Raw genomic sequence first — 57,671 nt, 5'->3', positions numbered from 1 at the left:
ACGAGCTGATCAGGCCCTCCGGAACGCCGTAGGACCCGTCCGAGGGCACCGCCATCGACACCCAGTCGTGGACGGGGGTGCCCAGCACCCAATCGTGGATGTGGTCGATGGCCGCGCTGGCCGCACTGGCGGCCGAGGAGGCGCCGCGGGCCTTGATGATCGCGGTGCCGCGCTGCTGGACCGTCGGAATGAAATCCTTGCGCACCCATATCGAGTCGACGACCTCGACCGCGGGTCGACCGCCGATGGTCGCGTGACCGATATCGGGGTACTGGGTGGCGGAATGGTTGCCCCACACGCTGACTCGCGCGATATCGGCGGCCGGCGCACCGGTCTTCGCGGCCAGCTGTGCGATGGCCCGGTTGTGGTCGAGCCGGGTCAAGGCGGTGAACCGCTCGGCGGGCACGTCGGGTGCGTTGCTCATCGCGATGAAGGCGTTGGTGTTGGCGGGATTGCCGACCACCAGCACCTTCACATCGTCGGCGGCGCTGGCATTGATGGCCGCACCCTGATCGGTGAAGATCGGGCCGTTGGCGGCCAGCAGATCCGATCGCTCCATCCCCGCGGTCCGCGGCCGGGCCCCGACCAGCAGCGCCACATTCGCACCGGCGAACCCGACCCACGGGTCGTCGCTGATGTCGATCGATTCGAGCAGCGGGAAGGCGCCGTCCTCCAGCTCCATCGCCACCCCCTCGAGGGTGCCGACCGCCGCGGGAATTTCCAGCAGCCGCAGCCGCACCGGCGTATCCGGGCCGAGCATCGCGCCGGAGGCGATCCGGAACAGCAAACCGTACGCGATCTGACCGGCGGCACCGGTCACGGTGACGGTCACGGGCGTCCGGGCGGCAGTGCTCACGTCAACTCCTCATGATCGGTGTCCTCTCCCCCAACCCTAACCACGCTCACCTGTGCCACACGCCCACCGTGAGCAAGTAGACAGTCACTCCTCTCCGGAAACCGGACAATGACCCCGGCCAGTCGGAAAGTCCTGCGACACAAAGCTTTCCGCACGGTCAGGCCAGGGTGGCGATGTCCCGGTCGCTCAGGACCACCGGCTGGACGATGTCCTGGGCGCGGACCAACTGGACGGCACGGTAGAGGGGACGTTCGTCGAGAACGGCATCGCGAGCCTCGGCGCGCAGCTGGCCGACCAGGACGGTCGAAACCGCCAGGGCGGCGGCCAGCTTACTGGTGGCCAGGGCATCGGCGAGTTTGCGCAGGCCGAGGATGTGCAGTTCGCGCCCGCTGCCGGCGTCGGTGTACATCGCCAGCGGAACGATCTGGATACCGCGACCGGCGGTGATGCGCAGCACGACCCGGCTCAGCCGGCCCGGATAGACCAGCACCTCCACACCGGTGGCGTCGGCGATGTCCAGCCGCCGCCCGCCGAACAGCGTGCGCGCCTGGATGATGCTGCCCACCAGCCACATTCGCCGACGCTGCACCGCCAGGGCGTACACCGCCGTGGGTGCGCCCAGCGCCACCCCGGCCAGCACCGCGATCGGCCAGCTCACCACCAGGGCCAGCAGCAGCGCCACCACGATGCCCACGCCGATGGCGCCGACGGTGAGCCGGCGCAGCATCGGCGCGTACATCTCGGGCGCGATCAGGTCCAGCCCGACTTGCCGCGGCGCCGAGGGATTCGGTTGCTCAGTCACACGTCCACATTCGTCCGGATATGATCGGGCACCGGCCCGCCGCCGCGCCGGGCGCGAATTGTACTGTGCGAGCCGACGATCGGGGCACGATGTGACGGTACTACCGATCGGCCGCCAACGCGTCCGAGACGGCCGAGACTGCCCGATCGATGGGGATCTGGCGCTGCTCACCGGTCGCCAGATCCTTCAACCCGATCTCTCCGTCGGCGAGATCGCGGTCGCCGAGCACCAGGGCGAATTTCGCACCGGAGCGGTCGGCGGCCTTCATCGCACCCTTGACACCGCGGCCGCCGTAGGCCAGATCGACCCGGATACCGGCGGCCCGCAGCTGCGCGGCCACCGTCACCAGCCGAGCCTTGGCCGCATCGCCCAGCGGCACCCCGAATACGTCCACGCGGGCCGGATCGGCGGCGGACTTGCCCTCGGCCTGCAGTGCCAGCACGGTGCGGTCCACGCCGAGGCCGAAGCCGATTCCGGACAGCGGCTGCCCACCGAGCTCGGCCATCAGCCCGTCGTAGCGGCCGCCGCCGCCGATTCCGGACTGCGCGCCGAGTCCGTCATGCACGAATTCGAAGGTGGTCTTGGTGTAGTAGTCCAGCCCGCGGACCATGCGCGGATTGATGACGTAGGGCACGCCCAGCGCGTCCAGGTAACCCAGCACCTGGTCGAAGTGCGCCTTGGCCGAACCGGAGAGGTGGTCGAGCATCAGCGGCGCGTCGGCGGTCAGCTCGCGGACCTCGGGCCGTTTGTCGTCGAGCACCCGCAACGGATTGATCCGGGCCCGCCGCTGGGTCTCCTCGTCCAGCGGCAGGCCGAGCAGGAACTCCTGCAACAGCTCCCGATACTGCGGCCGGCAGGTGTCGTCGCCGAGCGAGGTGATCTCGAGCCGGAATCCGTTCAGGCCCAGCGCGCGGAATCCGGCGTCGGCGATGGCGATGACCTCGGCGTCCAATGCCGGATCGTCCACGCCGATGGCCTCCACACCCACCTGCTGCAGCTGCCGGTAGCGGCCCGCCTGGGGGCGCTCGTAGCGGAAGAACGGGCCCGCGTAGTACAGCTTGACCGGCAGCTGGCCGCGGTCGAGGCTGTGCTGGATGACCGCGCGCATGACGCCCGCGGTGCCCTCCGGACGCAGCGTGAAGCTCTGACCGTTGCGGTCGGCGAAGGTCCACATCTCTTTGCTGACCACGTCGGTGGACTCGCCGACGCCGCGCGCGAACAGGGCGGTCTCCTCGAAGACCGGCAGCTCGATATGCCCGTACCCGGCCAACCGGGCGGCGCGCACGAGCGCGTCCCGCACGGCGACGAACTCCGCCGAGGCTGGCGGCACGTAATCCGGGATCCCTTTCGGGGCGGTGAAGCTGCTGGTCTTGGTCACGATCGTCCAGTCTTCCAAACCGGCCGGTGGCAAGTCCAACCGGTTATGAGGGGGCGATTGTACGGGGCGGATCGGAGAAGTTAGGGGACGTCTCAGGAACTGATGGCACACTCTTATGCCGACAGAGGACCAACACGGGAGGAACCGGTAGTGCCGACCAACGAACAGCGGCGAGCGGCTGCGAAACGCAAGCTGGAGCGACGACTGGCCCGACAGGCCGAGCGAGAGCGCCGGCGCAAGCAGCTCACCATCGCCGGATCGGTGCTCGGCGTGGTCGTCGCGGTCGCCGCCGGGGTGGGCATCTATTACTTGACCCGCGGCGACGACAGCAAGAACACCGCCGCCACCCAAACCCCCGACGCATCGCTGTCGAGCACGCCGCAGGCCGCGCCGCCGGCGGCGCCGGTGGCGAAGGCCGCGAACGTCACCTGCACATACCGCGACGGCGGGGAGGCCGCCAAGCCGGTCCAGAAGCCGAGCCAGACCGAGGTCGGCACGCAGGGCCAGGTCGCGGTCACGATCGACACCAACCAGGGACCGATCGGGCTGACCCTCGACAACGGCGAATCACCCTGCACCGTCAATAGTTTCGTGAGCCTGGCCAACCAGCACTACTTCGACGGCACGCCCTGCCACCGCCTGACCACCGAGGGCATCAAGGTCCTGCAGTGCGGCGATCCTTCGGGCACCGGCCGGGGCGGACCGGGATACGCTTTCGACAACGAGTATCCGACCGATCAGTACCCACAGGACGCTCCCAAGCCCCAGCCCGTGCTGTACAAGCGGGGCGTCGTCGCCATGGCCAATGCCGGTCCAGGCACCAACGGCAGCCAGTTCTTCCTCGTCTACGGCGATTCCCCACTGCCGCCGAATTACACGATCTTCGGCACGATCGACGATGCCGGGCTGCAGACCCTGGACAAGATCGCCGGGGCCGGTCTCGACGACGCCGATCAGGCTGCGGGCGACGGCAAACCGAAGAATCCGGTCACGTTCGACTCGGTTCGGGTCGGCTGAGTCGCGCCATGGGTAGCCCCCGCGCTTCCGGCGCGGGGGAACTAGGTATGACGCCCGGCGCAACCAAGGGCACGCCGGGCGGCACAAGACGTCGTCATGCGGGAAACCGAGCGTCGATGCCAGCGGGCCCAATGTCGATGCCAGGGGACCAGCTGTTACCGCCAACGGGCCCGCTGGCGACGCGCGGTAGAGAAGGACTCAACGCGCGGCGGCACCAGGTCTCGTCGCCCGCACTGTATTCCCGGTCTCTGCGCCTCTACACCCCATCCTTACGGTGCCTTTACAGCTCATCCGCGAGGCGCCCCTTCACCTGATCTCCGCGGCACCTCCACATATCGCCACCGCGCCTCTACGCCTCATCCCCGCACCCCTACATCTCATCCCCGCACCCCTACATCTCATCCCCCGCACCCGTACATCTCATCCCCCGCACCCGTACATCTCATCCCCCTGCGCCCCCTTCATCTCATCCCCGCGCCGGAGGCGTCGGGGAGATGCCCTGTCGGGGCAGGGAAATGGCGACGTGTCGCACTGGCGCAGGACGTTCGGTTAGGGCATCCTTATGCCGGAGAACATCCGGTGCTTCGGGCCACGTGTCGGAATTGTGCGATATATGCTGTTGTTGCACAATGCGAGTAAGGCTGCCCTGCATATTCGCTGGTAATCTCGTAGAACAGAGTACGAAGCGGTGTAGTAACCGCCCCACCGGGTAGGACTACCTCACACCAGTGCTCTCGGTGTCCACGTTTGCAGGCGGGGACAGTGCCGCAGAAACTACCGTTTGTGTGGCGGTGTCCGTGACGAAGCACCACAATCATCCATAGTGATCACTGCAGCATCGGGGAGCAGGCAATGGCCGAGGAACTCGACGACATCGGCCGCGAGACAGCGGCTTTGATGAGGCAAATGTTGCAGCTTGCGACGTTGGTCGCACTGCGCACCCGGGAACGCGGCCAGAGAGAAGCCGAGGCCCGCGTCAAGGTGACCCAGGAGCGGGCCAAAGAGACCCGCGAACGGCTGCTGCGTGACGCCCGGGAGGCCAAGGCCAAAGACCCGCGCAACCTCGAGCTGGCGCGCATGCTGGAGCGGCCGGTCCTCGAGAAGGGCGTATCGCTGGAGAAGGACCGTTTCGCCGAGCGCGCCACGGCCGCTCGCAGCGCCGCCCAGGCGGCGGCCCGGTCCAAGGCCACGCGCGGGCTCGACCGCTACGACTCGATCGAACGCAGGCAGGCCCTGGCCCAACACCTCTCCCGGATCGGCATCTCCCCTGAACTGGCGGCCGTCCGAATGCTGATGGAAGTCAGCCAGGCCCAGCCACCGCAGGCAGCCGTACGCACCCGCCCCGAAGAACCGCCGAAGGTCACCCGCGCCCGGGAGATCGAAGAGCGCGGCCTCGAACGCGTCCGCCGCTGACCCCACGGCTTCGCCGGGGTAAAGAGGGAAAGACGCGGGCGGTCACGCAAGAAGACCACGGCCGGTCATATAAGAAAAGATGCGCGGCCGGGTCAAGTAGGAAAGACACCTGGGGTACGCAGGAAAGACGCGACCAGGTCGATCAGGGAAGAAGCCCGGGGGGTCAAGAGTCCAAGACGTCTGGGTCAAGAGTCCAGGACGGCTGGACCAAGAGCCCTGGACGCGAGGCCAAGCACCGAAGATGCTCAGGCTGAGAACCCGAGATGTCAAGGGCGAGAGCCGAAATTGCGGGGTCGAGACGCTGCGGTGCTAGGGGCCGAGGCACTTCGGAGGTAAGACCCCAAGACGCCCAAGGCAGTTGGACAAGAGCCGAGATGGTGGGCCCTTGCCGGTAGTGGAAGGCGCTCGGGGGTCAGGAGCGGAAGTCGCCGGTGGTGGGGTCTACGGTGGGGTCGCCGAACATGCCCTGCTGGGGGGATTTCAGGGGTAGAGGGTTCAGCATGTCCTTGTGGCCGTTGCGGACGCTGCAGTATTTGAACGGGCCGCGCGGATCGAACAGCTTCGACATGTGCGGATCGGCGTGGTCGAGGAACCAGACACTCATCCCCGTCTTACCGTCCTGGCGCAGATACTCCCACGCCCGCCACAGCGCCTCCAGGCGCATCGCGGCCTCCGCATGCTTCCACCACTCCGGACACCACACGGTGTCGGTGAGATCGGTGACCTGCCGCCGATATACGAGACTGAGATAGTTCTCCACGAACTCGACCACGTTCGAATAGATCATGTCTTGCTGCTGGTCGTTCACAGCGGCCGAACCTCCTCGGGTTGCCCGTAGGTCTGCGGCGGAGCGACATCGGTCACCCCACGGCGTTCTTCGATCAGGTCGTTGATGGTGGTGGTATGTGGCCGCTGCGGATCGTGATGCTCGATCGACCGCTTCACGTCGGCAGCGTACTCGGTCTCCCACCACGGCACGGTGCGTACCAGTACCGCCGGAGCGCCCGAGGAGAACAGCACCGCACGCCCTCGCGGCAGGGTGGCCAACGCGTTCACGTTCAGGGTGCGCGACGAGGACAGCGACCGCGAATAGCTCTTGCTGCCCTTGGATTCCGAGACCGACCCGGAGATCACGTCGTAGTCGCCGATCGCCTCCGACCGTGCGGCGAGGAATCTCGTGTCGTCCACACCGGGACCGAGCACCTTGATATTCGCCGCCGCCCACAACGCCTGCATACCCGCCTCGCCCCAGCACCGCGCACCCTGCGCCCACGACTGCAGCACGGTCATCACGACGATGCCGCGAGATCCGAAGTGCGAGTACTGTTTCGGCAGATCCTTCCAGCGCACGATATTGGCGGCCTCGTCCAGCACGGCGAGCAGCGGAATGTCGAGACGGCCGCCACGCGACAGCGCCGCCTTGCGCATGGCCACGTCGATCACCGCCTCGGTGAGCGCACTCACCAGCGGTCCCGCCGATCCGCGCCCCTCCAGCGACAGGCAGTACAGGGTCCAGTTGCGGTCCACGAATTCGAGTTCGTCGAACCTGTAGCGGTCGCCGCCGCCGGGGGTGATCCACGGGTGCACATTGGACAGCTTCAGGCAGCGAATCATCTTCTTGGCCGTGCCGAAAATGCCGCTCTTGGTGCGAAGCTCGGCGTTGTACTGCTGGGCCAGGCCGGAGGCCGTGTAGTGGTGCTGGGCCCGGCGCAACAGCTCCACGGGTTCGATGTCGTTGGGGTTGGTCACCCAGTCCCATACCTGGGTGATCGGGCGGTTGGCGACGGCCGCGGCCAGAAACAGCCCGGCCAGCAGATCCTCGGCCTCGGGGTCGAAGTAGGAGTCGACGGTGGCGTCGGATCCGTCGTCACCGTCGGCGAAGTGACCCGCCAATCGGGCCGCACGCATCTCACAGCCCGCGCGGCGAGCGTCCACCCACGACAGCGGGTCCCAGAACCAGGTGGGCTCCTCACCGGCGACCTGCTGGGGATCGAAGACGAAGGTGCGAGACCCCTTGGCCTCACGGACATCCCGGGTCGCATCCACCACGTCGCGCTTGTTGGAGGTGGCCAGCACCGGCCCGATGGCGGTGAGGATGGCCGGAATGACCCGCGCGGTGGTCTTGCCCTGCCGAGGGCCCCAGATGTCCAGGTGCAGATCCTCGTAGGATCCGTACAGCGGCACACCGCCGGCGACGGAGATGCCGATCGGCACGCCCGGGACATCGTCGTAGCCCAGTCGCACGCCCAGCACTTGGGCCTTCTCCCGGACACCGGCCTCGGTGAGCGGGGCGATGGCGCTGCCGTTGCCCATGTACTGGGCCTTCTCGTCGACCGGCAGGGCGCCCTTGGTCTTGCGCTTCTTCGTTTCCCGGCGCACGACCAGCACCGCGATCACCGCCGCCACGACCAGCAGCAGGATCACCGTGGACGCGCGCGGCCACTCCAGTTTGCCGCGGGCCAGTTCGGCCACGATCGCGATCGGGTTGACCGGGATGTTCTGTTTGGTCACCGCCATCCGATTGCCGAGATGCAGGGCGAGCCAGACGATTCCGACCAGCGCGAAACCGATGTAGATCAGATACAGGGTGACGTCGGGACCCGGGTTCGCCGGATCCTTCACCTTCTTCGCCATCTCCGCCTCCTGAGGTGACCGTATACGTTGTTGCCGCTCACCGGAATCCGTCGAGCCGCCAGCCGTCGGGGGTGCGCACGACGGTGGCGATCACCGTCTGCGGCGGCAGCGGTTCGCGCCGCCCGCCGGGATAGACGGCGGTCTGCTCGATCCCGATCTTGTACTGCTGGTGGTCCGGGTCGGCGCCGGGCGGCGCCGTCTCCCCGGACGCGAAGGTGAACGCCTCGACCTTCGCACCGGCCCTGCCCCAGTCCGCCCACTGCAGCGTCGGTTTCGGGCTGTCCACGCCGCTCGGTGGTGGTGTGTCCAGGGTACGGATCAGGCTGGGCCCCAGCCACTTCCGGGCCCGCGCCAGGGAACCGCCCGGGGATTCGGTGGCCGGATACCAGGTGAAGATGTCTTTCAACGCCGCCACGGCGACACCGTCCGGTGTGGTCGGGTCGGGCGCCGGGACCGCCTCCAGCTGCCGAGGGGTGGAGGACGTGGGTGGGTGCACGCCGGACGAATCCGTCCCGCCGTTGCCGCCGCCGCATCCGGCGATCAGCACCGCGACGCCCACCACCAACATCACCACCAGGTTCGCGTGTTTCGTCGTCGCCGAACTCCTGCCGCCCGGTAGCCGCTCGGCCACCGGGCCCGGTATCCAGGCTAATCGCCGAAAGCGCTGGTTGGGAGCTACTGGGACGTCCGTGACCTCGGCGTGTCCCTTTCGTGGGCGGAGCAACGCAGTCACAGCACCCTCCTCACTCGGGCGTCGCCGGGAACGGGGACCTCACGCACGCCCGTCGGGTCGGCGGCGCGGATCATCGTGCCGTCGCCGGTGTAGACACCGACGTCGGCGGGGCCGCGCGGGCCGAAGCGGGTGAAGACGAGATCTCCGGGCCGGGCCTTGCGGATCGGCACTTCCGCCCCCATCTCCCACTGCTGTTCGGCGGTGCGGGGCAGCAGGACTCGGCCGGACGAGGCGGCGAATACCGCGGCCGAGGTGAGGCCCGGACCGTCCAGGCCGCCGTCGGTGGGCCCCTGCGGACCGCCGCCGCCCCACACGTACGGGGTGCCCAGCCACTGTCGAGCGGCCTCGACGACCTGCGCGCCACCGGCTTCGCCGTCAGGCTGGAAGCGGCCCATCGAGCCCGGGGCGCGGTACTGCGCTTCCATGGCCAGAATATTGGTGACGTAGGGCCGGGTCTCGGAGAAGTGCGCGGCCACCTGGTTGGGCATGCCACCGGACGCGAGCACCGCGCCCTCCCCGGCGTTGTAGGCGGCCAGGGCGAGTGGGACGACGTCGCCGTGCACCCGGCCCTCGCCGATCCAGCGCTCGATCCGGTGCGCCAGCGAGCACATGTAGCGGCCCTGGGCGATGATCGCATCGCCGTCGTCCCAAATGCTCGCCGATCCGTTGCCGTCGGCATCGAGCAGATACGGTTTGCCGTCGTCGGGATCGGTGGCACGCGCTGTGCCGGGCAGGAATTGCGACAGGCCCTGGGCGCCGGCCGGGGAGGTGAGCCCGCGCCGGAATCCGGATTCCTGACGGCCCTGCGCGGCCAGGATGGACGGGGTGATCTCGGGGCACAGCGATCCGGCGCGGCGGTACCAGATCTCGAGTTCGGGCGGCACCTTACCGGCGGCCAGCGCGCCACCGGCGGTGCCGAAGCCGCGGCTGCACAGCGGGTTGGTCGAGAACGGCCATGCCCCACCGGCATTCGGGGTCGGCGCGCCGTCGAGCCACGGCAGCGGATCGATCTGACGCCCGCCGGTGAAGCGACCGCCCGGCACGATCTCGAAATGCAGGTGTGGACCGCTGGATTCGCCCGCGGAACCGACCGTGCCGATCGGCTGTCCGGCGCGCACGGTCTGGCCCACCCGGACCAGGACGCCGCTGTCCCATTCGTGGCCGTAGACCGCCGAGAACGGGCGGCCGTTGATGTCGATCGAGTCGATCACGATCCAGTTGCCGAATCCGGAGGCCGGCCCCGCGGCCACGACGATACCGTCGGCGACGGAAAAGATCGGAGTGCCGTCCGCGGCGGCCATATCGACACCGAGGTGGGCGCCGCCGCGCGCGCCGAATGTATCGGAGATGGTGAACGACCCCGCGGCGAGCGGCCAGGTCCGCCGGATCGGCGCCACCCCAGCCGCCAGCGACGGCGTCGCCGCCACGGTCGGATTCACCGCGGCCGCGGGATAATTCGCCCCGGTCTGTCCCATCGCACTCGCCCCCGCGCTCGGCGTCCCCGACCCACTTAGCTGATTCGAGGCCCCCATCGCCAGCGGATCCCCGGGCAGCACGATACTCGGCACACTCGGCTGATCCGCGCACTGATCCTCCGAGGCCGGCAACACGATCACCAACACCAGCGCCATCAACCCGATGACACTCCCCAACCCCGCCCACACCAGAGTCTTCGAACTCACCGCACCCCCGCACTCTTACCCGCGCCTCCCCCACCCACCCGGCCCGCCATCCCAGCCGCACCCCTTGCGTGCCTTCGCACCCCGTACCACCGTCCACACGGGGTGCGGAAGCCAACAAAGGGTGCGCCCGCCCGAAGGCCGCCAGCAACAGCCGCACCCTTTCCGGGCATTCGCACCCCGTGCGGACGGTCGGAAGGGGTGCGGGAACGAAGAAGGGGTGCGGCTGTCCGAATGGCGCCGACAACAGCCGCACTCTGTCCAGGGATACGCACCGAGGGGTGGGAAGTGCGTATCCCGGGATGGGGTGCGGCTGGGGCCGCGGGGTGGGGGGCCGGGGTCATGTGGTGCGTTTGGTTTCGTTGAGGGTTTCCACGAGGGTGCGGTTCATTTCGGCGGCGGCGGCCAACTGCTGTTGCAGCAGGGCCACCTTGCGGCGCAGGGCGACCGCGTCCATGCGCTCGAGGCTGGGGCCCTCGGCGGCGCGGACCCAGTTGCGGACCGAATTGGTGTGCACACCGATCTGTTCGGCCACCACCCGGCAGGCCTCCGATTCGCTGCGCAGCTTCCCGGTCAGGGCGATCACCTGCTCGACCGCTGCCTGGCGCACTTCCGGCGATACTCTGCGATAGGACCTGTGCGGCATCATCGCGCTAACCTCCCTAACCGGCGTCGACGATCCCGCAAACATCCTCGAGCCACAGGTTTTTCCAATCTCACGCGGCACTCCCCTCGTCACCGCGGCGGGCGGTGGATTCGGTGAATTCGCTGAAGCGCTGGTTGGTTTCGTGAATTCCGCTTTCCTTCTCGGAGAGGGTGAACTCCATGTGGAACGGAATGCCGGGGCGGCGGTCCTCACCGATCTTGAGCAGGAATTTGCCGGTGCCGGGCGCGGGTGGCCGGGCCTGGCCGGGTTTGAGCGCCTCACCGGTCAGGGCTTGCGGCGCGGACCATCCGGTCACCATCTCCTCCTCGGCGGATGTGAACGGAACCGTCGAATCCAGGCGTTTGACCTCCTCGGGCGGCAGCGCGCCGAAAATCTTGGCGCGCGCCCGCTCGAGGAAGCCGAGTGCCTTGGCGATGGCGGCTTCCGATCCCAGCGATTGCAGGTCCTTGATGGTGTGGCTGATCATGATCAGCGAGGTGGCGAGGCCGCGCTGCAGGCGGGTCAGCTCGTCGACCCGGTCGACCATGAAGTCGCCCAGCCCGAGCACCTGCCACAGCTCGTCCATCACGACCTGGAAGTAGCGCTGCTGGCCGAGTTTGGCGTCGGCGAGCACGTGCGCGGCCTCCACGGAGGCGAAACCGTCGGCCCAACAGGCCAGCATCACAGCGGCTTTGAGCTTCTTGTCGCCGGTGGGGATGTGGGAGACATCGATGCAGACCGCCACCGCCGAGGTATCGATCGGCGTGGTGGTCTGGCCGTTGAACACCGCACCGAACGGGCCCTGTGTGAGGGCGCGCAGCGAACGCCGCAGCCCCTTGGTCGCCTCGTGGTATTCCTCGGGGTTGTCGGCCCCGGCGTCGAGCATCAATTCCTCACCGCCGCCGACGATCACCTCCAGCAGGTTCTCCATGATCGGCGGGCTGTCGGGGGTGTAGCCGCTGCCCTCTCGGTAGAGGATGCGCAGCGCGGTGGAGATCAGCGTCTCCTCGTAGTCGCGCACGCGCGCGCCGCGGACCAGTTCGACCAGACCCGCGATCAAAGTGACCTGGCGGGCCCGCAGTTCCTGGGTGACCTGCAGCTGGAGCGCGGGGACGTCGGCCAGCATCGGCACGATCGACCCGAGCACACCGGCGGCGAGGGGATTCAATTTGCCGTGGCCGTAGCCGAGGTCGATGACCTGGCCGCCGACCAGTTCCACCAGCTTGCGGTAGTCCGGCTTGACGTCGGCGAGGACGAGCGGGGTGATGCCCTGGGCGACGCCGCCCAGCACGATCCGGCGCACCAGCGAGGATTTACCGAAACCGTTGAGCCCCAGCACGAACAGGCTCGGCGCGGTGATGAAACTGCCGCGCATGAACCAGTTCATCGGATCGAAGCACACGGGCGCGCCGGTGTGCAGATGCGAACCGAGCGGCGTGCCGATCAGCGGGGCACCGGCGCCCACCGACCACGGCCACAGACCGGCCACCTGCGCGGTGGTGGCGCGATATTCGACAGGGCGGCCGACGACGTTCATGCGGCCACCGCCGGACCCGGCGTAGCCGCGATCGGTGAGCGGCAGGGTCTCGCGGTCGAACCCATCCTCCACGACCGCCTCGAGCCGGGCCGACGCATTGGCGCGGCGCAGATCGTCGGTGCGGATCCGGAACGCCGCCCACGCCGCGCGCAGACCGGCACGCTCGCGGGCGATGGCCTCGTAGCGCGCCCTGGTGGCATCGTCGAGCAGGGGTGGGCCCTGCTTCTTCGGTTTGGCGGATGCGGATTTCCGGGATGCCCGCTTGCGGTCCACCCGCGGGTCCGCGTGCGCACCGCGGTCCACGGCAGCGGCGCGACCTCCGTTGCGATCACGCACCCTTCGCTCCGTGCGAGACCCGTTGCCGCGCACGCGATCATCGGTCCCGCCGGACCGAGTTCGCCCGTTCCGTGTCCCCCGCCGGTCGCCGGACCGCCCGTTCCCGGCCTCGAGGCCGAGTTCGCCCCGGGCAGCCGGCGCCCGGCGAGGTCGCCCGTTGTCCTGCATCTCGCCACGCTCCTCGACCGGCGTTTCGTCCCGCCCGGCCGTCTTGTCGGCTCGTTCTCGCCCACGGCGAGACCGTGATTCGGCGGGCCGACGCTCCCCCCGCCCCCCGCGCCCGTCGCCCTCGCCCCCAACGCTCGACGCTCCCGTCGTGTCGGCGTCGCGGACTTCACCATCGCCGCGACGCGCCCCAGCGCCGCCCTCACCGCGCGTCGGTTCGCCGCCTGTCCGGGAATCGCTTCTCCCGCTTCGGGATTCGGCTCGCTCGCGCGCGGCCTCTCGTTTCTTCCGCGTGGCTGCCGCCGCATCGGACCGCCGGGGACCACCATCCACAGCCGCCTCGTCGGCCCCCCGCGCGCGGCCGCCTCCCTCATCCCCCATGGCGAGAAGAGGTCCGTCGGCCGACAGCAATTCGCCTACGGGATCGCCGCTGTCCTGCGCGGTCGACGCCGGCTCTGCCATCGAAGGCCGTCCGTCCACGGCCTGGTCGCCGGATTCGCCTGGCCCACCGACAGGACCGGCAACAGAAGATGATTCGGTCGACGTGCCGCCCTCACCCGACGTCTTCGCGCTCCGCCGTCCTGGCAATCCCCGCGGCGCCCCATCCGTCTTCGAGGAACGCGGGTCCGTGACCTGATCGGCCGCACTGCTCACCCCGCCCGACGCCCGAGCCGCTACGTCGTCGACAGAGACTTCTCCCGACGACAACGGTCCAGCCGATTCCTCGACCCCGGAAGAGTTCGCCGCGGCCCCTGCTCCCGACCCCCGAGTCTTCCCGTCCGCCTTCGCTGATGGGCCACCCGCAGTCACAGGAACGCTCGCTCCGCCTGTCCTGTGCGCAGCAGCACCGCCGCCCTCCGACGCGAATTCGCCTGCGCTGACACCACCCTCGGTCAACCCCGACGCCACGGCTTTCCTACCTCGTGTGTCGACCGGCGCCGCGGGAACATCTCGGTCTGTAGCGCGGTCCGACCGGGCCCGCCCCCGACGCCCCGGCGCATCAACAGGTTCGCCACTGTCGCTACCGGTTCGACCGCGTGTCCTCGTCGGCGCATCCTCACGAATCACGCCCTCGTGATCCGCCGGATGCGTCGCCCCCGCCGCGCCGGTCCCGGATGCAGTCGGCGCCGCTACGGTGCCATCGTCCGGATATCCCCGCCCAGCGGCGCGTTCGTCGTCCGCACGCGCCGGACGCACCGATGCGCGTCGACTCGGCTGCGCCGCGGCCCGCTCGCCGCTGTCCGATTGCCGGGACGGGCCAAGGGGTTCGCCGCTGTCGCGGGCCGTTCGACCGCTCGTTCTCGTCGGCCCAGCCGAGCCGTCCGTACGTCCCCGCCGGGCGGGGGCGTCGTCGGCACGGGCCGGGTGGGGTGGGTCTGCGGACCACTGGCCGGTGTTCGATCTGGTTGGTGGGGTGGGCGTGCCGATTTCGCGGCGGCGGGGTGGGAGCATGGGGGCGTCGTCCCAGTCGGCGGGCAGGCTGGAACGAGGGTCGCCCGGGGCGTATGCCTCGATGTCCCAGCCGTCGTCGTGGGCGCGGCGGGAACCGCGGCGCATCGGCGCCGGGTTCTCCGGGTCCACCACACGTTCGCGGTAGCGCGGCGGCTCGCCGCGGTACCGGATCGGCGGCTCCTGATCACCTGCCATGAACGCTCACTCCTCCGCCTCGCCGGCGCTCGGCTCCGTCGTGCGCGAGGCGCCCTGTGTCCTCGGTTCGCTCGCTGCGCTCACTCACCCCGCCAACGCTTTCGGAATGGTCGCGTGCTCCGGCAGGATCACCCCGCAGCCGAGCGAGGCCGCGAAGGCCGCCGCCTGGTAGCGGTAGCACCGCCGGATCTTCAAGCGCGCCTGCGTGGACAGATCGCGCGTGATGGCTTCGATGCGCGGCAGATCGCCGCGCAGGGGCTCGGTGATGGTCACCAGCGCCCCGAAGCGGGTCACACCGTGACCCCGGGCCTGCTCCTCCCGTGCCTGCTGGGTGGCACCCACGCGCAGCGTCGCGGCGGCCGAGACGACGCCGCGTTCGCTCTGCTGGGCCACCAGCGCATTCTTGTAGTCGTCGTCGACGATCTCGGCGGCGTCGGCCGCCGAATGCGGCCGGTAGACGATCGCGATCCGCTTGCGCGGCACCTCCGGATTCGGCGCCAGCAGCCGCTGCAGCACCCGCTCGTCGACCGCGCCCTCGGGCGCCGTCTCCATCTCCCAGGTGACCGAGCGCCCGCCGTCGTGGATGAAGTGATCCCAGCGCTCCTCGTGCGAAATCGGCCCGGCATCGGCCCAATCCAGCCCGTGCCCGCCCGGCTCGCCCGCCGCCACCTCCAGATCCGCTTGCGAGGCGGGATCGTAGCTGCGCCGGATGAAGGAGATGATCTCGTCGGCCGACATCGGCTGCGCGCGCACACCCGCCTCGGCCAGCGCCGCGCAGATGCCCGGCAGCCGCCGTCCGATCTCCACCGCCTCCTCTGCCGGATTCTTGCGCCGCTCGGCGGTGGTGGCCTTGAACGTGATCGCCACCCGCGGCAGCAATTGCACTCGCTCCTGCGGCAATTCGGTGGCCAGCTCGTACATCACCTGCTGGGCCAGCTCCGGGGCCTGCGGGTGGGTGATGGTGGAAACCTCGGTGAGCAAACGGTTTCCGGTCTCGGGCACGGTGTCGATCACCGGCACCACCGCGACGATATCGGAGGTCTGGCCCAGCGACGCCAGGAACGTACCCCAGGCCGCCACCCAGCGGTCGATCACCGGCTGGTCCACCGCCTCGTGACCCTGCGGCCACGCGCGGAGAACGACCGTGTACTGGGCGAATTGGGGCAGGTGGATCATGCCGAAGCTGTAACCGCCGGCGTCGATGCCCTCGTACAGCTTCGACGGCGCCATCAATCCGGGCAGCCGCGCCACCCCGCCGGGAATGCGGGAGAACCGGCCGCCGCGGTAGACGTGCTCGCCCTTGTTGCGGCCGCGCAACCAATGGAACATCATCAATCCCGTCTCGTAGCCCGAGCGGCCCCCCGTCCGCCATACCAGTGGAACCATCACGACCACGCCCGCGCCCGCCACCACGAAGGCGGGTTTGGGCCCGGCCACCAACGCCGTCAGCAGCGCGGCGATGACCACGACGAAACCGAGCACGGTCTCCCCCCAGCGCAGCCCGAAAAGGCCTGCGCTGCGGGGCTTCTGCCACAGTCCGTAGGAGCGGCGCTCGTAGGTATCGGTCGTCGTCATCGCGGAATGGTGCTCCTGCCGAGGTCGGGTGCCCGATTGGCCCAGCGGTCACCGGCCACGTCGCCCATCGCCGCGTCGCCACGGCTGAGACTCGCGCCCGCCGCACGGGCGGTGGTGATCCGGTTGATCGCTCGTGACGCGGCGGATGGTACTGCGCCCGCACCACCCGGGGCGGCAGGACGCGCGGCAGCCGCGCCGCCGCCACCGCCCGGTCCGCCGCGCGGCGGGACAGGACGTCCGCCGGGACCACCGCGCAGCCCCCCGGCGCCGCCCGGCGGTCGCGGCGCGCCACCGCGGCCCACGTACCCGGGCGCCCCGGTGGCTGCCGTGCCGCGCACCCCGACGGCCTTCGTGCCGACCGCGCCCAGCGCGGCCGCACCCAGCAGCACACCACCGGCCGCACCCAGACCCGAGGCACCGGTACCGATGATCGCCACCGACGGCGCCACCAGCCGCATCAGCGCGGGCAGGACGAATGCCACGCTGCTCAGCAGCACGATCGCCACGAGCATGCGCTGAGCCTGCTCCGCATCCGGCAGACCCGCGGTCGGCGTGGTGTTGTCGGTTTCGCCGACGGCGATGAACGCGATCATGTACACGATCGCGGCCACCGGTTTCCACAACAGGAACGCGATGATCCAGGCGATCAGCTTCGAATAGGACTGGCGCCCCGTGTTCGTCCCGGAGGCCGCCGCCGCCAACGGCAGCATGCCCGCGGCGACCACCAGCAGACCCTGCCGCACGATCGCCAGCACGATCTGGGCCAGCGCGCCCAACAGGCCGACGATCGCGATGATCAACACCAGGCCGGGCGAAAAGGCCTGTAGCTTCGAGGTTTTCAGCAGCAGCTCGGCAATGTTCTTGGCGTTGCCGTTGGTGGAGTCCTCGATCACCCACTGCGAGAACCGGTCCGCGGCCTGCGTGCCCGCGACGATCACCGCCCCCAGCATCCAGGAACTGAACACCACTCTGGCGAACATGCGGAACGATTCCTCGGCCTCGCCCAGCACCGCGCCGCGTCTGGCCTGGGCCAAGCGCATGCCGGACAGGATCACCGACACGATCAACAACAGGATCTGCGCCTGATACGTGTAGTCGTTGATCTTCTGGAACAGCTGGCCGCCGTTGCTCATTCGCTCGTTGGGCACCTTCAACCAGAAGGTCAACGCCAGGATCAGCGCCTCCCCGAGCCCGTTCATCAGCGAGTCGACCACCTTGCCGAAGGTGGAGTCCCACGCCTTGTCCCGCACGGCGGTGGCGGCGTCTCCCGGATGGGTGGCGGCATTGCCCGCCTTACACGCGGCCGAGGCCGCGTCGCCGAGGGAGATCCCGGGCAGCCCCAAACCGTCGAGACTGTCATGAATCTCGTTGCAGGTCTGGTCGAACCCGTAGGTCTGCCCGTAGGCCACCGTCGGTGTCGCAATCATGACGGTGAAGATGACCGCCAAGATCGTGAAGATGCGCCTCACCATGTGGTCCACCCCTCGATGCTTCGCAGTGAATCGATCCGGACCTGTTGCTCGGAGTCCACGGCCGTCAATTTCCAATCTCCGTCACGCCAGACGACCGCAAGACGCATGCCCACCCATGTCGGTTGGCCATCGATGACTTCTCGTGCCTTTCTCGCGAACTCGACGACCGCGTGGTCGTCGGTATAGCTGTTGATTCGGAACGCGTCGGACGCATACAGCAGCGGAGTCAGTTTGTCCGGCAGACGCGGCGATACCTTTCCCGCCGCGACCAGCCGGTCGTACCGGTCGAGGTATTCCGGCGTCACCGCCACCAACCGCAGCAGCAGATCGCGATCGGTCGGATTGGCGTTGGTACGCCAGTAGTTCTGCTCGGCCGCCAGTGCGGCGCCCTGCGGGGTGTGCGCAAAACCGGTCGCCGCCTTGCCCTCGATCCGGCTGGGTCCATCCGAAGAGGAGAACCGCACGACCGGACCATCGAAGATGCGCTGCCAGATACCTTCGCCACTCACGGGGCTGGGCGCGGCCGTCGACCAATCGGAGTCGGAGGGCTTGCGCTGCTTCGCCGGGTCCTGCGGAAGCACCTGCCCCGCAGGATTGTTCGGAACATCGACGCGGCGGCCGAACATGTCGGTCGTCGCCGTGCCGAAACCAGCAGCGCCCACACTCCCGGTCACGCTCGACAGCAGGCTCGGTCCCCCGCCCACATCCGTCCCGTTCCCATCGCGCCGCAGGGTCACCACGGTCACCACCACCGCCAACGCCACGGTCACCACTGCCGCGAAGGCCAGCAGGCGCAGTTGACCTCCGCCGCCGCGGCGCAGTCCGGGATCGCTCACCATTTGGTCCACCCCCCGAGTGAATCCACGAATTGGGCCTGCGAGGTCGCCGCGTCGGTCGGCTTGAGCCGCCAGTCCCCGTTGTCCCAGACCATGACCAGCCGCACCGCCGCCCACGTCTGCTTGCCCTCGTTGACCGGGCCGCGTGCGGCCAGCCGCACGATCGCCATATCGTCGGCGTAGTTCTCGATCTGAAAGGCGTCGGGCGCCACCAGGTACCGGGTGATCCGCTCCGGCTGCTGTTCGGGCAGTTTGCCGTTCGACAATGCCTTGTCGTAGGCCGCGAGCTGCTGCGCCGAGGCTCGCACCTGCCGCACATACAGGTCCCGGTCGGCGGGACGGGCGTTGAGCCGGTAGGTGATCTGCGCCGCCGCCAGCGCCGCGCCCTGCGGGGTGTGCGAAAAGCCCACGGCCAGACCGTCCTCGATCGCGGTGGGACCGTCGCTGGTGGAGAACGGCACGGACGCGCCGAACACCCGCTGCCAGCCGCGCGGTTCGGTGGTGCCCGCCGGGGCACCGGTCAGCCAGTCCGGATCGGAGGGCTGGCGCTGCTGGGACGGATCCTGCGGAAGCGGTTGTCCCGCAGGATTGTTCGGGATGTCGACGCGGCGGCCGAACAGATCGACCTCCGGTGCGGCGAATCCGGTCCCTCCGGTGCCCGCCGCCGGTGACGGCGCCGACTCCGGCTGCTGTTCGTGCGGCGAGGAGGTGTCGCGGCCGAGGTACATGAACACCCCGACGATCACGATCAGCGCGATGATCGCCGCCGAGGCGATGACGCCGAACGAGACGTTGCGCTCGTCCCCACCCGAATCCTTCGCACTCATGGCACCACCCCACCCGGTGCCACCAGGGGATGCACGGGGGATGCACTCGCCACGAGCCCGAACAGGGCTGTGCCCCTTGTTCGTTCGCTCATGCCGGTGCCTCCAATGTCACGATGTCGCTGGGTAACTGGTCGATCGAGTCGACCGGGCGGGCGGTGGCGCCCGGATCCGGCAGCCGTAACCTCCAGTCCTCCCCGAACCACTCGACGGTGGTGTGGTTCACCGCGCGTGAGCCATCGGAGTATTGGGGTGAAGACGTCCACGGTGGATCTGTCCTGCGAATAGCTGGTGATGTGGTAGCCGAGCACCCGCGGCGCGTACTGGTCGGCCGCGGGGCCGGTGATGGACAGCTGCAGCCGGTTGACCGCCCACTCGTCGCGGGCCGGGCCGGGCACGACCTCTTCGGCGATCACGGTCGGCCACTGGCTGTCGGCCGCCACCGCCAACCGCACCGAATGGGTGATGGCGGCCACGGCCGCGCCCGCGGGTCCGCGGTCGAATCCCGTGGCGGCACCGTCGCTGTCGTGCGCGGGGCCCTGATCGGTAACCGGAAGGGCGACACCCTGATACGACTGCCAGCGCACCCCGGTGGGTGGGCGGGCGGGATCGGGCTGTGCCGCACCGCGGTCGCCACCGCCGCCGCATCCGCCCGCCGCCAACACGGCGGCGCCGAGCACGCCTGCGGCGGCCCGGCGGATGCGTAGCGCGGGTGCGGTGGTTCCGGCAGCTGTCATGGGCCCCAACCGTTCACGTCGGTAGGAAGGTCAGGGCGATCGCGCTCGCCGAACTGGCCATGACCGCGCCGAGCAGACTCATCACGATTCCGTTGGTGGCGTCGTTGTAGGCCAGGTAGTCGTCGCGCATGGCCGACCACAGCCGCCCGGCCGAGATGATCAACCAGGCCAGGCAGAACAACAGCACGACCCACAGCAGCCAGTTGATGAGCTGCATGACCGGCTCGATCACGTCGGAGGGAATCTGCTTGTAGGCAAGCACGACCGCTCCGGCCCTAGGTCCCGATCACGGCGTTCATGATGGTGCCGGCACTGGTGGCGATGATCCCGCCGATCATGGCTCCCGCCACCATCTTCGGCGACTCCAGGCCGCCGCCGGTCCACTTCTCCCAGGCGAATTTGCCACCCGCGTAGGTGATGCCCAGGATGCCCGACAGCAGCACGAACCAGGTGAAGTAGCGAACCAATCGGAGCAATTTCTCCGAGGCGGGCGGCGCCTCGGGGGTCGGATTCCCGACCTGAGCGAGAACTGCGCCGTACGTCTCGTGCACGGCGGCCAGGATGGTACTCATCGAGCGTCCTTCTCAATAGGTGATCGGAATTCATAACCGTGTACCTGAGGTACACCGTGGAAAACAGCCTGGGGCGCGTTCATTCCGTGTCCTCGATGTCGTCGTCGATGTCGTCCTCGTCGTCATCCGAGGGCGCGGCGGCGCTGACCTTGTCGCGGATCAGCGCGACGATGCTCGAACCGAGTTCGTCGACGTCGTGGGGAACCTCCTGCAGCGGATCGAGTTTGCGCTTCTTCTGCGGCGGTGGCGGGTCGGACGGCGACCACACCGGCAACTGATCGGGTTCGACGAGGATCCACTCCTCGTGCCACGGCACCTGCCACATCTCACCGGCCAGGGCGCCGACCACGTCGCGGTAGCGCCGGATCTCGGCCGGAATGCGGCCGGGGCGGGCGGCAACGGTGATCAGCCCGAGCACCTCGCTCGGCCCGGCCAGCCCGGCGTGGTACTGGCGCAACAGGTCGTGGGCGCGGGTCAGCCCGGCGATCGTCTCGCGGGCGACCAGCACGACGAACGGCGATTCGCGATCGAAGCCGCCCGGCCAGCGCCGGTGCGAATCCGCCGCGGGCGCGAGCACATGGGCGAGGGTGCTGGCTCCCGCACCGCCGTGGACGCCGAGCAACCACACCAGCGGCGCGCGCCCGACGCCGGGTACGGGCCGGTCCCAGATGGGCGCACGGCGAGACTCCGACGGGGCGACAACCCCTGCCGCAGGCGTGGATTCGGATGAGCGACGTTCCTTCATGGCCGCGGTCATGATGCCACCCCCGTCAGCAGCGTGCGATAGGCCCTGCGGGTGTCGGCGGCAAGTGTGTTGTGGCGCACCAGTTCCCCCCGGGCCAGGTGGGGGTCGTACGGGATCTCCCGGATATCGCGAACCCATCCGGTGAGGTGTTCCCGCAAATGTTCGGCGACCGGCGTCGCATGGCCCGGCAACTGATGCGAGACCACGATCGTGGTGTCGCCGACGATGCCGCCGCCCTGGCCCTCGGTCTGCCCGCCGAATTCGTCGTCGAGCCATTCCAATGTCACCCGCAGCCGGTTGGCGGCGTCGACGCGGGCCGGAATCGCCAGGACGAGGGCCACTTCGGCGTCCTCGAGCAGCGGGCGCAGATGCCGGGCGGCGATCGGGCTGCCGCCGTCGTAGACGGGGATGTACCCGGCGTCGGAGATGGCGCGGGACACGGTGAGATAGGTGGCGCGCCGGCGCAGCGGGGCGGCGTCGCGCCACAGCAGCCCGATGCCGGAGGTGGCGTGCGACAGGCATTCCTTCAGCGGTGCGGGCTCGTCGTCGCCGCGGCCGTAGAGCCACTGCTGCAGGCTGATCGGGCTCAGGTGTTCGTCGGCGCCGCGCAGCGCCAGGTCGCTGCCCGCCGCGGTGGCGTCGACGGCGACCGTCGGCGCCCCGGCGGCACCCAGCTCACCGGCCAGCCCGAGTGCGGTCGTGGTGGTGCCGGCCCCGCCGCACCCGCCGACGACCAGAATCGGCCGCGACAGCGCACCACCGCCGCCACCCTTGTCTTTCCGGTCTTTGCGCAACCGCACCACCGGAGCCTCGGCACGGCTGCGCGCGCTCGCCTCGTCGCCCGCGTCGGGCGCCTCGTCGAGCCACCGGCTCCAGTCCTGTCCCATGGTTCAGCTCTCCTCTTACCCGGCCGTGATGCCCGTGATCAGGGTGCGGCCGTCGACCACCGCGGTGGTCACCGTCTGCTTGTCGTAGGTCGTCGGGTTGGCACCGGGGCGACGCTCGGTGACCTCCACCGTGTACTTCCCGTCCGTCAGGGCGGCCACCCGCACGCAGTAGGTGGTACCGGGCGGGACGGAATCGATGCCGCGCTGAATTACCGAAGCCGGAGGCACCACGGCTCCGGGGGCGACCACCTCGCGGGCCCGCGCACCGGAGCGTTCCACGTAGTACGCGTGCTGGAACCACATGATCGCGTCGGGACCCGAGGCGGTGCCGCCGGGTTCGGCGCCGCGGATCACCCCGTTGATCCGCTCGGTGGGGCAACCGCCCGGGAAGGCATCGGTCGTGGCGGCCGTCAGCTGCATCATCGGCGTGGTCGGACCGGCGCTGGGCCGGGCCCCTCCGCGCTGCTGCAGCAGATACAGCGCGAAAGCTCCCGCGGCGGCCAGCAATAGCACGGCAATCGCCAGGACGAGGGTCACACGCAGCCGGCTGGGCCGGGTGTACTCCTGCAGCGAGCGCGGCGAGGCGGCCGCGCCGGGACCGTCGCGGCCCACCCTGGGGCCACGGCGGCGACCGGTGTCGGCATCGCGCGCCGGGCGGGGCGGGCGCGACTCGGTTCGATCCGGCTCGTCCTCGTCGGAGTCCCACGGGAACGGCACGACCTCACCGTCGGGCGCGCGATAGTCGTCGTCGGGTCCGGGTGCGCGCGTGACCCAGTCGGTCCACCCGCCGACGAATTCGCTGCGCCGGGTGGGCGGCTCGTCGAGGAACGGGACGAACGGTTCGGGCTCGGTCTCGCGGATGTAGTGCGGATAGCGCGCGGCGCCGTCGTCGGCGGCAGGCTCGAGCGGCGGCGCCGGGCGCACGGGGGCCGGGGCCGCGACGCCCTCCGGTTCGAGCGGCGGATACCACCGGCGCAAGTCTTTGTACGGCTTCAACATTCCCCCATCCCCGCGGAGCCAGGTTCGTGCAGCATCGTCGGACCCTCTCGGCGATCAGTTCGTGGAGAACGGGTAGTTGTCGTCAGCGGTACCAGCGGTGGGACGGGGACCTGTCCCGAACGGAAATTGTCCCGTACCCGACGAATTCGACGAACTCGACGCGCCGGTAGGTGGTACCGAGATTCCGGTGATCGGGCCGCTCGCGCCGCCGTTCGCGGGCTGTGCGCCGACGGAGGCGAGCAGGTCGCGGGCGGCGGCGGCGAACCAGGCGGCGACAAAGCGCACCGGGGCGTCCCCGCGCGCGTCGACCGCGGCGGTGGCATAGGCGCCGTGGCGCTGCACGGTGTCCCAATACCGCACCCAGGTGGTGGTGCTGAGCAGCTCCCGATTCTCGGTGATGTTCTGGACGACGGCCTGGTAGGCCTGTTCGATCAGCCGGGACACCGTGGTCGGCGGGACGAGCTCGGTCACCGCCCGTCCGAGACCGTCGGCCAGCAGCACCAGCGCCTTCGGCGGGTCGTTGAGCGCGGCGGCGGCCAGCTGGGTCAGGGCGGCCGGGTCGAGCACGGTGCGCACCACCACACCGACGGCGTTGAGGCCGATCATGCCGACCTTCAGCATCGCGCGCATCGGATCCGCCAGGGCGAGCCGGCTGCGCGGATCGGCGGCCTCGGCGATGCGCTGGGAGATCGACTGACCCGGCTGATAGGACAGCGACGCGGGGGCGACGCCCTGCAGGTCGCGATTGACGACGGTCGAGGCCACCTTGATCGAAGTGAACGCCAGGGCCTGCGCGATGGAGGTGAGCGCGGCGATCGGATCGCCACCGGACAGGGTGGACTGGCCCATCACGGCGGCGACGGCGCGCAGGATCGGCGCGCCCGCGGGTGCGTCACAGGCCAGATCGCCTGCGACACAGAAACTTGCGACCCGGCCGGTGAGCGCACCGAAGTCGGTGGCGACGTCGCGCCCGGGCCCGATGCCGCCGCCGGATGCCGGCGGCAGCGCCAGCGCCCGCACCGCGGCGACCCGCTGGCCTTCGGTGCCCGGCGGCGCATCGGGCGCGATGCGATCCGGCGAACCGGGGAACAGCGGGGCACCAGGATTGCGCGTGGGATCGCCGAACAGCGCGACGGCGGCGATCCGGTCCGGCGCGAGCACGCCTGCGCCGCGCCCGATCTCCTGGGCGAACATCGAGGCCACATGAGCGCCCTGGGAGTAACCGGCGATCGCGAACCGGGTGCGGTCGCAACGCTGCGCGATCTGACGGGCCATGGTGCGCAAGCGATCCAGACCGTCGAGCACCGACTGGGCGTAGGGCACCGCACCGCCGCCGACCGCGCCGCCGAAGGCGGATTCGTATGGCACGTAGGCACGATCGACGAGTCCGCGCTCGGGCGCCTCGGCGAGCATGGGCAGAAACACCGATGACAACATGCCGGTGTCGGTGGTAGGGGCGGCATCCGGCGACGATTCACCGGTGCCCTGAATACCCAAGGCGTACAGGGCGGGACAGGTGTCGATCGCGATGCTGGTGGTGGGGCCCGGGGAAGGCTGGGCGGAGGCGGGCGCCGGATACGTTCCGGCACCGGCGGTGATCGCCGCCACGGCGACTGCGGTCGTACCCAGCCTGCTCCAGGTTGTGCGCGCGGTCAGCATCCTCTCTGACCCCCTTACCAGCCGTATGCAAAAGTCCGGAGGGTCGAGTGCCGCGGCGACCCGTAGCTGCGATCGTCGATGGCTTCGAGTTGCCGCCGCTGCCGCGCGAGCCCCGAAACGCAATAGACCGTAACAGAATCCAGCGAACGCCGCAGTGCAACCTGCACATTGCGTACGCAATATCGGAAGAACCCCCGCCATGTCGGCAAACCGACCGGAAGAATTCTAGTCGGCCGCAGCGACTTTCGGGGCCAATGGCAACAACCCGGCGATCCGGACACGCCGGGAGGGCGAATCACGACCGACCGCTCGGTCCGGGCAGACTGTCCGGATGACCGATCTCCCGATTGCCGCCGTGCTGTGCGCCTTCGTCGGCGCGGTCCTGTTCGCCGTCTCCGCGGTGGCACAGCAGCGGGCGGCGGCGGATGTCCCGGCGGGCGATGCGCTGCTGGCCCGGCTGATTCGCAGTCCCCGCTGGTGGGCGGGCATCGTCGGCGATGCGGGCGGATTCGCCTTCCAGGTGGCGGCGCTGGCGCTGGGATCGGTGCTGGTGGTGCAGCCGATCCTGGTGAGCGCGCTGGTGTTCGCGCTGCCGCTGGCCGCGCACTACAGCGGCCGCCGGGTGACTCCGATCATGTGGGCGCAGGCGGTGGCCCTGTCGGCGGCGCTGGCGGTCTTCCTCGTCGTCGGCAACCCCACCGAGGGTGTGTCGGATGCGCCCTGGCGGCAGTGGCTGCTGCCCCTGGGATTGTTGTTCGGACTGATCGCGGCGGGTGTGGTGGTCGCGACCACCGTCCGGGTGCCGACGCTGCAGGCGCTGCTGCTCGGCACCGCGGCCGGACTGTTGTTCGGCATCTCGGCCGCGTTGACCGAACATGTCACCGAGCTGTTCGGCGACGGGGTGTCCGCGGTTCTCACCAGCTGGCAGCCCTACGCGCTGGCTGCGACCGGTCTGCTCGGCTTGTATCTGCAACAGCGCGGATATCAGGTGGGACCGCTGTCGGCATCGCTCCCGGCGTTCACCGTCGCCGAACCGCTGGGCGCCGCCTTCCTCGGCATGACCGTCCTCGGTGAACGCCTGCGCAGCGGCCCGGTCGGCACCGCCTTCGTCGTGGTGGCGGTGGTCGTGATGTGTGTCGAGGCGATTCGCCTGTCGCGCGCCCAGGCAGAGGTGACCGTCGACGCCGAGGCTTGACCCTGACCCTGCGTCAGGGTTGCACGCTTGGTGTACGACCGCGGCCGGTGTGCCGCTGGCCCGCATCGATGAGCTGATGCATGCGCAGCCGAGCGAATTCGCCACGGCCATCACCGATATCGGCACCGAACTGCGGCACCAGATCGACCAGCTCAGCGAGCAGCACCGCCGCATCGCCGAATTGGCAAGCGGCGAAGCGCTTTTCCTGCCTCGGGTGGTGATCGAGGTTCTGGACCGGATGCGCGCCATCGGTGTCAGCGAGCGGATGGTGCGCCTGGAACGCGACGCGTGGATCCTGCCGTGGGCGATGGCCCCCAAGATCGTGCCCGAGTACGTACGGAGCAAGAGCGCCGCAACGCATGATTCCGAGGTGATCCGGCTGTACCTGCTCATGGATCAGGCATTGGACTGGGATCCGGAGGACCCGCGCCTGGCCGCACTGGCCGACGACATGCTGGACTGGGAGGCGCGGGGCAAGCCCGGCGGCGAACCCAGCACCGAGGCCACCGCCCTCATCTGGGCCCGTGCCACCGAATCGGGCCGAGCAGCGTCAGGCCGCCGAGGTCACCCGGTAGACGTCGTAGACGCCCTCCACATTGCGCACCACGTTCAGCAGGTGGCCCAGATGCTTCGGGTCGCCCATCTCGAAGGTGAACTTGCTGATGGCGACCCGGTCACCGGAGGTCATCACCGAGGCGGACAGGATGTTGACCTTCTCGTCGGCCAGCACCTTCGTCACGTCCGAGAGCAGGCGGGTGCGGTCGAGGGCCTCGATCTGGATGGCGACCAGGAATACCGACGACGGTGAGGGCGCCCACTTCACCTCGATGATCCGCTCCTGCTGCGCCTGCAGCGAGCCCGCGTTGGTGCAGTCGGTGCGGTGCACGCTCACCGCTCCCCCGCGGGTCACGAAGCCCATGATCTCGTCACCCGGCACCGGAGTACAGCATTTGGCCAGCTTGGCGACCGTGCCCGGGGCGCCCGGAATCTCCACACCGGCATCGCCGCTGGTGCGCTGACGGGCGGGCAGGGTGGAGGGCGTACTGCGCTCGGCGAGTTCGTTCTCCACGTCACCGACGCCGCCGAGCTGGGTGACCAACCGCTGCACCACGTGGTGCGCCGAGACCTGGTTCTCGCCGACGGCCGCATACAGCGCGGAGATGTCGGTGTAGTGCAGTTCGTGCGCCAGCGCGGTCATGGCGTCGACGCTCATCAGCCGCTGCAGCGGCAGCCCGGTGCGGCGGACCTCCTTGCTGATGGACTCCTTACCGGCCTCCAGCGCCTCCTCGCGGCGTTCCTTGGCGAACCACTGCCGGATCTTGGCCTTGGCGCGCGGGGACACCACGAAGTTCTGCCAGTCGCGGCTGGGCCCGGCGTTCTGCGCCTTGGAGGTGAAGATCTCGACGACCTCACCGTTCTCCAGCTGCCGCTCCAGCGCGACCAGCCGCCCGTTCACCCGGGCGCCGATGCACTTGTGCCCGACCTCGGTGTGCACCGCGTAGGCGAAATCCACGGGCGTCGACTTCTGCGGCAGCGTGATCACGTCACCCTTCGGGGTGAACACGAAGATCTCCGGCGACTTCAGGTCGAACCGCAGCGACTCCAGGAACTCCGCGGGGTCGGCGGCCTCCCGCTGCCAGTCGAGCAGCTGGCGCATCCAGGCCATATCGTCGACCTCGGCGGCATCACCGGAGTGCTTGCCCCTGGTCTCCTTGTAGCGCCAGTGCGCGGCGATGCCGAATTCGGCCGTGCGGTGCATGTCCTGGGTGCGGATCTGCACCTCGAGCGGCTTGCCGTCCGGGCCGACGACCGTGGTGTGCAGCGACTGATAGACGCCGTATCGCGGCTGGGCGATGTAGTCCTTGAACCGCCCGGCCATCGGCTGCCACAGCGAATGCACCACGCCGACCGCGGCATAGCAGTCGCGCACCTCGTCGCAGAGGATGCGGATGCCGACCAGGTCGTGGATGTCGTCGAAGTCCTTCCCCTTGACGATCATCTTCTGATAGATCGACCAGTAGTGCTTGGGGCGGCCCTCGACGATGGCGTTGATGCGGCTGGCGGCCAGGGTATTGACGATCTCGGCGCGCACCTTGGCCAGATAGGTGTCGCGCGAGGGCGCACGGTCGGCGACCAGGCGCACGATCTCGTCGTATTTCTTCGGGTGCAGGATCGCGAACGCGAGGTCTTCCAGCTCCCACTTGACCGTGGCCATACCGAGCCGATGGGCAAGGGGCGCAATGACTTCCAGCGTCTCGCGGGCCTTCTTGGCCTGCTTCTCCGGCGGTAGGAAGCGCATGGTGCGCATGTTGTGCAACCGGTCGGCGACCTTGATCACCAGCACGCGCGGATCGCGGGCCATGGCGATGATCATCTTGCGGATGGTCTCGGCCTCGGCCGCGGCGCCCAGATTGACCTTGTCCAGTTTGGTGACGCCGTCGACCAGGTGGGCGACCTCGGAACCGAAATCGTTGGTCAGTTCCTCGAGCGAGTAGCTGGTGTCCTCGACGGTGTCGTGCAGCAGCGCGGCCACCAGGGTGGTGGTGTCCATGCCGAGTTCGGCGAGGATATTGGCGACCGCCAGCGGGTGGGTGATGTACGGATCGCCGGATTTGCGGAACTGGTGGGCGTGCTTCTCGTCGGCGACGTCGAAGGCGCGCTGCAGCAGCTGCAGGTTGGCCTTCGGATACAGCTCACGATGCACGGTGGCCAGCGGCTCGAGCACCGGCTTGACCGCGGCGATACCACGCTGACCGGTCATGCGCCGGGCGAGCCGCGCGCGGACCCGCCGCGAGGCCGAGGTGGGCACGGCCGCCGGGGTGCCGGGCTGGCGCAACGGCATATTTCGCGGAGTAGGCACCGGGGTGGGAGCAGGGGCCGGCACAGGGGTGGGCTCGGCCGGGGTGGGCTCGGGGGCGGCCGGGGCGGGCTCGGGGGCGGCCAGGGTGGGCTCGGGGGCGACACCATCGCCAGCAGACGATTGCTCGGCATTCGCCTTCTCCAGATGCTGAGTCATGCCACCACCTCTCCCGGCTCGATCGGACCACCCTATCCGACCTTTTCAACGGCTCAGACCACCAACTTTAATCCGCGTGACCGACAACCTGCCGTTCGTCGCGGCACCGGTGGATTTCCGGACCGTCCTCCGAATGTCGCCGCCGGTGCGGCGATCGTTGCGGCGGTCACCGTGCGGGCGGTGCGGTCGATGTCCGGAGCGGACAGTTCGATCGGTCGGAATCCCTTCGCCGACACCGGAATCGGAGAATCGGCGGTAGTGTTTCTCAGATTCGACGGCACCACGATTCGAGCCCGCGAGGAGATTCGGTGAACGACAGCCAGCACAAGAAGGCAGCGATATTTCGGCAACTGCACGCGGACGGTGTCTTCGTGCTGCCGAACGCCTGGGATCCGGTCAGCGCCGCACTGGTCGCGCAGGCCGGCGCACCGGCCGTCGCCACCACCAGCGCCGCCGTGTCCTGGGCGGCGGGACAGGGCGACGGCCAGCGGCTGACCCGCGCCGAGATGATCGACCGGGTGCGCCGGATCGTCACCTCCGTCGAGGCGCCGGTGACCGCCGATGTCGAGGGCGGTTACGGCCCGGCGCCCGAGGACGTCGCCCGCACCGTCGAGGAGGTGATCGCCGCGGGCGCGGTGGGCGTCAACCTCGAGGATTCGACGCGTCCCGGCGGGCCCTTGTTCGGCATCGCCGAACAGGCCGAGCGACTGCGCGCCGCGCGGGCGGCCGCCGCGCGAAACGAGCTGCCGGAGTTGGTGATCAATGCCCGGACCGATGTGTACCTGTTCGGCGTGGGCGAGCCCGAGAATCGCTTCGGCGATGTCGTCGCCCGCGCCGCCGCCTACGCCGAGGCGGGCGCGGACAGCCTGTTCGTTCCCGGCCTGCTGGACCTGGACACGCTGCGAAAGCTGAGCGGCGAGACGCCGCTGCCGATCAACGTGATGATCGTCGCGGGCGCACCGTCGGTGGCGGAGCTGGCCACGGCCGGGGTGCGCCGGATCAGCACGGGGTCGGCGCTGGCCCAGGCGGCCTACCAGCGCGTGCGGGCGGCGGCCACCGAACTGCTGACGCACGGCACCTACACCACCCTGGCCGACGGGCTCGGTTTCGGCGATATCGAGGCGCTGTTCGCGCGCTGAGGACCGTCGAGCGCCGGACCCGGTGCGGCGGTCGCTCTCGCGGTACGGTCGCACGATGATCGTTGCGCGTTCGTTGCTGTTGTTCGCGCTGGCGGCGCTGGCCGAGATCGGCGGGGCGTGGCTCGTGTGGCAGGGGTGGCGGGAGCATCGCGGGGTGGTGTGGATCGCGGCCGGGATCATCGCGCTCGGGGCCTACGGGTTCGTGGCCACCTTCCAGCCGGATCCCAATTTCGGGCGGATCCTGGCCGCCTACGGTGGGGTGTTCGTCGCCGGATCGCTCGCGTGGGGCATGGTCGTCGACAAGTTCCGGCCCGATCGCTGGGACGTGCTCGGCGCGGTGATCTGCCTGGTGGGCGTCGCCGTCATCATGTACGCACCCCGGCGTTGACGCCGGACGCGGTGCCGTGGGCCCGGCCTACGCTGCGGCCATGGATCCGTTGACGCGGCTGCGAGAGCTCTGCCCACCGAAAAAGCTTGCCGCGGAGCTGGATTGACGTCCAGCTCCGCGGCACAGGGTGGCGGCTACCCCGGCGTGTCCTCGACCAGCCCGTCGGCGGTGAGCTCGAGCCGCCTGGTCACCCCGATGTCGTCGAGGAAACGCGGATCGTGGCTGACCACGATCAGCGCACCTTCGAAGGAGGCCAGGGCCTCGGTGAGGTGACGCAGGCTGGGCAGATCGAGGTTGTTGGTCGGTTCGTCGAGCAGCAGCAGTTTCGGCGCGGGGTCGGCCAGCAACAGCATCGCCAGCGCCGCGCGCAGCCGCTCCCCACCGGACAACGCACCCGCGGTCATATCGGCATCGGCACCGCGGAACAGGAACCGCGCCAGCTGAGCGCGCACCTGTTCGGCCGAGGCGTGCGGTGTCGCCGCCGAGACGTTGTCGAACACCGAGCGCTCCTCGTCGAAGATGTCCAGCCGCTGTGGCAGCAGCCGCCACGGCACCTTCGGCGGTTCGGCGACGATGCGGCGCAACAGCGTGGTCTTGCCCGCGCCGTTGCGACCGGTGAGCGCGATCCGTTCCGGACCGGCCACCTTCATCGAGACCACCGGTCCGTTGGCCAACCGCACCTCGGTCAGCTCGATCACGTCCTGCCCGGGATAGAGCCTGGTGCCGGGCAATTCGACGCGGATCTCCCGATCGTCGCGCAGCAGTTCCTGCGCCTGAGCGAGATGTTCCTTGGCCTCCTCCACCTTCGCGATGTGATTGTTGCGCAGCTTGCCCGCCGACACCTGCGCCTGCCGTTTCCGTTCGGCCATCACGATTTTCGGCTCCCGCTTGGTGTCCCACATCTTCTGCCCGTACCGCTTGCGCCGGTCGAGTTTGATGCGCGCCTCGACCAATTCGCGAGCCTGCTTACGGACATCGCTGCGGGCCTCGCGGATCGCGGCCCGCGCGGCCTCCTGCTCGGCGGCCACGATGCCCTCGTAGGTCTCGAAATTGCCGCCGAACAACCGGATTTCGCCCTGCCGCAGCTCCGCGACGGAGTCGACGAGCCGCAGCAGTTCCCGATCGTGGCTGACGGTCAGCACGGTGCCGGGGAACTGGCCGACGACCTCGTAGAGACGCCCGCGCGCCACCGCATCCAGGTTGTTGGTCGGCTCGTCGAGCAGCAGCACATCGGGTTCGCGCAGCAGCTCGGCCACCAGGCCGAGCAGGACCGTCTCCCCGCCGGACAGCGTCTCCAGACGCCGATCCAGCTGTGCCACATCGTCCGCCAGATACTGCAGTCCGAGCTTGCCGAGCAGTGCGACGGCATGTTCCTCGACATCCCAGCGGGTGCCGACGATATCGAAGTCCGTCTCGGTTCCTTCGCCGGATTCGATGCGGTGCAACGCCTTTCGCACCTCGGCAATGCCGAGCACGGCGTCCACCCGCTGCCCCGCGGCCAGACCGAGGTCCTGCCGCAGATAACCCAGCCGACCGGGAACGGTGATCGATCCGCGAGCCGGAAGCAGCTCGCCGGTGATCAGCCGCAACAGCGTGGATTTCCCGGCGCCGTTCGTGCCGACCAGGCCCACATGTCCCGGTCCGAGCACGGCATCGAGCCCCTCGAACACCGGGGTGCCGTCGGGCCAGGCGAAGGTGAGATCGGAAAAAGTGACAGTAATAGACATGTGCGTGCTCCTGGAGGTGGCGAGGGATACGGCGCGCGATTGCGGGCCACTCGGGGCTACCTCAGAAGAGCAACGGCACGACTCCGATCAACGGGAACAAGACTCGTACAAGTTAGACGACACAACGGGTTCCCGCAAGCGGTTATTCCGACTCAGGCGATCCGGAACACCGGAAAGCCGGGCGCGATCGCGGCCAGCTCGGCATCATCGGCGTCCTTGGTGACGCCCTCGAAGAACCGCCCGACCTCCCACCCCCACTTCTGCAGGTACAGCCGCAGCACCGGCACCTTGTCGGCATCGGCCACCTCCCCCACCACGATCGGCTCCACCTTGCGCCCGAGCCGCAACTCCCCGCCCCCGGCGGCCCGAATATTGCGCACCCACTGCGTATGTCCGCGCGGCGCCACCAGGTACCGATCCCCGTTCTCATCGACGAGCAGATTCACCATCGTGGTCCGCCACTCCCCCGACTTGCGCCCCCGCACCGCCAGCAAGCGCGACCCCAGCAGACTGATCCCCACCTTGGGCAGCAGGTTGAAAACCCTGTTCATGATCGGATCGATCCCAGCCGGCGCGATGTAGCGGGTGGCGCTCATAATGACTACTCCTCACTTTTGAGAGCAACGCTCTCTGTTGTGAGCACAGTCTGCCTTGGCCACGCACCCTTGTCAAGAGCAGTGCTCTCTTCACGCGGCTACGTCATCGGTGTCAACGACAATGCTGCTTTACAGGCCAGTGAGTTGGGCAAGTACGCGGAAACCGCGGGCTGAGTTCGATCTACGCCGCGTCGAGCCCGGTAGACGTAGCCGGCGTGCCCGTTTCGGCCGAGCGAAAGCGGGCACGACTGTCACATGTACAGATACCGAACGTATCGCAGCGCGGGTCCCGGCACCACCGCTGCGGCGATCATCAGCACCATCGGCGGAATCTTCGCGCTCATCGAGGGCATCTACATCCTGATGCTGGTGTTCAACGCGAATCCGGACAACAGATTCTTCACCTTCATCAAGGGGCTGGCCGAACCGCTGGCGCTGTTCTTCCCCGGCCTGTTCAACACCGGCACCCGCAACCTCGACATCATCATCAATTACGGTCTGGCAGCGGTGTTCTGGTTGGTGGTGACCGGAATCATCGCCCGGCTCGTCGCCCGGTTCTAGGGACCGGAGCGATCGCGCGGAGCGAGAACTTCCACGCGGTGGTGATGGAGGAATTCGAAGGCCGGCGCCCAATGCCCGGTGAACACCTCGTCCTGCTTGCCGACCGCGTGTGCCGACGCGTCTCCGATGCGCGCATCCTCGCACACCACACGGGCCGCGTGCCGGCCGGCGCGCACCGGCCCGGTGTCGAGATCGACCGTGCCGCCGGAACCGACCGGCCGCCAGGGCATATCGACGCCCGCGGCCACGATGCGGCACACCTCGCCCGATTTCTGACCCGAGACATGCGCGGTGATGGTGGCACCGCCGCGCAGGGCGGCCGAGGGGGACGCGGACGCGGTCGCGGCGCCCACGGCGAACAGGACGCCCACGCCGCCGACGAGGACGGCGGTCAGCCGAGTGCTGTGTGGTCGGGTCATGACGCGGCCGAGCTTAGTGAGCCGGCGCGCCGGCCACAACCGGCTCGCGGCGATCTAGAGCCGGACGATCGAGGTCAGCGGGTAGTCGCCCTGCCGCTCCCGCCCGCCCAGGAAACTCAGTTCGAGCACCACCGCGGCGGCGGCCACCTCGGCGCCGGCGGAGATGAACAGCTCCGCGGCCGCGGCCAGCGTGCCGCCGGTGGCCAGGACGTCGTCCAGCAGCAGTACGCGGCGCCCGGACAGCTCGACACCGTCGGCGGGGATTTCCAGGGCGGCCGAACCGTATTCGAGGGTGTATTCCCGCGACAGCACCGGCGGCGGCAGTTTGCCCGCCTTGCGCACGGCCACCACGCCGGTGCCCAGCGCGGCCGCCACACCGGCACCGAGCAGGAAGCCGCGGGCGTCGACGCCCGCGACCAGATCGACATCCGATGCGCACGAACCCAGGCAGTCGATGACGGCGTGGAATCCCTCGGCGTCGGCGAAGACCGGTGTCAGGTCCGCGAAACGCACGCCGGGGCTGGGGAAGTCGTCGTGCCAGCGGGTCAAACGCCCGACCGCATCCGCCGCCCGCGCGATCCGCTCCCCTGCTGACTCCTCGGTCTCCACCATTCCATGCTTACTCATCTACACCCACTCCCTCATCTCGCGCCCGCGGGACGCTCGCACGCTCGCTCACCGCTGCAACACCCAGCGATCCATGTTCCAACCCGCACCGGCCTTGGTGGGGTTCGCGATTCCGTTCTCCATGCCCTCGCCGAATGCGATGGTGCGGGGCGTATTGAACAGCGGAATCGTCGGCATGTCGGACCACAGCAGATTCTCCGCCTCGGTGTCGAGATTCAGCACCGTGGTCGAATTATCATCCGCCGCAAGCTGATCCGCGATCGCATCGTAACGCCCGTTGCCGTAACGGCCGAAATTCAGGCCCTGCCCGGTGTGCAGCGCGGCGGTGGCCTCGCCGCCGGGCAGCGATCCGGCCGGGCCGGGTGCGGCGGCGGTGCTGCCGAGCACCGCATCGACCTTGCCCTCGGCGAGCTGGGTGGGAGCGAAATCGGTGGCACCGGCGTCGACGACGGTGATACCGGCGGTCTTGCAGGAGTCGGCGATCATCTGCACGGTCTGGGTGCGCCGATCGTCGGGTTTGCGATAGCCGATGCGCACCGTGAGGTTCGCCGCGCCCGGCTGGACGGCATCGCCGCGATACTTGTCGGCCGGACCGGTGATGGCCGAGTAGTACGGCGAATCCGCCTGCACCGTCCGGGAATTCAGCGGACCGGAGCCCAGGCCGGATTTGCTGTCGAAACCCGGATGGCCGAGCTTGTCGAACAGCGCCTGCCGCGGCACGCACAGCGCGAACGCGCGCCGCGCGTCGGGTGAGCCGAAGACCCCCGCCGTGGCCAGCACCAGCTGCTCGGCACCCCGGCCGGGCACCTGGTCGACCGAGAAGCCGCCGAGACCCAGGTCCTTCACCGACCCGGCGCCGATGTCGACCACCCCGACCGCATTGTCGGAGATCTTCTGCTTCAGATCGGCGTTCTTGGGCCACACCACGATCCGCGGCGTGCGGGCCGGAACCCCCCACCACTTCTCGTTCTTCACCAGCACCAGACCGTCGCTGTCGCTGAACGATTCGATGCGATAGGGCCCCGAGGACGGCAGCAGCTTGGTGTCGATGTCACCCGGCTTCAGCGTCCACCCGGTGTTCCAGAACTGTGCCAGCCGGTCCAGCGCCGCCACATCGCCGGACTGCACCGCCGCGACCACGTTCGGGACCCCGGCCGCCTGCGCCGCCACGTGCGCGGGCATCAGATCGGCGGCATTGAACAGCGTTTTCCATGCCAGGAAGTGCCGGCCGGGGCGGAACACCACGGTGGCGTCCTTGGAGCCGGACTGGCACTCCACCTTCTCGATATCGGAGTAGCCGGTGGTCGAGGCTGCGTCGAACTGCTTGAACCGGCCGCTGCGCGCGGCCCACTCCAGGACCAGATCGTCGCAGGAGGTGGCCACCCCGTCGGAGTATTTGCCGTCCGGATTGAGCCGGTACTGAATGGTCTGTGCCTCCCCCGGCACCTCCTTGGCGGTGCCGAAGTCGGTGTCGGCGACCGGCTGCCCATCGGGCCCGGTGTAGAAGAAACCGGTCAGCACCCGCGAGAACACCGCCGCCGCACCGCCGTTCGCGCCGAGCGTGCTGCCGCCGTTGTAGCTGACCGGCACCGCGTCGACCGCATATCCGATGGAGGGCACCTGATTCTTGCTGGAACACCCTGCGAGCGCGCCGAGGGTCAGCGCGCTCGCGGTCAGGGCCGCGGCCAGCCGCCGCGCGAGCCGGGTCCGATGCATGCTCAGCGCCTTCTCTTGTGCCGTTTTCCGCTCGGTCGGGCACCGGGTCTGGGTGCACTGGCAGGGGTTTCGCGCGGGCGCACCGGCCCGCTGATGGCCCCGGCCCGCTCGGCCGCGGCCTCCCGCATCCGCGCCTGCGTCGCGGTGGACCGCTTGGCGAGCACCCGCTTGGTGTGCGCCGACACCGGGCCGAAGCGCTCCTTGATCGTCACCAGCAGCGGTACCGCGAAGAAGATCGACGAGTAGGCACCGACGACCATGCCGACCAACTGCACCAGCGCCAGGTCCTTCAGCGTGCCGACACCCAGCAGCCACACCGCGATCACCAGCATGCCGATGATCGGCAGGATGCCGATGACCGTGGTGTTGATCGACCGCATCAGGGTCTGGTTGGCGGCCAGATTGGCCTGCTCACCGTAGGTGCGGCGGCTCAGATGCAGCACGCCGCGGGTGTTCTCCTCCACCTTGTCGAACACCACGACGTTGTCGTAGAGCACGTAACCGAGGACGGTCAGCAATCCGATGACCGCGGCGGGCGTGACCTCGAATCCGACGATCGAGTAGACGCCCGCGGTGACGATCAGGTTGAAGAACAGCGAGGCGATCGATGCGATGGACATGTCGCGCTCGAATCGGATCGCGATGTAGACCATCGTCAGCGCCACGAACACCACCAGCGCGAGCAGCGCCTTGCGGGTGATCTGCCCGCCCCAGGTCTCGCTGATCTCCGCGATGCTGATCGTGTTGCGGTTGACCGCGCCGGAGGAATCCTTCGGATGGAAGGCGTCGAACAGCGCGTTCTGCACCTTGTTCTGCTGCTCGGGCGTCAAGGTGTCCGAACGGACCTCGTAGGACGACGCCGCGCCCGAACCCACCTTCTGCACCGAAACCGGGCCGTGCCCCAGCGCCTTGGCGTAGGCGTCGGAGACCGCCGTGGCGCTCATCTCGGCGGTGGCGGGCAGCTGGATCCGGGTGCCACCGGCGAAGTCGATGCCGAGTGTGAACCCCTTGAATCCGATGCTGAGCAGCGCGATGATCACCAGCGCGGCGCTGAGCGCGTAGTACAGCCGACGGCGGCCGACGATCTGGAAACCACCGGTGCCGGTGTAGAGACGCTCGAAGAAACTGTGCTTGGGAGTGTTGTCGATCGGCTCGTCGACCGGTTCGAGGACGGAGCTGGAATTGCTCATCGCGATGCCTCCTTCACCAGCACGCCCGCGGCGGCTTTGCGTTCACGGGCCAGCTGTTGCACCGCACCGAGCCCGTTGACCGAAGGCTTGGCCCAGAACGGGGAGCGCGAGGCCATCATCATCAGCGGCGAAGTGACCAGGTACAGCACGATCACGTCGAGCACGGTGGTCAGGCCCAGCGTGAACGCGAAGCCCCGCACCTGTCCGGCGGCGAGCATGTACAGCACCGCCGAGGCGATCAGGCTGACCGTCTTACCCGACAGGTTGGTGCGCTGTGCGCGCGCCCAGCCGCGCGGCACCGCGGAGCGGAAGCTGCGGCCCTCGCGCATCTCGTCCTTGATGCGTTCGAAGAACACCACGAACGAGTCCGCGGTCATACCGATACCGATGATCAGACCGGCGATACCGGCCAGGTCCAGCGTGAAATTGATCCATCTGCCCAGCAGCACGATGATGCCGTACACCGCGAAACCGGATGCGATCAGCGAGAATCCGGCGAGGAAGCCGAGCATCCGATAGTAGAGCAGGCAGTACAGCAGCACCGCCACCAGACCGACGGCACCGGCGATCAGACCGGCGCGCAGCGAGGACAGGCCCAGGGTGGCCGAGACGGTCTCGGCCTCGGAGGTGGAGAACGACAGCGGCAGCGAACCGTACTTCAGCTGGTTGGCCAGCTCTTTGGCGGTCTTGGAGTTGAAGTTGCCGGAGATCGACGTGCGCCCGTCGACCTGACGGGCGTCCTGCACCTGCGGAGCGCTGACCACCCTCGTGTCCAGCGCGAAGGCGACGCGCTTCTGGTAGTACTCCTGGGTCAGCTGAGCCCACGGTTCGGAGTTCTTGAACTCCAGATTCACCACCCACATCGACCGCTGCGAGTCGAAGAACGAGTCGGCGGATTTGATGTCCTGCCCGTCGATGCGGCTCTTGTCCAGCAGGAACACCTCGGTGCCGTCGGTGGAGCAGGTCACCAGCGGCAGGTTCGGGTCGTCGTTGCCCGCCAACGGATCCGGCTTGCTGCAGTCCAGCGTGGACATCGCCAGCTGCTGGGTCTGCGGGTCGGTGCTCTGCCGCAGCGCCTTGGCCTCGGCGATCTCCTTCTGCGTCTGCTGCTCCGGGGTCAGATTCGACTCCGGCTGGGGCGCAGGGGAAGTCGGGGGCACGGGAGCGTCCGTGGGGTTCTCCGGCGTGGGCGCCTGGGCGGGGTACACCCGATTCTGTTCGGCGGCACCGGATGCGGCCGGAGGATTCTGCTCGGGCGGCGGATTCGGGGCGGGCGCGGGCTCGCCCGGCCCGGGGCCGCCCGCGGGGGGCGGAGTCGTCTGGTCGGCCGGTGGCTGCTGGCCCGGCTGCGGTGCGCCGCCCGGGCCCGTCGGCTGACCGGCGTTCAGCACCGGACGGATGTAGAGCTTGGCGGTGGTGGCCAGCGACTTGGCCTGCTGGCTGTCCCCGCCGGGCACCGTGATGACCAGATTGTCACCGTCGATGCGAACCTCGGAACCGGCCACACCGAGACCGTTCACCCGGGACTCGATGATCTGCTGTGCCTGATCGAGGCTGTCCTTACTCGGCTTGTTGCCGTCCGGGGTGCGCGCGGTCAGCGTCACCCGGGTGCCACCCTGCAAATCGATGCCGAGTTTGGGTTTCGCGGACTTGTCGGCGGTGAAGAACACCAACGCAAAGATCACCGCCAGCAGCGCGGCATAGGCGCCGAGCAGCCGCAGCGGATGCCCCGTTCCCTGGGAAGGTGGCACGGTCGTTGTCTCCTAGGCGATGTCGAGGGGTAACGTGCGCACACGCTACAGCGCCATCACACCGCCGGGTGCGGCGGTGTGATGGCGCGGACGGATCACTCCTTGGTCAGCCGAGAGTTGGTGTCCTCGACCGATTCCTCGGCCGCCGGACGCTTTTCGGCGGGCGCGGCGGTGTCGGTCGCGGCCTCGGTGGAGGTGGTGGCGGCGGTCGTCTCGGTCGCGTCGGCGGCCTCGGTGGCGTCCTCGGCGCGCACGTCGCGGATGGCGGCGCGCAGCCAGGTGGTGACGACATCCTCGGCGATCTCGAGATCGACGGTGGTCTCGTCCACCTCGACCACGGTGCCGTAGAGCCCGGAGGTGGTGGTGACCCGGTCACCGATCTTCAGGCTCTCCTGCATGGCGGCCACCTTCTCCGCCTCCCGCTTCTGACGGCGGACACCAAGAAACATCGGCACGAGCAGGGCTACCAGCAGCAGCGGAAGCAGCAGTTCCATCGTCGTCGTCGGTCCCTAGTCTGTGGGTGAGGGTGAGTGGTTACCCCCACAGTCTGCCAGCCTCACGCCATACCGCCACATCCGCACCCACAACCGGCACGACGTTCTCAAGCGGCGCCGTAGGTGTAATCCTCCAACGGGAAGCGAACCGCCTCGCGATGGGTGGTCACGGTGCTGTTGGGGCGCAGCAGGGCGGCCTCGCCGTGCTGGTTGAAGTAGTAGCTGCGGGCGGTGGCACACTGGCCGCCGTAGAAGACCGACGAGCCCAGTTTGTGGGTGACGTGGTCGAGGAAGCGGGCATTGGCCTGCTCGGTCACCTCGAAGACCTGTTCGCCGCGGCGGAACATCTCACCGAACAACCGGGCCATATGCTTCATCTGCGCCTCGATGGTGGTGAAGTAGGACAGGCCGCTGTAGGAGTAGGGGCTGTTGAGGCTCAGGAAGTTCGGGAACTTCGGCACCGTGATGCCCTCGTAGGCCTGGAAGCGGTTGTCGCGCCAGAACTTTCCGAGATTCACCCCGTCGCGGCCGATGATCTCGATGGCCGGGAAGTTGACGTCCCAGAGATTGAATCCGGTGGCCAGGATCAGGGTGTCGATCTCGGTCTTGTGGCCGTCGGCGGTCACGATGCCGTCGGATTCGACGTGGTCGATGGAGTTGGTCTCGAGCCGGACGTGCGGCTGGTTGAAGGTCTTGAAGTAGGTATTGGAGAAGGTGGGCCGCTTGCAGCCGAAGTCGTAGTCCGGGGTCAGCTTGCGGCGGGTCTCCTTGTCGCGCACCTGGGCGCGCAGGTGGGCCTTGGCCAGCAGCGCCGCGCCCTTGTTACCGAGCTTGGCCTGCTTGTAGTGCAGCACGCCGACCACCATGAGCAGCTCCAGCGCGCCGGTATTGACCAGCCTGGCGGCCTTCTGGGTCAGCGGCACCCGCGCGAACAGCTCCTGCACCGGACGCGGGATGGGGGTGTCGACCTTGGGCACCACCCAGATCGGGGTCCGCTGGAACACCGTGAGCGCGGCCGCCTTCCTGGCCACCTCCGGCACCAGCTGCACCGCGGTGGCGCCGGTGCCGATGATCGCGGCCTTGCGGCCGGTCAGATCGTAGTCGTCGTCCCAGGCGGTGGTGTGGATGATCTTGCCGGCGAAGCTGTCGATGCCCGGGAAGGGCGGGGTGTAGGGCTGGGACAGGAAGCCGGTCGCGGCGAGCAGATAGCGCGCGGTGAGGGTGTCGCCGCCCTCGACCGAGACGATCCACTGCTGGTTCTCCTCGTCCCAGCGGGCGCCGCCGACGACCTGGTTGAACCGCATGCGCCGGCGCAGGTCGTACTTGTCGGCCACGTGCTCGGCGTATTTCTTGAGCTCGACGCCCGGGGCGAACAGGCGCGACCAGTGCGGATTCGGCTCGAACGAGTACGAGTAGGTGACCGAGGCGATGTCCACGGCCAGGCCCGGGTAGCGGTTCACGTGCCAGGTGCCGCCGAGATCGTCCTCACGCTCGAGGATCACGAAGTTGCCCAGTCCGAGCCGGTCGAGCTGGATGCCCGCACCCATCCCGCCGAATCCGGCCCCGACCACGATGGCGTCGTACTGAGGTGCCACGACGAACCTCCTGTTACCTAAAGTACCTGATACAGAATGACACATCATTCCGTTCCGGAACAACGTATCATCGAGTCCGTGCCGAAGCCATCCACACATCTCGAGCGCCGCAAGGCCGAGCTCCGGCAGGAGATCATCGACACGGCATTCGCCTGCTTTGCCGAAAAGGGTTACCACGCAACGGGTATCGCGGATATCGCGGCGAAGTTGGGGATCGGGCACGGCACGTTCTACCGCTATTTCGCCAATAAGCGCGACATCATCGACCATGTCATCGACGATCTGGCCGCACGGATCATCGACTCGCTGGGCACCGAGAACGCGCCCGATGCGGCCACCAGCCTGGCCGAATACCGCGAGCAGGTCGACCGCATCGCGGGCGCGCTGAACCGGATCTTCCTGGAGGATCGGCGAGTGGCGCAGCTGCTGCTGTTCCAGGCGACGGGCATCGATACCGAGCTGACCCAGCGGTTGTACGGGCTGCTCGACACGGCCGACGCGCTCACCGCGGGCTATCTGGACCACGGGGTGGAACTGGGCTATCTGCGGGCCGACCTGGACACCACCAACACCGCCAAGGCCGTGACCGGCATGATTTTGGGCGCGATTCTGCACGGACTGCGCGAACCGGACGAGACGGCCGTGACCGAGCTGTCCCGCGCGATCCGCCGACTCCTGATCGACGGCGTCCGCAAGGAGTGATTCCGGCCGGAAGAGCGTGACCCGGGTGACAAACCACGCGTCCGGGCCGGGAGAATGGACGGGTGACTTCCGACGATGTGCGGCGGATCCGCTTCGGTAAGGCGCCGATCGGGCACCGCGGATACGACACCGCCGAGGTGGATGCCTTCTGCGCCCGCATCGCCGACGCATTCCTGGGCCGGGGCTCGCTGACCGCCGCCGAGATCCGTGGCCACGAATTCGCGACAGCCGCATTCGGCCACCGCGGCTACGACCGCGACCAGGTCGACGACTTCCTCGACCGCGCCTGCGTGGAACTCGAATTCGCCCGCCGCGGCGACAGGCCCCACCCCACCGGCGAACCCCTGCTCACCCCCGAAGACGTCCAGCGCCTGCGCTTCTCGGCCCCACCCCACGACCACGCCGGCTACGCCGCCGACGAGGTCGACGTCTTCCTCGACCGAGTCATCGCCACCCTCGCCCACATCGGCCCCAACGGCCTTACCGCCGAAGACGTCCGCACCGTCAACTTCGGCCTGGCCCACGCCGGTTCCGCCGCCTACCACATCGAGGAAGTGGACTCCTTCCTCGATGTAGTCGTGCGCACCCTCGAGGCCGAGGAAGTCACCCGCGAGACGACCTCACCACTGATCGCTCACGATGGTGGCGCCTCCTCGGGCTCGGCTTCGGCCTGAGAATACTTCTCAGGAATGACGACCGATTTCCCCGCGAGGTCGAACAGATTCGCCAAGCGCGTCGGTCCCGGTCCGTGAGCGTCGATCGACCTCCGCACCGCGGCGGCGTGCGGCCCTTGCCACCATGGTTCGGTCGCGAGCAGCACAGCCGGTGCGCCGGAAGCGAACAGCACAGCCCGCTCGCGTGGCAACGACCGCAGTTCCGGCACTCCCAGCGCACCACCGATTCCGTCCGCGCGATCCCGGAGGAAAGGAATGTCGTCGACGCCGCCGCCCACCACTTTGATATTCGCGGCCGACCACAGCTCATTCATGCCGTCCGGTCCCCAGCATCGAACCCCCTGCGCCCACGACTGCAGTATCGTCATGACGACCACACCCTGAGCGCCGTACCGACCGCACCGATGCGGGAAGTCCCTCCACCGCACCACATTCGCCGCGTCGTCCAGTACCGCCAGCGTCGGAATGACGAGCGGTGTGTTCTGCCGCGCCGCGACGTCGAGCACAGTTTCGAGGAGTGCAGTCACCAGTGGCGTCGCCGAGCTTCGGCCTCCGACCGCCAAGGCGTACAACGTCCCGCTTTCCGCAATGAGGTCCTCCGGGTGGAACTTGCGGCGGTCGGGGTCCGGTGTGGCCCAGAGATGAGCGGCCCGGAATCGCAGGCAGCGAGCCATCTTCTTCGCGGTGCCGAAGACTCCGTCCCGCTGGCGCAGATCCGTGTTGTACATCATGGCGAGACCGGATGCGGCAAGGTGACGCCCACTCCGACGCAACAACTCGACCGGCTCCGCGTTCGCCGGTACGGTCACCCACTCCCACACCTGCGCCAGCGGGCGACTGCCTACCGATGCGGCGAGGAACAGTAGCGCAAGCAACTCCTCGGCCTCGATTTCGAAGAAGTCACGCGCGTCGCTGCGGGTATCGGCCTCAGCGAAGTGGGCGGCCAAACGGGCGGCCCGGATCTCCTCGCCCCGGGTCCAGTCGAGCGGGTCCCAGAACCAGGTCGGTTCCTCGCCCGCCACCCCGTCGGGATCGAACACCCAAACCTTGCCCCCGTTCTCCGCCCGCACATCGCGGGTCGCGTCGACGATGTCGCGCTTGGTCGATGTGACGATCACCGGCCCGATAGCATCCAGAATCGCCGGGATCGCCCGGCAGCTCGTCTTTCCCTGCCGAGGACCCCAGATGTCCAGATGGAGGTCTTCGTACGATCCGTACAGCCGCTTTCCTCCGGCAACAGCAGTGCCTATGCGCACCCCGGGCTCCTCGAACATCCCGAGACGCACGCCGAGATCCTCTGCCTTCTGCCGGGCACCGGCCTCGGTGAGTGGTCGCAGCGCCTTACGAGTCGCCATCGACCGGGCCTTCCTGTCGACAGCCGGTCGGCCGCGGACGGCAAACTTGCGGATCATCGATCCCCCTCCTCGAAACTTGCTCCGAATAAAGAAGTATCAGGTTCCGGGCGGAATCAGTCGAAAAGGTCGAGGGTGGGGTGGGATTCGCGGCCGCGGACCTCGATGGAGCCGAAGACCAGGTCGGGGGGTGGGACGAGGCCGAGGTGTTCCCAGGCGGCGGCGGTGGCTACGCGGCCGCGGGGGGTGCGGGCGATCATGCCTGCGCGGACCAGGAAGGGTTCGCAGACCTCTTCGACCGTGGTGGCCTCCTCGCCGACCGCGACGGCCAGGGTGGAGACGCCGACGGGGCCGCCGCCGAAGCTGCGGACCAGGGCGGCGAGGACGGCTCGGTCGAGGCGGTCCAGGCCGAGGCCGTCGACGTCGTAGACCGCCAGGGCGGCCTGCGCGACGGCGAGGGTGACCAGGCCGTCGGCGCGGACCTCGGCGTAGTCGCGGACGCGGCGCAGCAGGCGGTTGGCGATGCGGGGGGTGCCGCGCGACCGGCTCGCGATCTCGGCGGCCGCATCGGCCTCGAGGCGCACGCCGAGGATTCGGGCCGAGCGGGCCAGAATCTGTTGCAGCTCATCGGGTTCGTAGAAATCCATGTGGCCGGTGAACCCGAAGCGGTCGCGCAGCGGACCGGTCAGCGCACCGGAGCGCGTGGTCGCACCGACGAGGGTGAACGGCGCGATATCCAGCGGAATCGACGTCGCCCCGGGGCCCTTGCCCACCACCACGTCGACCCGGAAGTCCTCCATCGCCAGGTACAGCATTTCCTCGGCGGGCCGGGCCATGCGGTGGATCTCGTCGATGAACAGCACATCGCCCTCGACCAGATTGCTCAGCATCGCGGCCAGGTCCCCCGCCCGCTCCAGCGCGGGACCCGAGGTGATCCGCAGTGCGGACCCGAGTTCGCCGGCGATGATCATCGCCATACTGGTCTTGCCCAGACCCGGCGGCCCGGACAGCAGCACGTGATCCGGTGTGCCGCCGCGCTGTTTGGCACCGCGCAGCACCAGCGCCAGCTGTTCGCGCACGCGCGGCTGGCCGATGAAGTCGTCCAGCGATTTCGGCCGCAGACTGGCCTCGATCTCGCCGTCGGACTTCAGATAGCTCGGCGAGACCGGGGATTGCTCATCCGGTGCGAAGTCGTCGGTCATGGCCGCTACCGATTCTTACCGAGCAGCCCCAGCGCCGCACGCAGAGCCTTGGACGTGTCCAGATCGGGCTGATCGGCCAGCACGCCGTCCACCGCGGGCTCGGCCTGCTTACTCGGAAAGCCGAGCCCGACCAGCGCCTCGATGACCTGATCGCGCACCGGCGTCACGATCGGCGTCGGGCCCGCACCGGGCGGACCCGATTGCACCGGAACGAGATTCACCTTGTCGCGCAGCTCCACCACCATGCGTTCGGCGCCGCGCTTGCCGATGCCGGGCACCCGGGTGAGCGCGGCGACATTGCTCTCCGCCAACGCCTTGCGCAGCGCCTCCGGCTCCAGCACCGCCAGCACCGCCATCGCCAGCCGCGGCCCGACCCCGGAGACGGTCTGCAGCAGCCCGAACAGCTCGCGCGCCTCGGTGTCGGCGAATCCGTACAGCGTCATCGAATCCTCGCGCACGATCATCGCGGTGTAGAGCCGCGCCTCTTCGCCGCGGGTGAGCGAGGCCAGCGTCGAGGGTGTGGCATTGAGCCGGTACCCGACGCCCGCGGCCTCCAGCACCGCGTGGTCGAGCCCGATCTCGAGCACCTCACCGCGTACCGACGCGATCACCCGGTCACCGCCTTCCGTTGCTGGGCAAGTCTTTCGGCATATCTGCGCTGCTGCTCGGCCGCCATGGCCTCGGCCTTGGCCATGCGTTCCAGCATGGGCGCCCGCCAGCAGTGACAGATCGCCAGCGCCAGGGCGTCGGCGGCGTCGGCCGGTTTCGGGGCCGTCGCCAAGCCTAGGATCCGCGTCACCATGGCCGTCACCTGGGCCTTGTCCGCCGACCCGTTTCCGGTGACCGCGGCCTTCACCTGACTGGGGGTGTGGAAGTGCACCGGAATGCCGCGCCGGGCGGCGGCCAGCGCGATGACCCCACCGGCCTGTGCGGTGCCCATGGCGGTGCGGACATTGTGCTGGGAGAAGACCCGTTCGATGGCCACGGCCGCGGGCTTGTGGACATCCATCCACCGCTCGGCCGCGTCGGATACGCGCAGCAGCCGCTCGGCCAGATCCATATCGGCGGGCGTGCGCACCACATCCACGTCGAGTGCGGTCACCTGCCGACCGAGCCCGCCCTCGACAATGCTCAGACCGCACCGGGTGAGCCCGGGGTCGACGCCCATCACCCGCACGAAAGCACCCCTCCGAGTCCGCGAACAGTTGTTCGAAGTCTAGCCGAGGGTGCCGGGCGGATCTCCGATCGACACGGCCCGGCGGTCAAACCCCTTGGGGTGCTTGCCTCGACGCGGGCAGGCACAGCAGGGTCGGATCGGAGGCCCGCCGGGCCCATTCCGCCGCGGGGTTGCGGACCAATCTCCGGTCGCGCAGGTCCAGCAGCCCGCTGACGTAACCGATCGTCGCCGACAGTTCGCCGTCGGCTCGGGTGAGGGTGTGTTCGACGCGGTAGGTCTTGCCTTCGGTCCAGACCCACGAGCACGTGACGTCGACGCTGTCGCCCGCGCGCAGTTCCCGGTGATAGCGGATGGTGGTTTCCAGATTCACCGGCCCGAACCCGTCCCGCAGCAACTCCTCGACCGAAATCCCCGCCGCCTGGACGCATTCGAAGCGAGCATGGTCGGCGTACTGCTGATACGCGGGACCGGTGACGTGCAGTTGCGGATCGAGATCGGACACGCGCACATCAATGCGGATCGAGAACGGTTCATGCGAAGTCGCCACGGGCACACCCTTGCAGAGGGCACCGACAAGTTCGCGTCGCCGCAGCTCAGCGCAGCAGGGCCGCAAAGGCGTCATAGGCATCGGCGGTGAACAGCACGAAGCGGATCTCATCGACCGCCGCCTCGGCCGACCGAACGGTCTGTACAGCGATGCGGGCGCCGTCGTCGATCGGCCAGCCGTAGATTCCGGTGGAGATGGCCGGGAACGCCACCGACCGTGCGCCCAATTCGTCGGCCACCCGCAGCGATTCGCGATAGCAGGAGGCCAGCAGCGCCGACCTGTCCTCGCGCTTCGACCACACCGGCCCGACGGTGTGGATGACCCACCGGGCGGGCAGATTCCCGGCGGTCGTGGCCACCGCCCGGCCGGTCGGCAAACCGTCCGGGTACTGCGCCGCCCGGACTTCGCGGCAGTGCCGCACAATCTCCGGCCCGCCCTTGCGATGGATGGCACCGTCGACTCCCCCACCCCCGAGCAGCGACGAATTCGCCGCATTCACCACCGCGTCCACCGCCTGTTCGGTGATGTCACCACGCACCAGCACGAGTTCGGCCACACCGCCATTGTTCCCGACACCGCCCGGAGATCGGCGAAAGCGACCGGACGGTCACCTACCGTGGGCTCATGGCCTGGATTCTGCTGATCGTCTCGGGATTGATGGAGACCGTCTGGGCGGTGTCGCTGGAGCGGTCGGAGGGTTTCAGCAGGCTGGTTCCGAGTCTGCTGTTCGCCGTCTCGGCCGTGTTGAGCATGGTCGGGCTGGGCTTGGCATTGCGCGAGATCCCGGTCGGCACCGGTTATGCGGCGTGGGTGGGCATCGGCGCGGTCGGCACGGCCCTGGTCGGCATGATCTGGCTGGGCGAATCCACCAGCGTGGCGCGCATCCTGTGCCTGCTGCTGATCATCGCCGGCGTGGTGGGACTCAAGATCTTCCACTAGATCGCAATGAGATTAGGTTAGCCTAAACTCATGACAGCGGTCGAGGTGGTGGACGAGAAGAGGGTTCGAACTATCCGGCCGCGCAGGCGCCCACGGAAACCGGTGCGCCGCACGCTCATTGCGATACACCGCTGGTCGGCGCTGATTCTCGGGATCGTGCTGGTGATTCAGACGACCTCCGGCGCGATCCTGCTCTATCACGCCGAACTGTTCCGGACCCAGCACGCGTCGTTCTATCGGCACACCGAGGGGCCGCCGGTGATCGACCTCGAGGGGGCGGTTGCGCTGGTGCGCTCGGAGGATCCGGGCTTCGACGCCGGGTGGGTCGGCACGGACGGTGGCGTATTCGTGGTGGGCAACCGCGATTACACCGCCGCCTATGCCGTCGATCCGGGCACGGGACGGCTCAACGAAGAGGTGGATCTCACCGGCGGCGTCCTGGGCTGGCTGGTCAATCTGCACGACTGCGCCTTCGGCTGCCTGCGTTACTCGGGCGCGCTGCCGATGCTGAACGAGCAGGCGCCGCTGATCGATATCACCTGGGCGGCAACCATTCTCGTCGTTCTCGGCCTGCTGCTGGTGATGCTGACCGTGTCCGGCACGATCATCTGGTGGCCGTCGCTGAAACGCCTGAGCCACGGGTTGCGGGTCCGGTGGCGGAAGGGGCGGTTCGCACGGGATCGCGATCTGCACAACGTCATCGGCATTCTCGCCGTACCTTTCCTGCTGATGTGGGGCATCACCGGCGTGACGATCGAATGGCCCGCCGCGGAGCGAGTGGTGCTGCGCGCCATGGGCGGTGAGGCGAACGAGCAGACCGACGACGTCTACGTGCCCCGCCCCGCCAGCCTTCCCCGGCCGGTGTCCATCAGCGAAGCCACCACCGTCGCCTTGCGCGAGGCGCCCGGGCGGCTCGCCTACCTCATGCTGCCCAGCGAATCCACGCCGTACTACCGCGCCGCCGTCGCCGGTGCCTACTCCCCCTATGAACACCGCGCCTTCTACAGCGGCGACGTCCTCGTGTACATCAACGCCTCGGACAGCTCCGACATCAGATCCGACACGAGTCACCGCCGACCACTGGCGAACACCTTCTACGCCAAGGTCTTCGAGCCCGCGCACTTCGGGTGGCTGGTCAACCCGTGGTGGCGGCTGGTGTGGTTGATCTTCGGCCTGGCGCCCCTGGCCCTCGCCATCACCGGCCTGTCCACGTGGCTGTTCCGCCGCAACACCCGCCGCCGCAAGCGAGCGCCCGCACCACGGAGCCGATGAACCGCGCACAGCGCTCGATCAGCCGCACCCCTTCGCTGCATCCGCACCCTCTGCAGAGCGCCACAGGGGGTGCGAAGCGCGGGAAAGGGTGCGGCTGCGGGTACTCTGCGGGGGCATGCACTGGGATCAGATGACCGCCACACCGGATGACCTGCGCAAGCGTGCCACGCGGTTGCGGCGCGGCGTCGGGCAGCTCGGGATGCTCGAGTCGATCATCACCGCCGCCGAGGGGCCCTGGCTGGGCGATATGGATGCCGACGGGCAAGGCACGGCGGAACTACGGATGCACCTCGCGGGGCGCTATCGCCTCACAGCCATCGTGACCAGCGCCGGAAAGCTGAAGCTCGTGCAGATGCACGCGCCCACCTCGGGCCCCGACGCGGAACGGGTGCTGTCGTCCAAACCCGCCATGCGGCGCGGCTGGGACGAATCCGAGGAAATGCCCAAACAACCCGAGTGGCTCGACTACGTCGTGAACTGGGTCCAGAAGGCCAGCGCGGACGTGGACCGCCGCGCGGTGCTCGAATGGCATCTGCAGGGCGCCGACCGCAAGCTGACCGCCATGAACGAAACCATCGACGCCCTGCGCGCCAGCCTGCTGGAACGCGAACAGCTGCGCGACGAACTTTCCACCGAAGTCGCCGCCCTCCGCTCCCAACTCGAAACCCTCGACGCCCCGGGATAGCAGCGATAACCGGACCTCCCACGCACGCCCTAGCTCCGCTATTTTTGTTCTGAGCCGGGGCGTCACAGCTCCATTCGTTCTCCGGGAGGCTGCGATGACATCCGCGTCGACCACCGTCACTCCCCGCTGGCCCCTGGTGGTCCACCTCACCGGCGCCGCGCTGATCAGCGTCCTCGGATTGGCGCATCTGCTGGCGGTGCACGCCTTCGCCGAGGAGGGTTCGGCGGGCGAACAGATCGTCGAGAAGATCTCCGCGGCCACGCCGTCGCCGATGTTCGAGGGCGGCAGGCAGGTGACCGTGCTCGATCTGAATACCGGCTACAGCGTCGGAATGGGCCTGCTGGGAGTGGTTTTCGGGATCCTGGCCATCGTCGCGGCCCGCGGCGCGCCCCAGTTGATCACCCGCTGGTCGCTGTTCGGCGGGACCTGCACCGCCGCCGCAGCGGGAATCCTGTGGATCGCCTGTCTCTACTTCCCCGAACCGGCGATCATCTTCTCCGGTCTCGCCACGCTGTGCTTCGCGGCGGTTCTGGTGGCCGGACCGCGACCGGCCCGCCGCGCGGGTGAGAATCCGTAGCGACACCGAAGGCCGCCTCCCCCATCGGGAAAAGGCGGCCTTCGAGCAGGTGAAGCCCTATGCGTCGAGCTCGGCGAGGATGTCGTCGGAGACGTCGACGTTGGTGTAGACGTTCTGCACGTCGTCGCTGTCCTCCAGCGCGTCGACCAGCTTGAACACCTTGCGGGCGCCGTCGGCGTCGACCGGCACGGTCGTCGAGGGCTGGAAGCCCGATTCGGCCGACTCGTAGTCGATACCGGCCTGCTGCAGCGCGGAACGCACGGCCACCAGATCGCCGGGCTCGCTGATGATCTCGAACGAGTCGCCGAGGTCGTTGACCTCCTCGGCACCGGCGTCGAGCACCGCGGTCAGCACATCGTCCTCGGACAGGCCGTTCTTCTCCAGCGTCACGACGCCCTTGCGGCTGAACAGGTAGGCCACCGAACCCGGGTCGGCCATATTGCCGCCGTTGCGGGTCATCGCGACCCGGACCTCGCCCGCGGCGCGGTTGCGGTTGTCGGTGAGGCATTCGACCAGCACCGCCACGCCGTTCGGGCCATAACCCTCGTACATGATGGTCTGCCACTCGGCGCCGCCCGCCTCCTCACCGGCACCGCGCTTGCGCGCGCGCTCGATGTTGTCCAGCGGGACGGAGTTCTTGCGAGCCTTCTGAATCGCGTCGTACAGCGTGGGGTTGCCATCCGGGTCACCGCCACCGGTACGGGCCGCCACCTCGATGTTCTTGATCAGCTTCGCGAACAGCTTGCCGCGTTTGGCGTCGAGGGCGGCTTTCTTGTGCTTGGTGGTGGCCCATTTGGAGTGGCCGCTCATTCCCTACTTCCTTCAGTCGGTTGCTCGAGGTCCAGGCAGACAACTGCTCCAGTCTACTGCCCGGCCTGCTGTCTCTCTTCGGTCGGCGGCTACGGGGCCGCACTCCCCGCGCGCTGTGGGACGGAATCCACGAACATCCGATGCACGCGCAGGTCGCCGGTCACCTCGGGATGAAACGAGGTGGCCAGCACATTGCCCTGACGCACCGCCACGATCCGCCCTTCCGCCGGACCCGACGGTACCCGCGCCAGCACCTCGACCTCGTCGCCGACACGCTCGACCCACGGCGCCCGGATGAACACCGCACGCACCGGCCCGTCGTCGAGGCCGCCGAATTCCAGATCGGTTTCGAACGAGTCGACCTGGCGGCCGAAGGCATTGCGCCGCACCGTCATATCGATCCCGGACAGCGACTGCGCATCCGGGCGGGTGTCGAGCACCTCACGCGCCAGCAGAATCATGCCCGCGCAGGAACCGAAGGCGGGCAGCCCCTCCCGCAGCCGCTGCCGCAGCGGCTCGAGCAGTCCGAAGACCTCGAGCAGCTTGCTGATCGCGGTCGACTCGCCCCCGGGCAGCACCAGCCCGTCGACGGCGGCCAGCTCGGATTCCCTGCGCACGCTCACCGGCTCGGCGCCGCACGCCGCCAGTGCGTGGAAATGCTCGCGCACATCGCCCTGCAGCGCCAGCACACCAATGGTCGGTTTCACGAATCGAGCATACGAAAGGTGGGACACTGCCCTGCTCGTGAGCCCTGCTCGCAACCGGAAGGGTGTGGTCTCGCTCACCCACCCGTCAAAGTTCCGCAAGGAGACTGTTCGGCCGTTCAGGGCAGGGGAACACTCGCCCGAGTGACCGAAGTTCTGCCGCATACCGAGTCCGCCGAGGGCGGACAGGGTGAGCCTCCGTTACCGCGGCGCGGCCTCACCGTCTCGACCGGTCTGGCCGGTCTGTCCCTGGATGCGATGGCGTCCGTCTCCTACGGCCCCGAAGCGATCGTGCTGGTCCTGGCCGCCGCGGGCAGCGCGGGCCTGGGTCTGACGCTGCCGGTGACGCTGGCCATCGTGGTGCTGCTGGCCGTGCTGATCGCCTCCTATCGACAGGTGATCGCCGTGTTCCCCGACGGCGGCGGCGCCTATGCGGTCGCCAAGAAATATCTGGGCCACCGCACCAGCCTGGTCGCCGCGGCCTCGCTCATCGTCGACTACGTGCTCAATGTGGCGGTCTCCATCGCCGCCGGGGTGGCGGCATTGACCTCGGCATTTCCCGGGCTGCTGCCGTATACGGCGTGGATATGCCTGGCGGTGCTGGTCGGGATCACCGCGCTGAACCTGGCCGGGATCAGGGAGAGCGCCCGCGCATTCATGGCCCCGACGGTGGTGTTCGTCGTCGGCATCCTCACCGTGATCGTGGCCGGTCTGCTGCGTTCGGAGCCGGCGAGCGTGGAAACCGGTGCGGCCGTGGTCACCGAGACCCGCACAATCGGAATTCTGCTGCTGCTCAAGGCATTCTCCAGCGGATGCGCGGCGCTGACCGGGGTGGAGGCGATCGCCAACGCGGTGCCCAGCTTCGAGCGGCCCAAGGTGCGCCGGGCGCAGCGAGCCGAGGTGGCGCTGGGTGTGCTGCTCGGTGTCATGCTGCTCGGGTTGGCGACGCTGATCGGCAAGTTCTCGATCCATCCCGAGGACGGCACGACGGTGCTGTCGCAGGTGACCGAGGCGGCGCTCGGGCACGGTGTGCTGTATTACGTCGTCCAGTTCGCGACCGTGGTGCTGCTGGCCTTGGCGGCCAACACCTCCTACGGCGGGCTGCCGACGCTGGCCAAGATCCTCGCCGACGACAACTGCCTGCCGCACCGGTTCGCCGTCGCCACCCCGCGCCAGGTGTACCGCTACGGCGTGCTCGCGCTGGGGATCTGCGCCGCGGTGCTGTTGATCGCCTCCGACGGCAAGATGAATGCGCTGGTGCCGCTGTTCGCGATCGGCGTCTTCGTCGGCTTCACCATCGCCCAGGTGGGTATGGTGCGGCATTGGCTGCGGGTCGGTCACGGCGGATGGCGGTTGGCGCTCAACGGTTTCGGGGCGCTGCTGACATTCGTCGCCGCGATCGTCACCACCGCGATGAAGTTCACCGAGGGCGCGTGGCTGATCGTGCTGGTGCTGCCGCTGCTGGTGGTGGGCATGGAACGAATCCGCTCGGCCTATCGCAAGATCGACGGGCGCCGCGGCACCGGCTGCGTGCCCGCCCCGCCGCAGCCGACCGGCACGGTGGTCGTGGTGCCGGTGTCGGAGGTGTCCGAACTCAGCCGCGAGGCCCTGTCGGCGGCGCTGTCGCTGAGCCACGACGTGGTCGCGGTGCATGTCTGCCTGCCCGGCGAGAACACCACGGTCTTCACCAAGGCCTGGGAGGCCTGGCATCCGGAAGTACCGCTGCAGATGATCGACGCCGGTGACTGCACGGTCGGCGGGCCGGTCGCCCGCTACGTCCGCGACAACTTCCACGGCCGCCGCAAGGTGGTGTTGATCGCCGAGGTCGACCCGCCCAGCGGCTGGGACCGCCTGCTCCCCAGCCACCGCAGCGACGAACTGGAACGCCAGCTGCGCCGCCTTCCGGAAACCGTGGTCTGCCACCTGCGCGTCCAGGCGGCATAGCCCTGGCCGGAAGTGCGAGCGGGTGGCGCCGGATCAGCGCTCGCGCGGGGTGCGGATGAGTCCCTCCTGAACGACGGCGGCGACAAGCTGCCCATGCTCATTGAAGATACGGCCGCCGGTGAGGGCACGGCCGAAGCCGGCCGACGGGGAGTTCTGGTCGTAGAGCAGCCACTCGTCGGCGCGGAACGGGCGCAGGAACCACATGGCGTGATCCAGCGAGGCGTTCTGGGTGGGCTCGTCGGGGTGGGTGACCTTGGACGAGCCCAGCAGCGTCATATCGCTCATGTACGCCAGGGTGCACACGTGGAACAGCGGGTCGTCGGGCAGCGGGTGGCGGTAGCGGAACCACACCTGCTGCTGTGAGGCCAGGCCGTCGCGGCGGTACACCTGCTCCTGCGGAATGGTACGGATGTCCCAGTGCTCCCATTCCCGCATGGCCCACAGCCGTTCCGGGGTCAGGGTGGTCTTGGCGTCGGGGAGATCGTGCGGGGGCGGTACCTCGGGCATCTCGTCCTGATGCGTGGGCCCCTCGTCGCCGACGTGGAACGACGCCGACATGGTGAAGATCGCCTCGCCGTCCTGCACACCGGTCACGCGCCGGGTGCAGAACGAGCGCCCGTCGCGAATGCGCTCGACCAGATAGACGGTCGGCTGCGACGGATTGCCGGGTCGCAGGAAATACCCGTGCAGCGAATGCACCTGAAACCGCGGTTCGACGGTCCGCACCGCCGATACCAGCGCCTGCCCGGCAACCTGCCCCCCGAACGTGCGCGGCAGCTGGGTCTTGGTGGACGCGCCACGGAAGATGTCCCGCTCCAGCCGCTCGATCTCCAGAGCCTCTTCGATCGTCGCCATGAACCGTCCTTCCGCGAACCAACCAGCTCAGGCTAAAGGATCGCAAATCGGGCGCTGCACCCATGCCCGCCCAGTCGGCATGATGGTCGGGTGCCCGTCTTCACCCCGATCACCACCGACTCGCTGATCGACACGGTCGCCGCCCGGGCCTGCGACCTGCCCGGCCGGGCGGTGGTCGCGATCGACGGCGCCGACGCGGCCGATCCGGTCGGTTTCGCCCGCGAGGTCGCCGACCGCATCCACACCCGCGGCCGCCCCGGCGAGGTGATCTCGCTGCACGATTACGTCCGCCCCGCCTCCCTGCGCCTGGAATTCGGCCGCGACGAAATGTCCTACCGCGCAGCCTGGTTCGACTACGCGGCGGTGAATCGCGAAGTACTGCAGTCCCTCCGCACCCACGGCCGCTGGCTGCCCGCCCTTTGGGACGAACACACCGACCGATCCGCCCGCGCCGCAATGATTTCCGCGGCGGCGAACACCGTTCTGATCGTCGCGGGCCCGATGCTGCTCGGCCGCGGCCTCGACTTCGACCTCACCGTGGAGCTGCGGTTGTCGGCGGCCGCCCTCCGACGAGCGACCGCTCCGGACGACGCCTTCACGGTCGACGCCGTCCTGAACCACCAGCGCGGACGCGCAGCGGAAGCCGACATCCTGGTGTCGTGGGATCATCCGGACCGCCCGGCTATGCGAACGTCGCCGTCGGCTCCCTGAACAGCTGCCCGTCCACATACACCGTGCCCGAACCGAGCACGGTCAGCAGTCCGCGCACCTGATCCCACTCGGCCCCGCTCGGAAGGAGCTCTGTCGGCGATCCACCCGCTACGGCCACTATCCGATCGAGAATCCCCGACCGTTCCGGTTCGTGAACGGCCCAGCCGAGCAGGGTTTCCCATTCCCTCGGAACCGGACTGTGCAGCACCCGGCGGATGACGTCGTCCCGGTACAGCAGGCCGCATCGGTGCAGTTTGGACAGCAGCTTCCATCGGTCGGCCCGTCCGTCGTTGGCATCCCAGGCCACCGTGAACACCCGCATGATCTGCTGCGCGGACTGCCGATTGTTGCGCGCGGCGACGACGAAGAACGCATTCCACACGTCCTCGGCGGACAGCGATTCCAGACTGCCGTAGATCGACTCGAGATCATCCGCCGAGGTGACCCCACCGGCTGCGATGTCGCTGCGCAGGGCGGCCATTCGGGAGCCGGCGTAGACGGCAGAGGTGCGGTAGTGCTCATCCACCATCCGCTCGGCATCCGAGTTTCCCGAGGCCACCTCTTTCACGCTGGCACGAACGGCCGTGGTCGAGACGGCCCTGGACTCCGCCGCGAGGGCTGTCAGCCGTTCCAGCAGGTCGGCCCGGCCCGATTCGGTCATCCGCCGCACCGCCTCGGCCGCGATCAGATATTCCTCCAGCCCGGGATGGACGAACCCGATTCCGCGTGCGTCCCGCCACAGAATCCGCTCGCCGATCAACAGATCCAGCACCGTGTCGGCCTCGTCCGGTGTCAGTGCGAGGGTCTGCGTCAATACCGACAGGACCTCGCGCGGTGGCATGGCGGCCTTTCGTTCCACCATCACCGTGGCGAGCGGGGCGAGTGCGCCAACCAGATCGAGGGCAGCGCTACTGCCGAGGAACTGCGCGGCCAGTTCGCCCTTCCGGCGCAGGTAGGTGGCCAGCATCGGTTCCCCAGGCAGCGTTCGCAGGTCGACATGCCCGCCGTATTGATGAGATTCGGACAGGATCCGCAGGTTGATGGGTACGGCGAGGGAGGCCGCGACATAGGCGGGCAGGCGCCCGGCCAGGTGATAGTCGTAGACCGATTCGTACCGCTGCAGGGCGTGGCCGAACTCCTCGGAGGTGAACCGGGACGCCCGGCACCGGAGCTGGACCAACCGGCGTCCCTCGAACACGGTGAACCACCGATCCCACCGGTCGTCACGGACGGTGAACATCACGGTCAGCGGGAAGGCCAGCAGGCCGTTGGCGCGGGCCAGCGGATTGAGTTCTCGGTCGATGAACCGGAACAGATCGATGATGTTCTTCTGTTCCGTGCGATGATCGGCACGATCCAGCCCGTCCAGCACATAGACGATCGGAACCCGAGCGGCCGTCAGCGCCGCCAGTCCGAAATCGGTGCCGAAATCGCCCAGTACGGAACGGAGATGGGCGGCAACCGGCCCCTCGGCCTGGCGGAGCAGGGCGCCGCCGGCCCCGCGCGACAGCTGCACGGCCAGCATCGTCTTCCCCGAGCCGGGGCCGTCGGAGAACACGATGAATTGAGGCGGCGACTGCCGGTCGACCAACTGACTGGGATTGGCCTTGTCGGTGCGCTGGGTACGGCGCAGGTTGCCGGGGCTGAGTGCCTGAATCGCCGTCGCTATGTGCCGGTCGACCAGGCGCGGCACATACAGCCGGTCGTGGGTGGGCAGTTCCTCCCGGCGCAGGAAACCGGCGGATGCGCGCAGCACCGCGGTGCGGACGTATCGCAGGGCGGCAAGGCTTTCCGCGTCCCGCCGCTCGGCACTGATCGGCCGGTGAGCGTTCTCGGGCCGAAAGGCCTTGTTCCGGAACAAGGTTCGGCTACCGATATCGTTTTGATCGCGGGTCTGCGGCAGTGGCATGGACTGTGACACCAGCCGCGCCCGGACGTTGCGATAGACCTCGGTGAG

54 protein-coding genes (2 of these 54 only partly in view) are annotated in these 57,671 nt (G+C 68.7%); 14 read left to right on the top strand and 40 right to left on the bottom strand.

The window, feature by feature from the left end; genetic code table 11:
• The 3 genes from IU452_RS26640 to hisS all read right to left on the bottom strand — a co-directional run.
• Positions 1 to 856, bottom strand: the 5' portion of a protein-coding gene (locus IU452_RS26640; RefSeq protein ID WP_195111916.1) for a malate dehydrogenase. 149 nt of this gene lie to the left of the window's left edge; only the first 856 of its 1,005 coding nucleotides appear in the window; it begins with the start codon at positions 854 to 856; its stop codon lies beyond the left edge, outside the window.
• A 157-nt stretch (positions 857 to 1,013) separates the two neighbouring features.
• Positions 1,014 to 1,658 (bottom strand): hypothetical protein, encoded by a 645-nt coding sequence (locus IU452_RS26635; protein WP_195111915.1) that lies wholly within the window; start codon positions 1,656 to 1,658, stop codon positions 1,014 to 1,016.
• A gap of 100 nt (positions 1,659 to 1,758) precedes the next feature.
• A complete protein-coding gene (gene hisS / locus IU452_RS26630) occupies positions 1,759 to 3,036 on the bottom strand; it encodes a histidine--tRNA ligase (protein ID WP_195111914.1) in 1,278 nt (425 codons plus the stop codon).
• A 150-nt stretch (positions 3,037 to 3,186) separates the two neighbouring features.
• Between hisS and IU452_RS26625 the strand changes: the two genes are divergently transcribed.
• Positions 3,187 to 4,053, top strand: coding sequence for a peptidylprolyl isomerase (locus IU452_RS26625; protein WP_195111913.1), 867 nt, complete (start codon positions 3,187 to 3,189; stop codon positions 4,051 to 4,053).
• Positions 4,054 to 4,905: 852 nt separating this feature from the next.
• Positions 4,906 to 5,466, top strand: coding sequence for a hypothetical protein (locus IU452_RS26620; protein ID WP_195111912.1), 561 nt, complete (start codon positions 4,906 to 4,908; stop codon positions 5,464 to 5,466).
• Between the two features lie 412 nt (positions 5,467 to 5,878).
• On the opposite strand, the gene IU452_RS26615 is transcribed toward IU452_RS26620, so the two are convergent.
• The 17 genes from IU452_RS26615 to IU452_RS26535 form a co-directional block, all read right to left on the bottom strand.
• Positions 5,879 to 6,274: a DUF4913 domain-containing protein gene (locus IU452_RS26615; protein ID WP_324192836.1), complete on the bottom strand. Its 396-nt coding sequence runs from the start codon at positions 6,272 to 6,274 to the stop codon at positions 5,879 to 5,881.
• Positions 6,271 to 8,100, bottom strand: a complete 1,830-nt coding sequence (locus IU452_RS26610) for a type IV secretory system conjugative DNA transfer family protein (RefSeq protein ID WP_195111911.1) — start codon at positions 8,098 to 8,100, stop codon at positions 6,271 to 6,273. The genes IU452_RS26615 and IU452_RS26610 overlap by 4 nt, the downstream gene beginning before the upstream one ends.
• Positions 8,101 to 8,137: 37 nt before the next feature.
• Positions 8,138 to 8,833 carry a hypothetical protein gene (locus IU452_RS26605; protein WP_324192835.1) on the bottom strand — a complete coding sequence of 232 codons (696 nt, stop codon included), beginning with the start codon at positions 8,831 to 8,833 and terminating at the stop codon, positions 8,138 to 8,140.
• Positions 8,830 to 10,515, bottom strand: coding sequence for a peptidoglycan DD-metalloendopeptidase family protein (locus IU452_RS26600; RefSeq protein WP_195111910.1), 1,686 nt, complete (start codon positions 10,513 to 10,515; stop codon positions 8,830 to 8,832). Before IU452_RS26600 ends, IU452_RS26605 begins: the two co-directional genes overlap by 4 nt.
• Before the next feature lie 337 nt (positions 10,516 to 10,852).
• Positions 10,853 to 11,161 carry a transposase gene (locus tag IU452_RS26595; RefSeq protein WP_195111909.1) on the bottom strand — a complete coding sequence of 103 codons (309 nt, stop codon included), beginning with the start codon at positions 11,159 to 11,161 and terminating at the stop codon, positions 10,853 to 10,855.
• 67 nt (positions 11,162 to 11,228) lie between these two features.
• Complete coding sequence (locus IU452_RS26590; protein ID WP_416382371.1) at positions 11,229 to 13,031, bottom strand: hypothetical protein; 1,803 nt, start codon at positions 13,029 to 13,031, stop codon at positions 11,229 to 11,231.
• Positions 13,032 to 14,927: 1,896 nt separating this feature from the next.
• The gene (locus IU452_RS26585) at positions 14,928 to 16,418 is read right to left on the bottom strand and encodes an SCO6880 family protein (RefSeq protein ID WP_195111908.1); all 1,491 of its coding nucleotides are present in this window, start codon (positions 16,416 to 16,418) and stop codon (positions 14,928 to 14,930) included.
• Positions 16,415 to 17,890, bottom strand: a complete 1,476-nt coding sequence (locus IU452_RS26580) for a hypothetical protein (RefSeq protein ID WP_195111907.1) — start codon at positions 17,888 to 17,890, stop codon at positions 16,415 to 16,417. Before IU452_RS26580 ends, IU452_RS26585 begins: the two co-directional genes overlap by 4 nt.
• A complete protein-coding gene (locus IU452_RS26575; RefSeq protein ID WP_195111906.1) occupies positions 17,884 to 18,729 on the bottom strand; it encodes a hypothetical protein in 846 nt (281 codons plus the stop codon). The genes IU452_RS26580 and IU452_RS26575 overlap by 7 nt, the downstream gene beginning before the upstream one ends.
• Positions 18,723 to 19,553, bottom strand: a complete 831-nt coding sequence (locus IU452_RS26570) for a hypothetical protein (protein ID WP_195111905.1) — start codon at positions 19,551 to 19,553, stop codon at positions 18,723 to 18,725. Before IU452_RS26570 ends, IU452_RS26575 begins: the two co-directional genes overlap by 7 nt.
• Positions 19,550 to 20,287: a hypothetical protein gene (locus tag IU452_RS26565; RefSeq protein ID WP_228818780.1), complete on the bottom strand. Its 738-nt coding sequence runs from the start codon at positions 20,285 to 20,287 to the stop codon at positions 19,550 to 19,552. Before IU452_RS26565 ends, IU452_RS26570 begins: the two co-directional genes overlap by 4 nt.
• 13 nt (positions 20,288 to 20,300) lie before the next feature.
• The gene (locus IU452_RS26560; protein ID WP_324192832.1) at positions 20,301 to 20,549 is read right to left on the bottom strand and encodes a hypothetical protein; all 249 of its coding nucleotides are present in this window, start codon (positions 20,547 to 20,549) and stop codon (positions 20,301 to 20,303) included.
• A gap of 13 nt (positions 20,550 to 20,562) precedes the next feature.
• Positions 20,563 to 20,859, bottom strand: coding sequence for a hypothetical protein (locus IU452_RS26555; protein WP_195111904.1), 297 nt, complete (start codon positions 20,857 to 20,859; stop codon positions 20,563 to 20,565).
• Positions 20,860 to 20,938: 79 nt separating this feature from the next.
• The gene (locus tag IU452_RS26550) at positions 20,939 to 21,616 is read right to left on the bottom strand and encodes a hypothetical protein (protein WP_228818779.1); all 678 of its coding nucleotides are present in this window, start codon (positions 21,614 to 21,616) and stop codon (positions 20,939 to 20,941) included.
• Entirely contained in the window at positions 21,613 to 22,491 is an 879-nt protein-coding gene (locus IU452_RS26545) for a hypothetical protein (RefSeq protein WP_195111903.1), read from the bottom strand. The genes IU452_RS26550 and IU452_RS26545 overlap by 4 nt, the downstream gene beginning before the upstream one ends.
• 15 nt (positions 22,492 to 22,506) lie before the next feature.
• Positions 22,507 to 23,490, bottom strand: coding sequence for a hypothetical protein (locus tag IU452_RS26540; protein WP_195111902.1), 984 nt, complete (start codon positions 23,488 to 23,490; stop codon positions 22,507 to 22,509).
• Positions 23,491 to 23,544: 54 nt separating this feature from the next.
• A complete protein-coding gene (locus tag IU452_RS26535; protein WP_195111901.1) occupies positions 23,545 to 25,149 on the bottom strand; it encodes a cutinase family protein in 1,605 nt (534 codons plus the stop codon).
• A gap of 331 nt (positions 25,150 to 25,480) precedes the next feature.
• Here IU452_RS26535 and IU452_RS26530 point away from each other — a divergent pair, with 331 nt between their 5' ends.
• On the top strand, positions 25,481 to 26,344 hold the full coding sequence (locus tag IU452_RS26530; protein ID WP_195111900.1) for a DMT family transporter: 864 nt from the start codon (positions 25,481 to 25,483) through the stop codon (positions 26,342 to 26,344).
• 550 nt (positions 26,345 to 26,894) lie between these two features.
• Here IU452_RS26530 and IU452_RS26525 read toward each other — a convergent pair.
• Positions 26,895 to 29,186 (bottom strand): RelA/SpoT family protein, encoded by a 2,292-nt coding sequence (locus tag IU452_RS26525; RefSeq protein ID WP_228818841.1) that lies wholly within the window; start codon positions 29,184 to 29,186, stop codon positions 26,895 to 26,897.
• 482 nt (positions 29,187 to 29,668) lie between these two features.
• Between IU452_RS26525 and IU452_RS26520 the strand changes: the two genes are divergently transcribed.
• Together IU452_RS26520 and IU452_RS26515 are read left to right on the top strand one after the other, a co-directional pair.
• Entirely contained in the window at positions 29,669 to 30,499 is an 831-nt protein-coding gene (locus IU452_RS26520) for an isocitrate lyase/PEP mutase family protein (protein ID WP_195111898.1), read from the top strand.
• A gap of 55 nt (positions 30,500 to 30,554) precedes the next feature.
• Complete coding sequence (locus IU452_RS26515; protein ID WP_195111897.1) at positions 30,555 to 30,887, top strand: YnfA family protein; 333 nt, start codon at positions 30,555 to 30,557, stop codon at positions 30,885 to 30,887.
• A 134-nt stretch (positions 30,888 to 31,021) separates the two neighbouring features.
• Here IU452_RS26515 and IU452_RS26510 read toward each other — a convergent pair whose 3' ends face one another.
• Positions 31,022 to 32,614 carry an ABC-F family ATP-binding cassette domain-containing protein gene (locus IU452_RS26510; RefSeq protein WP_195111896.1) on the bottom strand — a complete coding sequence of 531 codons (1,593 nt, stop codon included), beginning with the start codon at positions 32,612 to 32,614 and terminating at the stop codon, positions 31,022 to 31,024.
• A gap of 152 nt (positions 32,615 to 32,766) precedes the next feature.
• Positions 32,767 to 33,210, bottom strand: a complete 444-nt coding sequence (locus IU452_RS26505; RefSeq protein WP_195111895.1) for a nitroreductase/quinone reductase family protein — start codon at positions 33,208 to 33,210, stop codon at positions 32,767 to 32,769.
• 255 nt (positions 33,211 to 33,465) lie between these two features.
• Between IU452_RS26505 and IU452_RS26500 the strand changes: the two genes are divergently transcribed.
• A complete protein-coding gene (locus IU452_RS26500; protein ID WP_195111894.1) occupies positions 33,466 to 33,771 on the top strand; it encodes a hypothetical protein in 306 nt (101 codons plus the stop codon).
• On the opposite strand, the gene IU452_RS26495 is transcribed toward IU452_RS26500, so the two are convergent.
• The 7 genes from IU452_RS26495 to IU452_RS26465 form a co-directional block, all read right to left on the bottom strand.
• Positions 33,768 to 34,190 (bottom strand): hypothetical protein, encoded by a 423-nt coding sequence (locus IU452_RS26495; protein ID WP_195111893.1) that lies wholly within the window; start codon positions 34,188 to 34,190, stop codon positions 33,768 to 33,770. The genes IU452_RS26500 and IU452_RS26495 overlap by 4 nt on opposite strands.
• A 54-nt stretch (positions 34,191 to 34,244) precedes the next feature.
• Positions 34,245 to 34,817, bottom strand: coding sequence for an adenine phosphoribosyltransferase (locus IU452_RS26490; protein WP_195111892.1), 573 nt, complete (start codon positions 34,815 to 34,817; stop codon positions 34,245 to 34,247).
• Between the two features lie 48 nt (positions 34,818 to 34,865).
• Positions 34,866 to 36,533: an ABC transporter substrate-binding protein gene (locus IU452_RS26485; protein WP_195111891.1), complete on the bottom strand. Its 1,668-nt coding sequence runs from the start codon at positions 36,531 to 36,533 to the stop codon at positions 34,866 to 34,868.
• Positions 36,534 to 36,535: 2 nt separating this feature from the next.
• The gene (gene secF, locus IU452_RS26480; RefSeq protein ID WP_195111890.1) at positions 36,536 to 37,723 is read right to left on the bottom strand and encodes a protein translocase subunit SecF; all 1,188 of its coding nucleotides are present in this window, start codon (positions 37,721 to 37,723) and stop codon (positions 36,536 to 36,538) included.
• A complete protein-coding gene (secD, locus tag IU452_RS26475; protein ID WP_195111889.1) occupies positions 37,720 to 39,474 on the bottom strand; it encodes a protein translocase subunit SecD in 1,755 nt (584 codons plus the stop codon). The genes secF and secD overlap by 4 nt, the downstream gene beginning before the upstream one ends.
• A 95-nt stretch (positions 39,475 to 39,569) precedes the next feature.
• Positions 39,570 to 39,968, bottom strand: coding sequence for a preprotein translocase subunit YajC (yajC, locus tag IU452_RS26470; RefSeq protein ID WP_195111888.1), 399 nt, complete (start codon positions 39,966 to 39,968; stop codon positions 39,570 to 39,572).
• 107 nt (positions 39,969 to 40,075) lie between these two features.
• Positions 40,076 to 41,563: a flavin-containing monooxygenase gene (locus IU452_RS26465; RefSeq protein ID WP_195111887.1), complete on the bottom strand. Its 1,488-nt coding sequence runs from the start codon at positions 41,561 to 41,563 to the stop codon at positions 40,076 to 40,078.
• 69 nt (positions 41,564 to 41,632) lie between these two features.
• On the opposite strand from IU452_RS26465, the gene IU452_RS26460 reads away from it, so the two are divergent.
• Both IU452_RS26460 and IU452_RS26455 read left to right on the top strand, forming a co-directional pair.
• Entirely contained in the window at positions 41,633 to 42,265 is a 633-nt protein-coding gene (locus tag IU452_RS26460) for a TetR/AcrR family transcriptional regulator (RefSeq protein ID WP_416382374.1), read from the top strand.
• 62 nt (positions 42,266 to 42,327) lie between these two features.
• Positions 42,328 to 42,939, top strand: a complete 612-nt coding sequence (locus IU452_RS26455) for a DivIVA domain-containing protein (RefSeq protein WP_195111885.1) — start codon at positions 42,328 to 42,330, stop codon at positions 42,937 to 42,939.
• Here IU452_RS26455 and IU452_RS26450 read toward each other — a convergent pair.
• From IU452_RS26450 to IU452_RS26425, 6 genes are all read right to left on the bottom strand, one after another.
• Positions 42,900 to 44,351: a type IV secretory system conjugative DNA transfer family protein gene (locus IU452_RS26450; RefSeq protein ID WP_195111884.1), complete on the bottom strand. Its 1,452-nt coding sequence runs from the start codon at positions 44,349 to 44,351 to the stop codon at positions 42,900 to 42,902. The genes IU452_RS26455 and IU452_RS26450 overlap by 40 nt on opposite strands.
• Positions 44,352 to 44,407: 56 nt before the next feature.
• Positions 44,408 to 45,493, bottom strand: coding sequence for a Holliday junction branch migration DNA helicase RuvB (ruvB, locus tag IU452_RS26445; protein ID WP_195111883.1), 1,086 nt, complete (start codon positions 45,491 to 45,493; stop codon positions 44,408 to 44,410).
• Between the two features lie 5 nt (positions 45,494 to 45,498).
• Positions 45,499 to 46,104, bottom strand: coding sequence for a Holliday junction branch migration protein RuvA (gene ruvA, locus IU452_RS26440; protein WP_195111882.1), 606 nt, complete (start codon positions 46,102 to 46,104; stop codon positions 45,499 to 45,501).
• Complete coding sequence (ruvC, locus tag IU452_RS26435; protein ID WP_195111881.1) at positions 46,101 to 46,670, bottom strand: crossover junction endodeoxyribonuclease RuvC; 570 nt, start codon at positions 46,668 to 46,670, stop codon at positions 46,101 to 46,103. The genes ruvA and ruvC overlap by 4 nt, the downstream gene beginning before the upstream one ends.
• 85 nt (positions 46,671 to 46,755) lie before the next feature.
• Positions 46,756 to 47,217, bottom strand: coding sequence for an acyl-CoA thioesterase (locus tag IU452_RS26430; RefSeq protein WP_324192831.1), 462 nt, complete (start codon positions 47,215 to 47,217; stop codon positions 46,756 to 46,758).
• Positions 47,218 to 47,263: 46 nt separating this feature from the next.
• Positions 47,264 to 47,773 (bottom strand): O-acetyl-ADP-ribose deacetylase, encoded by a 510-nt coding sequence (locus tag IU452_RS26425; protein WP_195111879.1) that lies wholly within the window; start codon positions 47,771 to 47,773, stop codon positions 47,264 to 47,266.
• 68 nt (positions 47,774 to 47,841) lie between these two features.
• Between IU452_RS26425 and IU452_RS26420 the strand changes: the two genes are divergently transcribed.
• From IU452_RS26420 to IU452_RS26405, 4 genes are all read left to right on the top strand, one after another.
• Positions 47,842 to 48,156: a DMT family transporter gene (locus tag IU452_RS26420; RefSeq protein ID WP_195111878.1), complete on the top strand. Its 315-nt coding sequence runs from the start codon at positions 47,842 to 47,844 to the stop codon at positions 48,154 to 48,156.
• A 30-nt stretch (positions 48,157 to 48,186) separates the two neighbouring features.
• The gene (locus tag IU452_RS26415) at positions 48,187 to 49,428 is read left to right on the top strand and encodes a PepSY-associated TM helix domain-containing protein (RefSeq protein WP_195111877.1); all 1,242 of its coding nucleotides are present in this window, start codon (positions 48,187 to 48,189) and stop codon (positions 49,426 to 49,428) included.
• A gap of 115 nt (positions 49,429 to 49,543) precedes the next feature.
• Complete coding sequence (locus tag IU452_RS26410; RefSeq protein ID WP_195111876.1) at positions 49,544 to 50,113, top strand: hypothetical protein; 570 nt, start codon at positions 49,544 to 49,546, stop codon at positions 50,111 to 50,113.
• Between the two features lie 94 nt (positions 50,114 to 50,207).
• Positions 50,208 to 50,690 (top strand): LIC_13387 family protein, encoded by a 483-nt coding sequence (locus IU452_RS26405; RefSeq protein WP_195111875.1) that lies wholly within the window; start codon positions 50,208 to 50,210, stop codon positions 50,688 to 50,690.
• Positions 50,691 to 50,747: 57 nt separating this feature from the next.
• On the opposite strand, the gene IU452_RS26400 is transcribed toward IU452_RS26405, so the two are convergent.
• Together IU452_RS26400 and pdxT are read right to left on the bottom strand one after the other, a co-directional pair.
• Positions 50,748 to 51,500, bottom strand: a complete 753-nt coding sequence (locus IU452_RS26400; protein ID WP_195111874.1) for a YebC/PmpR family DNA-binding transcriptional regulator — start codon at positions 51,498 to 51,500, stop codon at positions 50,748 to 50,750.
• 89 nt (positions 51,501 to 51,589) lie between these two features.
• Positions 51,590 to 52,207: a pyridoxal 5'-phosphate synthase glutaminase subunit PdxT gene (pdxT, locus tag IU452_RS26395; RefSeq protein ID WP_324192830.1), complete on the bottom strand. Its 618-nt coding sequence runs from the start codon at positions 52,205 to 52,207 to the stop codon at positions 51,590 to 51,592.
• Between the two features lie 255 nt (positions 52,208 to 52,462).
• On the opposite strand from pdxT, the gene IU452_RS26390 reads away from it, so the two are divergent.
• Entirely contained in the window at positions 52,463 to 54,148 is a 1,686-nt protein-coding gene (locus IU452_RS26390) for an APC family permease (RefSeq protein WP_195112031.1), read from the top strand.
• 33 nt (positions 54,149 to 54,181) lie between these two features.
• Here IU452_RS26390 and IU452_RS26385 read toward each other — a convergent pair whose 3' ends face one another.
• Positions 54,182 to 55,003 carry an acyl-CoA thioesterase gene (locus IU452_RS26385; RefSeq protein WP_195111872.1) on the bottom strand — a complete coding sequence of 274 codons (822 nt, stop codon included), beginning with the start codon at positions 55,001 to 55,003 and terminating at the stop codon, positions 54,182 to 54,184.
• 90 nt (positions 55,004 to 55,093) lie between these two features.
• Between IU452_RS26385 and IU452_RS26380 the strand changes: the two genes are divergently transcribed.
• Positions 55,094 to 55,714 (top strand): hypothetical protein, encoded by a 621-nt coding sequence (locus IU452_RS26380; RefSeq protein ID WP_195111871.1) that lies wholly within the window; start codon positions 55,094 to 55,096, stop codon positions 55,712 to 55,714.
• On the opposite strand, the gene IU452_RS26375 is transcribed toward IU452_RS26380, so the two are convergent.
• Positions 55,686 to 57,671, bottom strand: partial view of a caspase, EACC1-associated type gene (locus IU452_RS26375; protein ID WP_195111870.1) — the 3' portion only. Its footprint extends 594 nt past the window's final position; only the last 1,986 of its 2,580 coding nucleotides appear in the window; the start codon falls outside the window, past its right edge; it ends in the stop codon at positions 55,686 to 55,688. The two genes, IU452_RS26380 and IU452_RS26375, sit on opposite strands and share 29 nt — an antisense overlap.

Source organism: Nocardia transvalensis, assembly GCF_015477765.1.
Classification (GTDB): domain Bacteria; phylum Actinomycetota; class Actinomycetes; order Mycobacteriales; family Mycobacteriaceae; genus Nocardia; species Nocardia transvalensis_A.
Note: the sequence above shows the minus strand (reverse complement) of the source record. Positions and strands in the feature narration are given on the sequence as shown.

Coding starts and splice junctions, on each gene's coding strand:
- IU452_RS26620 (WP_195111912.1), top strand. CDS start 4,906: ATGGCCGAGGAACTCGACGACATCGGCCGCGAGACAGCGGCTTTGATG.
- IU452_RS26610 (WP_195111911.1), bottom strand. CDS start 8,100: ATGGCGAAGAAGGTGAAGGATCCGGCGAACCCGGGTCCCGACGTCACC.
- IU452_RS26595 (WP_195111909.1), bottom strand. CDS start 11,161: ATGATGCCGCACAGGTCCTATCGCAGAGTATCGCCGGAAGTGCGCCAG.
- IU452_RS26585 (WP_195111908.1), bottom strand. CDS start 16,418: ATGACGACGACCGATACCTACGAGCGCCGCTCCTACGGACTGTGGCAG.
- IU452_RS26580 (WP_195111907.1), bottom strand. CDS start 17,890: ATGGTGAGGCGCATCTTCACGATCTTGGCGGTCATCTTCACCGTCATG.
- IU452_RS26575 (WP_195111906.1), bottom strand. CDS start 18,729: ATGGTGAGCGATCCCGGACTGCGCCGCGGCGGCGGAGGTCAACTGCGC.
- IU452_RS26570 (WP_195111905.1), bottom strand. CDS start 19,553: ATGAGTGCGAAGGATTCGGGTGGGGACGAGCGCAACGTCTCGTTCGGC.
- IU452_RS26565 (WP_228818780.1), bottom strand. CDS start 20,287: ATGACAGCTGCCGGAACCACCGCACCCGCGCTACGCATCCGCCGGGCC.
- IU452_RS26555 (WP_195111904.1), bottom strand. CDS start 20,859: ATGAGTACCATCCTGGCCGCCGTGCACGAGACGTACGGCGCAGTTCTC.
- IU452_RS26550 (WP_228818779.1), bottom strand. CDS start 21,616: ATGACCGCGGCCATGAAGGAACGTCGCTCATCCGAATCCACGCCTGCG.
- IU452_RS26545 (WP_195111903.1), bottom strand. CDS start 22,491: ATGGGACAGGACTGGAGCCGGTGGCTCGACGAGGCGCCCGACGCGGGC.
- IU452_RS26540 (WP_195111902.1), bottom strand. CDS start 23,490: ATGTTGAAGCCGTACAAAGACTTGCGCCGGTGGTATCCGCCGCTCGAA.
- IU452_RS26535 (WP_195111901.1), bottom strand. CDS start 25,149: ATGCTGACCGCGCGCACAACCTGGAGCAGGCTGGGTACGACCGCAGTC.
- IU452_RS26530 (WP_195111900.1), top strand. CDS start 25,481: ATGACCGATCTCCCGATTGCCGCCGTGCTGTGCGCCTTCGTCGGCGCG.
- IU452_RS26525 (WP_228818841.1), bottom strand. CDS start 29,186: ATGCCGTTGCGCCAGCCCGGCACCCCGGCGGCCGTGCCCACCTCGGCC.
- IU452_RS26515 (WP_195111897.1), top strand. CDS start 30,555: ATGATCGTTGCGCGTTCGTTGCTGTTGTTCGCGCTGGCGGCGCTGGCC.
- IU452_RS26510 (WP_195111896.1), bottom strand. CDS start 32,614: ATGTCTATTACTGTCACTTTTTCCGATCTCACCTTCGCCTGGCCCGAC.
- IU452_RS26505 (WP_195111895.1), bottom strand. CDS start 33,210: ATGAGCGCCACCCGCTACATCGCGCCGGCTGGGATCGATCCGATCATG.
- IU452_RS26500 (WP_195111894.1), top strand. CDS start 33,466: ATGTACAGATACCGAACGTATCGCAGCGCGGGTCCCGGCACCACCGCT.
- IU452_RS26495 (WP_195111893.1), bottom strand. CDS start 34,190: ATGACCCGACCACACAGCACTCGGCTGACCGCCGTCCTCGTCGGCGGC.
- IU452_RS26490 (WP_195111892.1), bottom strand. CDS start 34,817: ATGAGTAAGCATGGAATGGTGGAGACCGAGGAGTCAGCAGGGGAGCGG.
- IU452_RS26485 (WP_195111891.1), bottom strand. CDS start 36,533: ATGCATCGGACCCGGCTCGCGCGGCGGCTGGCCGCGGCCCTGACCGCG.
- secF (WP_195111890.1), bottom strand. CDS start 37,723: ATGAGCAATTCCAGCTCCGTCCTCGAACCGGTCGACGAGCCGATCGAC.
- yajC (WP_195111888.1), bottom strand. CDS start 39,968: ATGGAACTGCTGCTTCCGCTGCTGCTGGTAGCCCTGCTCGTGCCGATG.
- IU452_RS26450 (WP_195111884.1), bottom strand. CDS start 44,351: ATGATCCGCAAGTTTGCCGTCCGCGGCCGACCGGCTGTCGACAGGAAG.
- ruvB (WP_195111883.1), bottom strand. CDS start 45,493: ATGACCGACGACTTCGCACCGGATGAGCAATCCCCGGTCTCGCCGAGC.
- IU452_RS26420 (WP_195111878.1), top strand. CDS start 47,842: ATGGCCTGGATTCTGCTGATCGTCTCGGGATTGATGGAGACCGTCTGG.
- IU452_RS26415 (WP_195111877.1), top strand. CDS start 48,187: ATGACAGCGGTCGAGGTGGTGGACGAGAAGAGGGTTCGAACTATCCGG.
- IU452_RS26410 (WP_195111876.1), top strand. CDS start 49,544: ATGCACTGGGATCAGATGACCGCCACACCGGATGACCTGCGCAAGCGT.
- IU452_RS26405 (WP_195111875.1), top strand. CDS start 50,208: ATGACATCCGCGTCGACCACCGTCACTCCCCGCTGGCCCCTGGTGGTC.
- IU452_RS26400 (WP_195111874.1), bottom strand. CDS start 51,500: ATGAGCGGCCACTCCAAATGGGCCACCACCAAGCACAAGAAAGCCGCC.
- IU452_RS26390 (WP_195112031.1), top strand. CDS start 52,463: ATGGCGTCCGTCTCCTACGGCCCCGAAGCGATCGTGCTGGTCCTGGCC.
- IU452_RS26385 (WP_195111872.1), bottom strand. CDS start 55,003: ATGGCGACGATCGAAGAGGCTCTGGAGATCGAGCGGCTGGAGCGGGAC.